Origin of the sequence: Arthrobacter sp. UYEF21 (genome assembly GCF_040546085.1) — a bacterium.
Lineage (GTDB): Bacteria > Actinomycetota > Actinomycetes > Actinomycetales > Micrococcaceae > Arthrobacter.
The window spans coordinates 109,855-166,469 of record NZ_JBEPNF010000006.1 but is presented as its reverse complement, the minus strand read 5'-3'; the positions used below and the strand labels follow the sequence as shown (position 1 = coordinate 166,469).

Annotated in this window: 51 protein-coding genes, 1 tRNA gene, 2 pseudogenes and 2 riboswitches (2 of these 56 only partly in view); of the genes and pseudogenes, 23 read left to right on the top strand and 31 right to left on the bottom strand. The window is 65.7% G+C overall.

Annotation, left to right across the window (positions count from 1 at the left end; translation table 11 throughout):
* Positions 1-679, bottom strand: the 5' portion of a protein-coding gene (locus tag ABIB27_RS09210) for an ABC transporter substrate-binding protein (RefSeq protein WP_354215752.1). Its footprint begins 641 nt before the window's first position; only the first 679 of its 1,320 coding nucleotides appear in the window; its start codon is at positions 677-679; the stop codon falls past the left edge of the window.
* A 238-nt stretch (positions 680-917) separates the two neighbouring features.
* On the opposite strand from ABIB27_RS09210, the gene ABIB27_RS09205 reads away from it, so the two are divergent.
* Positions 918-3,548 carry a trehalase-like domain-containing protein gene (locus ABIB27_RS09205; RefSeq protein WP_354215751.1) on the top strand — a complete coding sequence of 877 codons (2,631 nt, stop codon included), beginning with the start codon at positions 918-920 and terminating at the stop codon, positions 3,546-3,548.
* Between the two features lie 80 nt (positions 3,549-3,628).
* Positions 3,629-5,119, top strand: coding sequence for an MDR family MFS transporter (locus ABIB27_RS09200; RefSeq protein ID WP_354215750.1), 1,491 nt, complete (start codon positions 3,629-3,631; stop codon positions 5,117-5,119).
* 3 nt (positions 5,120-5,122) lie between these two features.
* On the opposite strand, the pseudogene ABIB27_RS19440 reads toward ABIB27_RS09200, so the two are convergent.
* The 4 genes and pseudogenes from ABIB27_RS19440 to ABIB27_RS09185 all read right to left on the bottom strand — a co-directional run.
* Positions 5,123-5,304, bottom strand: a pseudogene (locus tag ABIB27_RS19440) (FAD-dependent oxidoreductase); the annotation flags it as partial.
* Positions 5,305-5,381: 77 nt separating this feature from the next.
* Complete coding sequence (locus tag ABIB27_RS09195; RefSeq protein ID WP_354253816.1) at positions 5,382-6,308, bottom strand: AEC family transporter; 927 nt, start codon at positions 6,306-6,308, stop codon at positions 5,382-5,384.
* A gap of 51 nt (positions 6,309-6,359) precedes the next feature.
* Positions 6,360-6,785 (bottom strand): aspartate 1-decarboxylase, encoded by a 426-nt coding sequence (panD, locus tag ABIB27_RS09190; protein WP_354215748.1) that lies wholly within the window; start codon positions 6,783-6,785, stop codon positions 6,360-6,362.
* Positions 6,786-6,855: 70 nt separating this feature from the next.
* Positions 6,856-7,818: a LysR family transcriptional regulator gene (locus ABIB27_RS09185; RefSeq protein ID WP_354215747.1), complete on the bottom strand. Its 963-nt coding sequence runs from the start codon at positions 7,816-7,818 to the stop codon at positions 6,856-6,858.
* Between the two features lie 164 nt (positions 7,819-7,982).
* On the opposite strand from ABIB27_RS09185, the gene ABIB27_RS09180 reads away from it, so the two are divergent.
* Positions 7,983-9,446 (top strand): amino acid permease, encoded by a 1,464-nt coding sequence (locus ABIB27_RS09180; protein ID WP_354215746.1) that lies wholly within the window; start codon positions 7,983-7,985, stop codon positions 9,444-9,446.
* 210 nt (positions 9,447-9,656) lie between these two features.
* Positions 9,657-13,145: a bifunctional proline dehydrogenase/L-glutamate gamma-semialdehyde dehydrogenase gene (locus ABIB27_RS09175; RefSeq protein ID WP_354215745.1), complete on the top strand. Its 3,489-nt coding sequence runs from the start codon at positions 9,657-9,659 to the stop codon at positions 13,143-13,145.
* Between the two features lie 120 nt (positions 13,146-13,265).
* Here the strand turns inward: ABIB27_RS09175 and ABIB27_RS09170 are convergent, their stop codons facing one another.
* The 3 genes from ABIB27_RS09170 to ABIB27_RS09160 form a co-directional block, all read right to left on the bottom strand.
* Complete coding sequence (locus ABIB27_RS09170; RefSeq protein WP_354253815.1) at positions 13,266-13,523, bottom strand: hypothetical protein; 258 nt, start codon at positions 13,521-13,523, stop codon at positions 13,266-13,268.
* Positions 13,524-13,779: 256 nt separating this feature from the next.
* The gene (locus ABIB27_RS09165) at positions 13,780-14,934 is read right to left on the bottom strand and encodes a N(5)-(carboxyethyl)ornithine synthase (protein WP_354215743.1); all 1,155 of its coding nucleotides are present in this window, start codon (positions 14,932-14,934) and stop codon (positions 13,780-13,782) included.
* Positions 14,931-15,068, bottom strand: a complete 138-nt coding sequence (locus tag ABIB27_RS09160) for a hypothetical protein (RefSeq protein WP_354215742.1) — start codon at positions 15,066-15,068, stop codon at positions 14,931-14,933. Before ABIB27_RS09160 ends, ABIB27_RS09165 begins: the two co-directional genes overlap by 4 nt.
* Positions 15,069-15,146: 78 nt before the next feature.
* On the opposite strand from ABIB27_RS09160, the gene ABIB27_RS09155 reads away from it, so the two are divergent.
* A complete protein-coding gene (locus tag ABIB27_RS09155; RefSeq protein WP_354253814.1) occupies positions 15,147-15,308 on the top strand; it encodes a hypothetical protein in 162 nt (53 codons plus the stop codon).
* A 172-nt stretch (positions 15,309-15,480) separates the two neighbouring features.
* Here the strand turns inward: ABIB27_RS09155 and ABIB27_RS09150 are convergent.
* Positions 15,481-15,554 (bottom strand) — tRNA-Gly (locus ABIB27_RS09150).
* A gap of 252 nt (positions 15,555-15,806) precedes the next feature.
* Here ABIB27_RS09150 and ABIB27_RS09145 point away from each other — a divergent pair.
* On the top strand, positions 15,807-16,250 hold the full coding sequence (locus tag ABIB27_RS09145) for an SRPBCC family protein (protein WP_354215741.1): 444 nt from the start codon (positions 15,807-15,809) through the stop codon (positions 16,248-16,250).
* 28 nt (positions 16,251-16,278) lie between these two features.
* On the opposite strand, the gene ABIB27_RS09140 is transcribed toward ABIB27_RS09145, so the two are convergent.
* Positions 16,279-17,865 (bottom strand): CAP domain-containing protein, encoded by a 1,587-nt coding sequence (locus ABIB27_RS09140; RefSeq protein ID WP_354215740.1) that lies wholly within the window; start codon positions 17,863-17,865, stop codon positions 16,279-16,281.
* A 279-nt stretch (positions 17,866-18,144) separates the two neighbouring features.
* Here ABIB27_RS09140 and dcd point away from each other — a divergent pair, with 279 nt between their 5' ends.
* Positions 18,145-18,720, top strand: coding sequence for a dCTP deaminase (gene dcd, locus ABIB27_RS09135; protein WP_354215739.1), 576 nt, complete (start codon positions 18,145-18,147; stop codon positions 18,718-18,720).
* Positions 18,721-18,769: 49 nt separating this feature from the next.
* On the opposite strand, the gene ABIB27_RS09130 is transcribed toward dcd, so the two are convergent.
* The 3 genes from ABIB27_RS09130 to ABIB27_RS09120 all read right to left on the bottom strand — a co-directional run bounded on the left by ABIB27_RS09130 (position 18,770) and on the right by ABIB27_RS09120 (position 21,992).
* The gene (locus tag ABIB27_RS09130) at positions 18,770-19,951 is read right to left on the bottom strand and encodes a cation:proton antiporter (RefSeq protein ID WP_354215738.1); all 1,182 of its coding nucleotides are present in this window, start codon (positions 19,949-19,951) and stop codon (positions 18,770-18,772) included.
* A gap of 5 nt (positions 19,952-19,956) precedes the next feature.
* On the bottom strand, positions 19,957-20,439 hold the full coding sequence (locus ABIB27_RS09125) for a cation:proton antiporter regulatory subunit (RefSeq protein ID WP_354215737.1): 483 nt from the start codon (positions 20,437-20,439) through the stop codon (positions 19,957-19,959).
* A 146-nt stretch (positions 20,440-20,585) separates the two neighbouring features.
* Positions 20,586-21,992, bottom strand: a complete 1,407-nt coding sequence (locus tag ABIB27_RS09120; RefSeq protein WP_354215736.1) for an MFS transporter — start codon at positions 21,990-21,992, stop codon at positions 20,586-20,588.
* Between the two features lie 193 nt (positions 21,993-22,185).
* Here ABIB27_RS09120 and ABIB27_RS09115 point away from each other — a divergent pair, with 193 nt between their 5' ends.
* The 6 genes from ABIB27_RS09115 to mnhG are packed head-to-tail and all read left to right on the top strand — an operon-like array spanning position 22,186 to position 28,653.
* Positions 22,186-25,260, top strand: coding sequence for a Na+/H+ antiporter subunit A (locus ABIB27_RS09115; protein WP_354215735.1), 3,075 nt, complete (start codon positions 22,186-22,188; stop codon positions 25,258-25,260).
* Positions 25,257-25,829, top strand: a complete 573-nt coding sequence (locus ABIB27_RS09110; protein WP_354215734.1) for a Na(+)/H(+) antiporter subunit C — start codon at positions 25,257-25,259, stop codon at positions 25,827-25,829. Before ABIB27_RS09115 ends, ABIB27_RS09110 begins: the two co-directional genes overlap by 4 nt.
* The gene (locus ABIB27_RS09105; RefSeq protein ID WP_354215733.1) at positions 25,826-27,433 is read left to right on the top strand and encodes a Na+/H+ antiporter subunit D; all 1,608 of its coding nucleotides are present in this window, start codon (positions 25,826-25,828) and stop codon (positions 27,431-27,433) included. The genes ABIB27_RS09110 and ABIB27_RS09105 overlap by 4 nt, the downstream gene beginning before the upstream one ends.
* Positions 27,430-27,975 (top strand): Na+/H+ antiporter subunit E, encoded by a 546-nt coding sequence (locus ABIB27_RS09100; RefSeq protein WP_354215732.1) that lies wholly within the window; start codon positions 27,430-27,432, stop codon positions 27,973-27,975. Before ABIB27_RS09105 ends, ABIB27_RS09100 begins: the two co-directional genes overlap by 4 nt.
* On the top strand, positions 27,972-28,250 hold the full coding sequence (locus ABIB27_RS09095) for an MrpF/PhaF family protein (protein ID WP_354215730.1): 279 nt from the start codon (positions 27,972-27,974) through the stop codon (positions 28,248-28,250). The genes ABIB27_RS09100 and ABIB27_RS09095 overlap by 4 nt, the downstream gene beginning before the upstream one ends.
* Positions 28,240-28,653: a monovalent cation/H(+) antiporter subunit G gene (gene mnhG, locus ABIB27_RS09090; RefSeq protein WP_354215729.1), complete on the top strand. Its 414-nt coding sequence runs from the start codon at positions 28,240-28,242 to the stop codon at positions 28,651-28,653. The genes ABIB27_RS09095 and mnhG overlap by 11 nt, the downstream gene beginning before the upstream one ends.
* 63 nt (positions 28,654-28,716) lie before the next feature.
* Here mnhG and ABIB27_RS09085 read toward each other — a convergent pair whose 3' ends face one another.
* Both ABIB27_RS09085 and ABIB27_RS09080 read right to left on the bottom strand, forming a co-directional pair.
* On the bottom strand, positions 28,717-28,980 hold the full coding sequence (locus tag ABIB27_RS09085) for a DUF4235 domain-containing protein (RefSeq protein WP_354215728.1): 264 nt from the start codon (positions 28,978-28,980) through the stop codon (positions 28,717-28,719).
* Between the two features lie 46 nt (positions 28,981-29,026).
* Positions 29,027-29,239, bottom strand: coding sequence for a hypothetical protein (locus tag ABIB27_RS09080; RefSeq protein WP_354253813.1), 213 nt, complete (start codon positions 29,237-29,239; stop codon positions 29,027-29,029).
* Between the two features lie 78 nt (positions 29,240-29,317).
* Positions 29,318-29,454, top strand: a riboswitch (TPP riboswitch).
* 70 nt (positions 29,455-29,524) lie between these two features.
* Between ABIB27_RS09080 and ABIB27_RS09075 the strand changes: the two genes are divergently transcribed.
* The 6 genes from ABIB27_RS09075 to ABIB27_RS09050 all read left to right on the top strand — a co-directional run bounded on the left by ABIB27_RS09075 (position 29,525) and on the right by ABIB27_RS09050 (position 37,327).
* A complete protein-coding gene (locus ABIB27_RS09075) occupies positions 29,525-30,145 on the top strand; it encodes an ECF transporter S component (protein ID WP_354215727.1) in 621 nt (206 codons plus the stop codon).
* Positions 30,145-31,734, top strand: a complete 1,590-nt coding sequence (locus ABIB27_RS09070) for an ABC transporter ATP-binding protein (RefSeq protein WP_354253812.1) — start codon at positions 30,145-30,147, stop codon at positions 31,732-31,734. The genes ABIB27_RS09075 and ABIB27_RS09070 overlap by 1 nt, the downstream gene beginning before the upstream one ends.
* Positions 31,731-32,525: an energy-coupling factor transporter transmembrane component T family protein gene (locus ABIB27_RS09065; RefSeq protein WP_354215725.1), complete on the top strand. Its 795-nt coding sequence runs from the start codon at positions 31,731-31,733 to the stop codon at positions 32,523-32,525. Before ABIB27_RS09070 ends, ABIB27_RS09065 begins: the two co-directional genes overlap by 4 nt.
* A gap of 138 nt (positions 32,526-32,663) precedes the next feature.
* A complete protein-coding gene (locus ABIB27_RS09060) occupies positions 32,664-34,187 on the top strand; it encodes a UDP-N-acetylglucosamine 1-carboxyvinyltransferase (RefSeq protein ID WP_354215724.1) in 1,524 nt (507 codons plus the stop codon).
* A 574-nt stretch (positions 34,188-34,761) separates the two neighbouring features.
* Complete coding sequence (locus ABIB27_RS09055; RefSeq protein ID WP_354215723.1) at positions 34,762-35,994, top strand: glutamate--cysteine ligase 2; 1,233 nt, start codon at positions 34,762-34,764, stop codon at positions 35,992-35,994.
* Between the two features lie 127 nt (positions 35,995-36,121).
* The gene (locus tag ABIB27_RS09050; RefSeq protein WP_354215722.1) at positions 36,122-37,327 is read left to right on the top strand and encodes a glycoside hydrolase family 26 protein; all 1,206 of its coding nucleotides are present in this window, start codon (positions 36,122-36,124) and stop codon (positions 37,325-37,327) included.
* On the opposite strand, the gene ABIB27_RS09045 is transcribed toward ABIB27_RS09050, so the two are convergent.
* From ABIB27_RS09045 to ABIB27_RS09025, 5 genes and pseudogenes are all read right to left on the bottom strand, one after another.
* On the bottom strand, positions 37,286-37,927 hold the full coding sequence (locus ABIB27_RS09045) for a hypothetical protein (RefSeq protein ID WP_354215721.1): 642 nt from the start codon (positions 37,925-37,927) through the stop codon (positions 37,286-37,288). The two genes, ABIB27_RS09050 and ABIB27_RS09045, sit on opposite strands and share 42 nt — an antisense overlap.
* A gap of 272 nt (positions 37,928-38,199) precedes the next feature.
* Positions 38,200-38,331, bottom strand: a pseudogene (locus ABIB27_RS09040) (amino acid transporter); the annotation flags it as partial.
* Between the two features lie 436 nt (positions 38,332-38,767).
* Positions 38,768-39,976 carry an O-succinylhomoserine sulfhydrylase gene (locus ABIB27_RS09035; RefSeq protein ID WP_354215720.1) on the bottom strand — a complete coding sequence of 403 codons (1,209 nt, stop codon included), beginning with the start codon at positions 39,974-39,976 and terminating at the stop codon, positions 38,768-38,770.
* Positions 39,977-40,396 (bottom strand): rhodanese-like domain-containing protein, encoded by a 420-nt coding sequence (locus tag ABIB27_RS09030; protein WP_354253811.1) that lies wholly within the window; start codon positions 40,394-40,396, stop codon positions 39,977-39,979.
* Complete coding sequence (locus ABIB27_RS09025; protein WP_354215718.1) at positions 40,393-40,650, bottom strand: DUF1737 domain-containing protein; 258 nt, start codon at positions 40,648-40,650, stop codon at positions 40,393-40,395. Before ABIB27_RS09025 ends, ABIB27_RS09030 begins: the two co-directional genes overlap by 4 nt.
* Positions 40,651-40,663: 13 nt before the next feature.
* Positions 40,664-40,779: riboswitch (SAM riboswitch) on the bottom strand.
* Between the two features lie 183 nt (positions 40,780-40,962).
* Here ABIB27_RS09025 and ABIB27_RS09020 point away from each other — a divergent pair.
* A complete protein-coding gene (locus ABIB27_RS09020) occupies positions 40,963-41,244 on the top strand; it encodes a hypothetical protein (RefSeq protein WP_354215717.1) in 282 nt (93 codons plus the stop codon).
* Between the two features lie 166 nt (positions 41,245-41,410).
* Positions 41,411-43,882 (top strand): OpgC domain-containing protein, encoded by a 2,472-nt coding sequence (gene opgC / locus ABIB27_RS09015; RefSeq protein ID WP_354215716.1) that lies wholly within the window; start codon positions 41,411-41,413, stop codon positions 43,880-43,882.
* On the opposite strand, the gene ABIB27_RS09010 is transcribed toward opgC, so the two are convergent.
* The 4 genes from ABIB27_RS09010 to ABIB27_RS08995 all read right to left on the bottom strand — a co-directional run bounded on the left by ABIB27_RS09010 (position 43,869) and on the right by ABIB27_RS08995 (position 47,050).
* Positions 43,869-45,068: an acetyl-CoA C-acyltransferase gene (locus ABIB27_RS09010; protein WP_354215715.1), complete on the bottom strand. Its 1,200-nt coding sequence runs from the start codon at positions 45,066-45,068 to the stop codon at positions 43,869-43,871. The genes opgC and ABIB27_RS09010 overlap by 14 nt on opposite strands.
* A 17-nt stretch (positions 45,069-45,085) precedes the next feature.
* On the bottom strand, positions 45,086-45,550 hold the full coding sequence (locus tag ABIB27_RS09005; protein ID WP_354215714.1) for a pyridoxamine 5'-phosphate oxidase family protein: 465 nt from the start codon (positions 45,548-45,550) through the stop codon (positions 45,086-45,088).
* Between the two features lie 83 nt (positions 45,551-45,633).
* A complete protein-coding gene (locus tag ABIB27_RS09000; protein ID WP_354215713.1) occupies positions 45,634-46,101 on the bottom strand; it encodes an NUDIX hydrolase in 468 nt (155 codons plus the stop codon).
* A gap of 7 nt (positions 46,102-46,108) precedes the next feature.
* Positions 46,109-47,050, bottom strand: a complete 942-nt coding sequence (locus ABIB27_RS08995; RefSeq protein ID WP_354215712.1) for an aminodeoxychorismate lyase — start codon at positions 47,048-47,050, stop codon at positions 46,109-46,111.
* Positions 47,051-47,144: 94 nt separating this feature from the next.
* On the opposite strand from ABIB27_RS08995, the gene cls reads away from it, so the two are divergent.
* Positions 47,145-48,617, top strand: coding sequence for a cardiolipin synthase (gene cls / locus ABIB27_RS08990; protein ID WP_354215780.1), 1,473 nt, complete (start codon positions 47,145-47,147; stop codon positions 48,615-48,617).
* A gap of 98 nt (positions 48,618-48,715) precedes the next feature.
* Here cls and ABIB27_RS08985 read toward each other — a convergent pair whose 3' ends face one another.
* The 7 genes from ABIB27_RS08985 to ABIB27_RS08955 all read right to left on the bottom strand — a co-directional run bounded on the left by ABIB27_RS08985 (position 48,716) and on the right by ABIB27_RS08955 (position 54,234).
* Entirely contained in the window at positions 48,716-50,818 is a 2,103-nt protein-coding gene (locus ABIB27_RS08985; RefSeq protein ID WP_354215711.1) for a chorismate-binding protein, read from the bottom strand.
* Between the two features lie 401 nt (positions 50,819-51,219).
* A complete protein-coding gene (locus ABIB27_RS08980; RefSeq protein ID WP_354215710.1) occupies positions 51,220-51,843 on the bottom strand; it encodes a LysE family transporter in 624 nt (207 codons plus the stop codon).
* A 79-nt stretch (positions 51,844-51,922) separates the two neighbouring features.
* On the bottom strand, positions 51,923-52,072 hold the full coding sequence (locus ABIB27_RS08975; RefSeq protein ID WP_354215709.1) for a hypothetical protein: 150 nt from the start codon (positions 52,070-52,072) through the stop codon (positions 51,923-51,925).
* An 87-nt stretch (positions 52,073-52,159) separates the two neighbouring features.
* The gene (locus ABIB27_RS08970) at positions 52,160-52,279 is read right to left on the bottom strand and encodes a UPF0758 domain-containing protein (RefSeq protein ID WP_354215779.1); all 120 of its coding nucleotides are present in this window, start codon (positions 52,277-52,279) and stop codon (positions 52,160-52,162) included.
* Between the two features lie 181 nt (positions 52,280-52,460).
* Positions 52,461-52,751 carry a hypothetical protein gene (locus ABIB27_RS08965; RefSeq protein ID WP_354215708.1) on the bottom strand — a complete coding sequence of 97 codons (291 nt, stop codon included), beginning with the start codon at positions 52,749-52,751 and terminating at the stop codon, positions 52,461-52,463.
* A 40-nt stretch (positions 52,752-52,791) separates the two neighbouring features.
* Positions 52,792-53,613 carry a methyltransferase domain-containing protein gene (locus tag ABIB27_RS08960; protein WP_354215707.1) on the bottom strand — a complete coding sequence of 274 codons (822 nt, stop codon included), beginning with the start codon at positions 53,611-53,613 and terminating at the stop codon, positions 52,792-52,794.
* A gap of 102 nt (positions 53,614-53,715) precedes the next feature.
* Entirely contained in the window at positions 53,716-54,234 is a 519-nt protein-coding gene (locus ABIB27_RS08955; RefSeq protein ID WP_354215706.1) for a MarR family winged helix-turn-helix transcriptional regulator, read from the bottom strand.
* A gap of 192 nt (positions 54,235-54,426) precedes the next feature.
* Here ABIB27_RS08955 and ABIB27_RS08950 point away from each other — a divergent pair, with 192 nt between their 5' ends.
* Positions 54,427-56,615, top strand: partial view of an MMPL family transporter gene (locus tag ABIB27_RS08950; RefSeq protein WP_354215705.1) — the 5' portion only. Its footprint extends 16 nt past the window's final position; 2,189 of the gene's 2,205 nt are visible here — the first part of the coding sequence; the start codon lies at positions 54,427-54,429; the stop codon falls past the right edge of the window.

Here is a 56,615-nt window from a genome sequence, read left to right as displayed (position 1 = left end):
GCATGTTCAGGTAGTCGAAGGTGCCCATCGCCGGCCAGCCGTCCTTGTCGGCGAACTCGATCGGGATGAGGCCGTCGGCCTGCATTTTTTTGGCCAGGGCGGTCAGCGCGTCAAAGGTGCTGGGGACCTCGTAGCCCTTCTCCGCCCAGAGGCTCTTCCGGTAGAAGAATCCCCAGGGATAGTTGTAGTTCGGGACGAAGTACATCTTGCCGTCCGCACCGGTGGACGCCTTCTTCATTGCCTCGGAATAATTGCCGCCGATTTTCTGCCAGACGTCGTCGATCGGCGCCAAGAGGCCTTTGCCGGCGTAGTACTGCATCCGGTAGCCGGCAAACCAGGTGAAGGTGTCGTCCGGGCTGCCCTGGAGGTAGGTGTTGATTTTGTTCTGGAAGTCGTTGTGCGGAACTACGTTGGTGTTGACCGTGATTCCGGACTTCTTCATGAAGGCATCCGTGACGGCCTTGTAGGCGGCCTTGGGTACTTCATCCGATGAGCCCGACCCGAAAGAAACCGTCTTGCTGCCGCCGCTGGCAGCGGGGCCGCTGCCCCCGGTGCACGCAGCCAGCAATGGAGCGCCGGCTATGGCGAGGGCGCCTGCACCAAACGTCTTCAGCAGCGTCCTCCTGTCCCACCCGCCCTGACTGGAAGCCCGGCGCAACGCGTCTTCGTGCATGGTCATGATTTCTCCTTTGAAACAGTGCGGGTGGTGTGAAGCATCTCACGGTGATAACTATCATAAACGCACAATAAAGAACGTCAAGAGGCAAAGACGAACATTGTGGAAAGGTGGCGCACGCCGTCGAGTCGTGGATGTTACACGGATGCAACCAGCGGGACATTCGGGGGAAACCGCCCGGCCGCACTATGAAAGGTGTGGCTGCATTCCCCGGCCGCGTTCTGCTCGAAGGGTCAAGAAAATGCCTACTCCGTTGAACCAGACCGTTGCGGATTCCGCCCTCCTAACGAAATCCCTGCCTCTGGGCCTGCTCCGCGCCTTCATGCAGACGAATGCCGCAGACGACGGCCTGACGCCACAGTTGCTGGCAGAACTCAAGGTGCTGGCCCAGGTCCCCGGGCTGCTCGTGGCTTGCAACTACGGCGGAACACTGTGCGACGCCGAAGGTATTTCCACCGAGACGTTACCGCTGGGCAGCGCCGCGATCGCCCTCCGCGCCTTGGCTGCGCTGCCCAACACTCACGCGGCCGTCATCTCGGGGCGCTCGCTGCGCGATCTGGCCGCGGTGTCCCGTCTGCCCGCGGAGGTACATCTGATCGGATCACACGGCGCCGAGGTCAACATGGGTTTCGCCCACGCCCAGCCGCTGGCAACCGAAGCCGCGCTCCAGCAAGTCAGCATGGCGCTGTCCGAGGCCGTGGGGTTCCAGAAAGGCGTCTGGATTGAGCGCAAGCCCGTCGCGGTGTCTGTGCATACCAGGCCAGCCACGGCTGACGTCGCGGCGGCCGTGACTGAAACGGCGCGGGAGATTGCCAGGGACCACGGCCTGTTCTTCCTCGTGGACGGTTCCGTGCTGGACCTCTCTATGGTGGAACCTTCCAAAGCGGACGCCTTGGAAGGTCTCCGGTCCCGCCTCGGGGCCAGCGCGGCTCTGTACGCCGGCGATGCTTACAGCGATGAACTGGCTATCGCCACCCTTCGCGGCCCGGACATGGGCCTGCACGTTGGGCCGGGGGATACGGGTGCCGCCCACCGGCTGCGGGACCCTGAATCGTTTGCCCGCGTCCTGGCCGTCCTCTTCGAATTCAGGCGCGCCTGGCTGTTCGGCGAAGACGCCGTGGGGCTCGAACGGCACACCATGATCGGCAACGGCTCCTCCACCGCCCTGATCACGCCGGATGCCAAGGTCTGCTGGATGAGCCACCCACTGCCGGATTCCGGCTCGCTGTTCGCGCACATCCTGGGTGGGGACGCCGCCGGACATTTCTCCGTGGAACCGGTCAAGCCGTCGCAGGTCCTCGGCCAGCGCTACGTGGACAGCACCATGATTGTGGAGACACGGTGGGCGGACGTGACCGTAACGGACTACCTGGAGCCGGCGCCGGAAGGTATCACCAGCCTGGTCCGGGTGCTCTCCGGCACCGGCGCCGCCAGAATCGTCTTTGCTCCCCGGCCGGACTACGCCAACGCCCCGTTCAGCATGGCGGCCCGCGGCGACGAACTGCACGTGGTGGGCACATCCGATCCCATCATCCTCTTCGCCCCGGGCGCCAGCTTTCACATCACGTCGGACGGCCGCCATGCGACGGCAACCGCCACTGTGAACCTGCAGGACGGGCCCATGGTCCTCAACCTTCGCTGCGGGGACACCGAACCGCAGGCGGCGGACCCGGAGGGCGAGGTGCACCGGCGTGCCGGCGTTGCCCTGGACTCGCGCCGCTGGGTGCAGGAACTGCGCCTGCCCTCCGTGAAGCCGTCGCTGGTCCGCCGCTCCGCGCTGGTGCTCCGCGCCCTGGTGCATGAGCCCACCGGGGCCGTACTGGCAGCGCCCACCACGTCCTTGCCCGAGGGAATCGGCGGGACGAGGAACTGGGACTACCGGTACTGCTGGCTGCGGGACGGGTCCATGACGGTGAACGCACTGGCGGACCTGGGCTCCACGGTGGAGGCTTTTGGCTTCCTGGCGTGGCTTGGCCGGATCCTGGAGCATGCACCGGGCCCGGAATGGCTGCATCCGCTGTACTCCGTGACAGGGTCGCCGCTCACTACGGAGGCGGTCATCGACAGCCTGCCCGGGTATGCGGGCTCCCGCCCGGTCCGGATCGGAAATGCCGCTGACCACCAGGTCCAGCTCGACGTGTTCGGGCCCATCGCCGAACTCATCCACACGCTCAGCGAACGGGGCGGCACACTGGCCGATGACCACTGGGAACTTATGGTGAAGATGGCATCCGCCGTGCTGGCCCGCTGGCACGAGCCGGACCACGGCATCTGGGAAGCCCGGCGCCCGGCCCGGCACCATGTGTACAGCAAGGTTATGTGCTGGGTGACGCTGGACCGGGCGCTCCGGACGGCCGCCCGGTATGGCAGGACGCCGGAGCCCGCCTGGGAACCAACGGCACACGCCATCCGCGAGGAGGTCCTGCGGGAGGGCTGGGACGACTCAGCGCGCTCCTACACAGTTGCGTACGACAGTCCCGACCTGGACGCCGCCGTCCTGCACATCGGGCTGTCCGGTCTCCTGGACGTCGCCGATCAGCGATTCCTGGACACCGTCACGGCCGTGGAACGTGAACTGCGGGTGGGACCCACGGTGTTCCGGTACAGGTACGACGACGGCCTGCCGGGTCTGGAGGGCGGCTTCCACATCTGCACCACCTGGCTGATTGAGGCGTACGTTGCGGTGGGCAGGATTGAGGAGGCGTGGGACCTGTTCGACCAGTTGGTGAACCTGTTCGGGCCCACCGGGCTGCTTCCTGAAGAATACGATCCCGGCACCGAAACCCACCTTGGGAACCATCCGCAGGCGTACTCCCACTTGGGCTTCATCCGCTGCGCCCGGCTCCTGGACCGACATCAGAGCAGAAGGTAGTCGGCATTCCGCTTGGTCCCTAGAGTGGAGGTAGACAAGGACCCTGCAAAAGGACTCCGCGACCAAGACGGGACCGAGCGATGACAACCCAAGCCCAAGGAGTGGGGTTCCGTTCTGAGCGGGGCCCCATTCTCATTGCCCTGATGCTGGCTACCGGACTTGTTGCCATTGATGCCACGATCGTGGCCACCGCGGTCCCCTCCATCGTGGCCGACGTTGGCGGGTTCTCGTCATTTCCTTGGCTCTTCTCCGCGTACCTGCTGGCCCAGGCCGTCTCGGTGCCCATTTACGGGAAGCTGTCCGACATGGTGGGCCGCAAACCGATCATCCTGGCCGGCATCAGCCTCTTCCTGCTCGGTTCCGTGCTCTGCGGAATCGCTTGGAGCATGCCCGCGCTGATCGCTTTCCGTGCTCTGCAGGGCCTGGGTGCAGGAGCAGTCCTCCCGGTTTCCATCACGATCGCCGGCGACATCTACTCCCTGGAGGAACGCGCGAAGGTTCAGGGTTACCTGGCAAGCGTCTGGGCGGTTTCCTCTGTGGTGGGGCCAACCCTGGGCGGGATGTTCTCGTCCCTGGGCCTCTGGCGGGGGATCTTCCTGGTCAATGTTCCGCTATGCGTCCTGGCGGGCTGGATGCTGCTCCGGACCCTGCACGAGAACGTGGAGCGGGCCCGGCATCGCGTGGATTACCCCGGTGCAGCCCTCCTGGCGGGTTCGCTGAGCCTGCTCATCCTCGGAGCCCTGGAGGGCGGCCAGGCGTGGGCCTGGAATTCGCCGCCCAGCATTGGCGCCTTCGGCGTCGGTGGAATGCTCCTTGTCGTCTTCCTCCTGGTTGAGCGGCGTGCCGCAGAGCCGGTCCTGCCGCCATGGGTAGTGTCCCGGCGCCTCCTTGCCACCACTGCACTGGTGTCTTTCGGCGTCGGAACGATCATGATCGGGCTGACTTCCTACGTGCCCACCTACCTGGATGGGGCGCTGTCCACATCACCCATGGTGGCCGGCCTGGCGCTCGCAGCGCTGACGGTAGGCTGGCCGATCAGTGCGTCACAGGCGGGCCGCTTCTACCTGCGGATCGGATTCAAAGCGACAGCCTTGATCGGCATCGCTGTCACCGTCGTGGGACTGGCTGTCCTGACGTTCACCTCCGCCACGCCCAACGTGGCGCTGATCGCCGTCAGTTGCTTCATGGTGGGACTTGGCCTTGGGCTGGTGGCCACACCCACCCTGATCGCTGCCCAATCAAGTGTTCTGTGGAACGAGCGTGGGGTGGTTACCAGCACCAACCTCTTTGCACGGTCCATCGGCAGCGCGCTTGGGGTGGCCTTGTTCGGCGCCGTGGCCAACGCCATCTATGCCGGCAGTGCAGACGGGCCCGGCAACGAGCACACCGTGGTGGTGGCGTCCGGGGCCGTCTTCCTCACGGTGCTGGCCGGTGCGGTGCTCACTGTCGCCGCCGTGATCGCGATGCCGGCCGCGTCAGCCACAGGAACTGCCGCCCCGCAAACCGGGGCACAAGGGAACGATGTTCCGGCCCGCGCCGAAGCGGATGGCTTCCAGCGCCGCTCGCCCTGACCGCTACCGTAACGCGGAGAAGATGCCGGGTGCGGGCCGGGTGCCGGTGCCAGGTCCGCGAGGATCCGCCCCACCCCAGGGGTGAACTTGAAGCCGTGCCCGGAGAAACCGGCGCCGATGACCACGGGACCCGCCCGGTCAAGGACGAAGTCGTTGTCCAGCGTGCTGGTATAGGTGCAGTTGAGGGTCTCCAACGGTGAGCCGGACGCCGTCGTCCAATACCTGCGGGTCCACCACTTTGGTGTGGCTCATCGGGTCTCGGTCAGTTCAGCAGCAGGGCCACGCCGATCATGTCGGGTACCGCCACCACCGTGGTGATCAGGACGGTGTCTTTGGCCACCGTGAGCCCCGTTTTATAGCGGCTGGCGGCAACAAAGACATTCTGCGCTGTGGGGAGGGAGGAAACCACCACCACCGCGAACAGCGTGTGGCCTTCCATTCCCAGCACGAACCGCGCGAAAAGATAGGCGATTGCCGGCTGGACCACCAGTTTGAACGAACTGGCCAGGATGGTGTCCGGGCGTCTTGCGCTGGCGGCCTGCAGCGGCCTGCTGCCATTGAGGCTCATGCCGAAGGCGATCAGCATGGCCGGGATCGCCGCGCCGCCGATCAGGTGGATCGGTTCCAGGACCAGGGCCGGTACCTGCCAGTCCAGCCCGGCCACCAGGAGGCCCAGCGCGGAACCGACAATCATCGGGTTCCGGAGGATCACGAGGATGAATCCCGCTGGCGTGGTGCGGTGGGTGCTTGTACTGGCGTCCAGGATCATCAGGAAAACCGGCGTAAAGAAGGCCAGCTGGAAAATGAGCAGCGGTGCCACGTAGCTGGCGTCGCCCAAAACGTAGACCGCGATGGGGATGCCCAGGTTCGCGGAGTTGGCCAGGGATGCGGCCATCGACGACATCAGCGCCTCGGGCAACGCGCGCTTGAGGGCGAATTTCACGATGCTGAAGAACATCAGGGCGCAGGCAATGGCTGCCACCGCGGTAACCAGCAAGGGCTCAGCGAAGACTTCCCGCAGCGCTGCCTTGCTCAGGGTCTCAAACAGGAGGGCCGGGCTGGCCACAAAGAACGTCAGGGCGCTGAGAACCTGGCGGGCGTTATCGCCCAGGATCCGCTGCCGGCCCACAAACCAGCCCACCAGGATGATGAACCACACGACAAAAAATCCCTGCAGCACTCCTACCAAGACAACATTCCGAGGGTGCGGCGGGTGGGTTTGCCTGGATTCACGCTCCGGCTACAGGCCGGCGTTATTAAGTGCGAACGGCGGGCGCATCAGACCCGGAGTGTGGCCCTCCGCGGGATCGTTGCCGATCTGGACGATCCGGTTGTCCTTATCTACGTGGACAACTTTGGGGTCGTAGGCGGCGGCCTCTTCCGTGGTCATCTGGGCATAGGTGATCAGGATGACGATGTCGTTCTCGTGCATCAGGTGCGCAGCGGCCCCATTGATGCCAATCACGCCAGAGCCGCGCTCGCCGGCGATGGTGTAGGTTTCCAGGCGCGCACCGTTGGTCACATCCACAATGGCCACAAGCTCGCCGGGAAGGATATCGGCAGCATCAAGGAGGTCCAGGTCAACAGTGACCGAACCTACGTAGTGGAGGTCAGCGTGCGTGACGGTGGCCCGGTGGATTTTGGACTTGAATATTGTGCGATTCATAACGTCGCTATTCTAGCCCTGACCCCCGGATCGCGCTGTGACGCACCAAACGCGCGGTGATAACTACACGCTACGGCGACGGCGACGGCGGCCGGCCGCCCGGACCGCCTCCGTCCCTCCCTGCCGCATCGGTCCGCGCTACCGAAGCGGCGGTGGCGGCGAGCGTCTCGCGCGCGGCCATGATGGCGGGCCGCTGTGCACTGGAGCGGCGGACCGACGTGAACACGGTGCGGTACGGATTGCCGGGCAGGTCCAGCAACTGGGCGGAGGTGCCGCGGCCGGTCCACACGAGGTCCGGCATCAGTGCCACGGCATTCCCGGACTCGATCAGCCGGATCTGAGCCTGGAGATCAGCTGTTTCGAAGCGCACATCGGGCTCGAAACCAGCCCCTCGGCAGGCCTGTTCCGCCCAGTGCCGGGAGGCCGCGCCGCGGGGCTCCATGACCCACGGCAGCGTCGCAGTGTCTTCCAGCGAACGGATGGCGGGCCCGCCGTCGGAGGCTGGCGGAACGGCAAGCCGGATGGCGTCGGTGGTCAGTTTGACGCGGTCCAGCTCGGCATAACGGGGCGCGGCATGGCCCGGATACTGCTCGGCGATCACCAGGTCGAAGTCGCGCGCCCAGGTTTCGTGCAGGGCGGTTTCCGGCTCACGCTGGGTCATCTCGATCCGCACCTCGGGGTAGGTGTTCGTCATGCGCGTGAGGGTTTCCGGCATCAATGCCAGCGCTGCGGACTGGAAGACGGCGATCCGCACGGTTCCGGTGACTGTGGTCAGCGACGTTGCCAGGTCCGCTTCAGCATGTTCAAGGGTTTCGAGCAGCTGGGCGGTATGTGCCACCAGGACTTCAGCCTGCGGTGTCAGCTGGACCCGGCGGCCGGTTTTGCGGAGCAGTTCCACCCCCACTTCTTTTTCGAGCAGGGCGAGTTGCTGCGATACCGACGACGGGCTGTACTGCAACGCCTCTGCCACCTCGGCCAGCGTCCCCCGGATCTTCAACTCGCGGAGCAGCCTCAGGCGCCGGACATCGAGCATGGCCACATTCCTTGCAGAATCTAAATGAGTGACGAATCTAATGAATATTGGTTAGCAGTATTCACTTTATCTAACGCAATCACGCTTGCATACTGTTGTTGCAGAGTTACCCCCGTCACAGCCCGCCGCCGCGCGGGGGCCGCACCCCACGCAGGAGATTGCTGATGAGTACTAGAGACATGACCCAGTCGATCATGCGGCGCAAGCCCATCGATGACATCGAAGAAGAAAACAAGCACAGCGGGCTGTTCAAGTCCCTCGGACTGTGGCAGCTGACGGCCATTGGCGTCGGCGGCATCATCGGCGTCGGCATCTTTTCCCTCGCCGGGCTGGTGGCCGCAGGCAGCGGGGACAACCCGGGAGTGGGGCCCGCGGTGCTGATTTCATTCCTTATTGCCGGGCTGGCCTCGGCCGCAGCCGCCCTCTCTTACGCGGAGTTTGCCGGCATGATCCCCCGGGCCGGTTCGGCCTACACCTATGGTTATGTCGCTCTCGGTGAGGTGATCGGCTGGTTCATTGGCTGGGATCTGCTGCTGGAATACATTGCGATAGTTGCCGTGGTGGCCATCGGTATCTCCGGTTACCTCGAGGCGTTCCTGTCCGGCATCGGCGTTCACATGCCTGTTTGGATGACCTCGACGCCGGATGAGGGCAAGGGCGGGCTGCTCAACATTCCGGCCATCCTGGTCTGCCTGCTGGTGACCTGGATTCTCTCGCGGGGAACCAAGGCCTTCGGCCGGTTTGAACTGGTGGCCGTGGCCATCAAGGTTCTCCTGATCCTGTTCATCATCGGCCTCGGCGTCTTCTATATCGACACGAACAATTACAACCCGTTCATGCCCAGCGGCTTCGGCCCAGTCCTGGCGGGCTCGGCCACAGTGTTCTTCGCCGTGTTTGGCTACGACGCCATGAGCACCGCCGCGGAAGAGGCAAAGGACGGGAAGAAACATATGCCCAAGGCCATCGTCCTGTCCCTGGTCGTGGCCATGCTGCTCTATGTTGCGGCAACTCTGGTCCTGACCGGCATGCAGAACTACAAGGACATCGATCCAAAGGCGGGCTTCGCGTCCGCGTTCACCGGCGTGGGCCTGCCTGTAATCGCCACCATCATCTCGGTCTTCGCCGTCCTGTCCATCCTCACCGTGATGCTCACCTTCCTCCTCGGCGTCACCCGCGTGTGGTTCTCCATGAGCCGCGACGGCCTGCTCCCTGGCTGGTTCGCCAAGACGGACCGCAATGGCACTCCGCAGCGAGTCACCTGGATCGCCGGCGTCGCCTCGGCTTTGCTGGCCGGCGTGTTCCCCATCAAGGCGGTCGCGGATCTGACCAACATCGGCATCCTGGCCGCGTTCGTCGTCGTCTGTTTCTCGGTGATTGTCTTCCGCTACAAGAGGCCGGATGCCCCCCGTACGTTCCGCCTGCCGCTGATGCCGGTCATCCCCGCCTTCGGTGTGCTGGCGTCGGGGTTCCTGATGCTGCAGCTGCACTGGGAGACATGGTTGCGGTTCGGTGTGTGGCTTGTGGTGGGGTTGGCAATCTACTTCTCCTACGGCCGCAAGCACTCGCTGATGAACCCCAACAGCCCGCGGCACGACGAAGCCGTGGAGATGCACCGGCCCCTCGCCTGACCCACACCACACCCCGCCCCAATAGGCTCTCTCACTCACTGCAATAAATAACCGGGGGATGTGCAGGGAGTGAGAGAGGGTCTGGGGGCCGGCCGCAATAGTTTGGTTTCCTAACCTGTATTGCTTAGAAAACATCGCTTTATCTTATGTGATTTTAAGCTCATACTGATGGATAAGCCCCCTCCATCCCTAGGAAAGAACGAGCAAATCATGACTCACACTGCAACGGAAACCTCCGGGCGAACTGATGTCCCGCAGGCCCGTGCCCTGGCGGCGGAAACCGTCACCCTGGTGCGTCGCTGGCTGACCGAGGCGTCGAAAGTTCCTGTTGATGCTTCAGCGGAGCAGCTTGCCGGTGTGCTGAAGGACCCGAACGGGCTGGAGTTCACCGTTGGATTTGTGGACGGCGTGGTCCGCCCCGAAGATCTGAACGTCGCCGCCCGCAACCTCGCCGCCCTCGCGCCAAAGGTCCCGGCGTTCCTGCCCTGGTACATGCGCAGCGCAGTCCAGCTCGGCGGCACCATGGCCCCCCTCCTGCCCCAGGTGGTTATCCCGATCGCCCGCCGCGTGCTCCGCGAGATGGTGGGCCACCTGATCGTGGACGCCACCGATGCCAAGCTGGGGCCCGCCATTGCGAAGATCCGCAAGGACGGCATCAAGCTCAACGTCAATCTTCTCGGCGAAGCGGTCCTGGGTGAGCACGAGGCCTCCCGACGGCTCGAAGGCACCCATATGCTCCTTGCCCGGCCGGACGTGGACTATGTCTCCATCAAGGTTTCCTCCACCGTTGCCCCCCACTCCGCGTGGGCCTTCGATGAAGCCGTTGAGCACGTCGTCGAAAAGCTCACCCCGCTGTTCGCCAGCGCCGCCTCCTTCGCCGGCGCCGGCCAGAAAGCCAAGTTCATCAACCTGGACATGGAGGAATACAAGGACCTGGACATGACCATCGAGGTCTTCACCAGGATCCTGGACAAGCCAGAGTTCAAGGACCTCGAAGCCGGCATTGTGCTCCAGGCCTACCTGCCGGACGCCCTCTCCGCCATGATCCGCCTCCATGGCTGGGCCGCGGAACGCCGCACCAACGGCGGTGCCGCCATCAAGGTCCGCGTAGTCAAGGGCGCCAACCTGCCGATGGAACAGGTGGAAGCCTCACTCCACGACTGGCCGCTGGCCACCTGGCACACCAAGCAGGACTCGGACACCAACTACAAGCGTGTCATCAACTACGCCCTGCACCCGGACCGGATCAAGAACGTCCGCATCGGTGTGGCCGGGCACAACCTGTTCGACATTGCCTTCGCCTGGCTCCTGGCCAAGCAGCGCGGTGTGGAGTCCGGCATCGAGTTCGAGATGCTGCTCGGTATGGCGCAGGGCCAGGCCGAGGCGGTCAAGAAGGACGTCGGCTCGCTCCTGCTCTACACGCCCGTGGTGCACCCGGCCGAGTTCGACGTCGCCATCGCCTACCTGATCCGCCGCCTCGAGGAGGGTGCCAGCCAGGACAACTTCATGTCCGCAGTGTTTGAGCTGAGTGAGAACGAATCCCTGTTTGAGCGCGAGAAGCGGCGCTTCCTCGCCTCCCTGGACAAGCTCGACGACGAGATCCCGCCGGCCAACCGGCAGCAGAACCGCAGCCTCCCGCCGCAGCCGACCGCCGATGAGGCAGAACGCGGCTTCGGCAACACCCCTGACACGGACCCGTCCCTGCCCGCCAACCGCATCTGGGGCCGCGCTATCCTGGACCGCGTCGTGGCGTCCACCCTGGGGACCGCCGCCGTCGACGCCGCCACCATCACCGACGAGGCCGCCCTCAACACCGTGATTGAGACGGCCGTCGAGAAGGGCAAAGCCTGGGGCGCCCTGACCGGCGACGAGCGCGCCGAGATCCTGCACCGCGCCGGCGACGTCCTCGAGGCCCGCCGCGCCGACCTCTTGGAGGTCATGGCCAGCGAAACCGGCAAAACCATCGACCAGGGCGACCCCGAAGTCAGCGAAGCCATCGACTTCGCCCACTACTACGCCGAGTCGGCGCGGAAGCTGGAAAAGGTCGACGGCGCAACGTTCGTTCCGGCCAAGCTCACCGTGGTGACCCCGCCATGGAACTTCCCGGTGGCCATCCCGGCCGGATCCACCCTCGCGGCACTCGCCGCGGGCTCCGCCGTCGTGATCAAGCCTGCCAAGCAGGCCCGACGCAGCGGCGCCGTGATGATCGAGGCATTCTGGGAAGCCGGTGTGCCGAAGGACGTGCTGACCATGGTGCAACTGGGCGAGCGGGAGCTGGGCCAGCAGCTGATCGCCCACCCTGCGGTGGACCGGGTGATCCTCACGGGCGGCTACGAGACCGCCGAGCTGTTCCGTTCCTTCCGCAAAGACCTGCCGCTCCTAGCAGAGACGAGCGGCAAAAACGCCCTCATCGTGACCCCGAGCGCGGATCTGGACCTGGCCGCGAAGGACGTGGCGTACTCGGCGTTCGGGCACGCAGGCCAGAAGTGCTCTGCCGCCTCGCTGGTGATCCTGGTGGGCTCCGTTGCCAAATCCAGGCGGTTCCACAACCAGTTGATCGATGCCGTCACGTCCCTGAAGGTGGGCTACCCGCAGGATCCCACCAGCCAGATGGGCCCCATCATCGAGCCCGCCGACGGCAAGCTCCTGCACGCCCTCACCACCCTGGGCGAAAGCGAAACCTGGGCGGTGGAACCTCAGAAACTGGATGAAACCGGCCGGCTCTGGAGCCCGGGCGTGCGCTACGGCGTCCGCCGCGGGTCCTACTTCCACCTCACTGAATTCTTTGGCCCGGTCCTCGGTGTGATGACGGCCGACACGCTTGAAGAGGCCATCGCCATCCAAAACCAGATCGAGTACGGGCTCACCGCTGGCCTGCACTCCCTGAATCCTGATGAGGTGGGTCTCTGGCTGGACACCATCGAGGCCGGCAACCTGTACGTCAACCGCGGCATCACCGGCGCCATTGTGCAGCGCCAGCCGTTCGGCGGCTGGAAGAAGTCGGCCGTGGGCGCCGGTACCAAAGCGGGCGGACCCAACTACCTCGCCGGCCTGGGCGACTGGGTCTCCTCCCCGAGCGCGGCCACCGCCGCCATCACCAACTCGGGCGTGCGGCGCATCCTGAACGCAACCGCCGGCATCCTCCAGTCGGCAGAAACCGAGTCGCTGCAGCGGTCCCTGGCCTCCGACGCCCAGGCCTGGGCCGACGAGTTCGGTACGGCCAAGGACGTGTCCGGCCTGAGCGCGGAGCGGAACATCTTCCGCTACCGGGCGCTGCCGGTCACCGTCCGGCTCTCCGAAGGCGCCCCGCTGGCGCACCTGGCCCGGACCGTGGCCGCGGGCGTGCAGGCCGGTTCGGCGCTCACGGTGTCCACCGCCGTCAAACTTCCCGCCCAGCTGCGTGCGGTGTTCACCGGCCTGGACATCAGTGTGACGGTGGAGTCCGACGCCGGCTGGCTGGCTTCAGTGGCACGCCTCGCCACCTCAGGCAAATTGTCCGGCGCACGGATCCGCCTGATCGGCGGCAACGCCACCGCCCTCGCGGGAGCCACCGACGGTCGCCCGGATGTAGCGGTCTACGCGCACCCGGTGACCGAAGCCGGCCGGGTGGAGATGTTGCCGTTCCTGCACGAGCAGGCCATCAGCATCACGGCCCACCGGTTCGGGACCCCGAACCACCTCTCAGATGCACTGATTTAATCCAGGGAGCCTCAGGGCAGGCGTCCCCAAACGAAAGTCCCGACGGCCACTTGGTGGCCGCCGGGACTTTCTGTTGTTAAGTGGGCCCACGCAATATGCGGCGGGCGGAGACCAATAAAATCACCCCAGATACCAGCCCGGGGGAGTCCACGACGTGGGAACGCTGTGGGCCGAGAAATCTTCGCAACGGGTGCAGGTGTAGGCGACTTCGCCCAGTGTCCTGACCGCCCCGTCACGCCGGTAAACCGGGGGAACATATGACTCAAGGTAGATAAATTCGTCCGTGCCGCACTTTTCGCAGGTTGGCTTACCTACGTATTCGGCGGCGTGGGTGATGCCGGAGCCAAAGCTGGCATGATGCGTAACCAGCGGGCGCACGGTGTTATGTCGGGGAGCAAATGCTGTGTGGTGATGGGTGTTCCCGGCTGTCGTCATTGGCTGCCTATCCCGAGCGCGGCCCTCCATGGGCTGCGGGGCGCACTCGTAGTGTTGAACCGGCCTCTGCTTGACCCCATGGAAAAACCAGCATAAAGGAGGCTGGGTTTTTCTTCAATGGTTTTGAGTAAATATGGTGTGGTCAGGTGGTTTTCTTGAGTGTCCGCCAGGTCCGTCAATGGCCCGGCGGCGTGAAAGCCTAGGCGGGCAGGTGCGGGTACTCCGGCTGCCTGTGCTGGAACTCCAGCACATCCTTGTTGAGGACCAGTCCGCCGCGGATCTCGATGGCCCGGGCGATGGTTTCGTTCGCGTCCCAGGCTTCCGGCCCGCCCGTGACCGTCTCGAGGAACGGCAGCAGGGCCTGGCTGATTTCCCACGTGGACGAATTCCAGAGATAGGACGGGCTGTGGTCCACCGCGTAGTAGTTAATATGGTCGCCAATGGCGAATATCGGCTCGGCGAACGTGGTGGAACGCGCCCAGCTGAAGCCCATGCCCTCATCGCACGAAACGTCGACGATCAGGCTCCCGGGGTTGAACGCTGCCAGGTCCTCGGCCCACAGGTACGTCAGCGGATTGTTCGGATCCTGCAGGGTGCAGTTGACCACAATGTCGCTTTCGGCCAGGAACGGCGCCAACGGAACCCGGCCCCGCTCGGTGATGACCTGGCTCAGGAAGGGGGCCTCGTCGTCGTGATCAAACTGCACGATGTTGACCGAATGGATCGGGGCGCCCACCGCGGCGACTCCGCGGTTGGTCAGCACCTGGACGTCATGGATGCCGTGCGCGTTCAGAGCCGTCACGGCGCCGCGGGCAGTAGCCCCGAAACCGATCACCACGGCGCTGAGGCGACGCCCGTAGTCACCGGTTGAACCTGTCAGCGAGAGGGCGTGCAGCACCGAACAGTACCCGGCCAGCTCATTGTTCTTGTGGAATACGTGCAAGCCAAAACCGCCGTCGCTGGCCCAGTGGTTCATGGCCTCGAAGGCAATAAGCGTGAGCTTTTTGTCGATGGCGAGCTGGGTGATGGCGCGGTCCTGGACGCAGTGCGGCCAGCCCCAGAGGACCTGGCCGTCGCGCAGTTCGGCAAGGTCTTCCGGCTGCGGTTTCGGCAGGAGCACGACGTCGGCCTCCGCCAGCAGCGCTTCCTTGGTTGCTATAGTGCCGACGAGGGTGGAGAGGTGCTCGTCCGAGACGCCGAAGCGCTCGCCGTAGCCCTGCTCAAGGATGATGCTCTGGCGCAGTTCAGGGGCGATGCGTTCGAAGTGCAGGGGGTGGATGGGGAGGCGGCGTTCGTCCGGCTTGCGGGTTGATGCCAGTACGCCCAGAGTCAGCTGGCTCTGTTGGCCACTCACTTCTTTTTAGCGGTTTTGGACGTGCTGTCCAGGGAGGAGGCGGGCGCTGCGGCTGCGCGCTTCTCGGCGCGCTTTTCCTTGATGGATTTGCCGGCTTTTTTGGATGCTGCTTGACGCGGGGACTTGTCAGCCATGATTGCTCCTGTAGCGGAACCGAAGAGGTTCCTGACTGCTGACGATACACGTGGGCACCTAACGGGCGAGGTGGGTGTATGGATGCGGAGGCACGCGCTGCTGTTCCCGGGCAGGACGGCGCGCAGGTGACTTTCAAAGATCAAGTACCGGACCGCGCCTGGACCGAAACACACGACAGCCGCACGGAAACCATCACCTGCACCTGCGTGGTGTACCCGTGGCGGACAGCACGCGGCTGAGTCTAAGCGCGCAGTACGTTCCCAAGGGGCTCGGCCGGACGTTTCTGCGGGCAGGGAGGGCGCCTACCGGAAGCAGGAAGCGGCCCGGCTGGCGGCGCTGAAGAAGGCCGTGGAGCGAGGGGTGAGGAAGGCCAAGAGCGGCTGGGAAACGCCGGGCGGCGGTTCAGGAAAGTGGAGCGGCTGACGGGAATCGAACCCGCGTATCAAGCTTGGGAAGCTAGCGCTCTACCATTGAGCTACAGCCGCGTGGCCCCCATCTGCGCGGGGCAAAACTTAGCTTAGCGCAGATGCGCGCCCGCGCTGGCAACAGTGCCCACGGTGCGGGCCGTGTCTGCTCAAATCCCGCCGCGCGGCGTCATCCAGTAACTCTTCAATAACGGCCCCGTCCGTGGCTAGGCGCGGGACAAAACCACTGGCTACGGTGAACGCGTTAGCTGCGGTGTCATGGGGGTGAGGCGGGCTACCACCGCTCGCCTGACGCTAACCGAAGGATTCCCCATGGCATTTGCAGAACACGAGGTACTCATTCCGAGTGATGCCATGGACGTGTACACCTTTTTAGCGGACGGCATGAACCTGCCGCAGTGGCGCCCGGGCATCCGCACCATCAGCCTGGCATCGGGCACCGCCGGGACCAAGGGCGCAGTGTACCGGCAGACGGTGGTGGGCCGGGCCGGCCTCACAGTCGCAGCCGACTTCGAAATCACCGAGGCCAGGCCCGGTGCAGAACTCGGGTTCCAGGTTATTGCCGGCCAGACACGGCCCTCCGGCGGGTATTACCTCAGCACGGAACCGGCGGGAACCCGCGTCCGGTTCGCCCTCGACTATCAGCCCAAGGGCCTTCTCGGACTCATGAATACCGGCGTCCAGCGCGGCATGAAGGCCGAAGTGGCCCAGCTGGAGCGACTTAAGGACGTGCTGGCCATTCGCTCGGCCGCGTAGGTTTTCCGGGTTCAATGCCCCGGCGCCGCTATTGCGCCAGCCGCTGGCCCGCCCAGCTTCCAGTGACGTTCGACGCCGCCGCAAGGGTTCCGCCGCTCAGGTCCCAGTACTGCACCACGTCATTGGCGCGGCGCAATGCCACTCCAGTCGAGTTAAGGGCCGTGACATCGCGCAGGGGGCTGATCCCGGTCACGTCCGTCCAGCCGATGGCTACGGTGGGCCGGGCTTCGGCGCGGGGCGCCAGGGTGCCTGCTCCCCGGTAAAGCAGCACGCCGCCGTCGGACTTTATGGCCAGGAGGTCCTGGAACCCGTCGGCGTCGTAGTCCACCATGCTCAGACGGCTGGCGGAAACACCGGTGGCCACGGTCTCGCGGGCCGCCAAATCCCCGGCGCCCTTGTTCGGGTAAAGGTAGAGGTTGCCGGCGGTGTCCAGGGCGACCAGCTGCGGGAGCCGGTTGTTGGCGCACCAGCCGCCGACGGCGAGTGTCATGCTGGCCCAGCCGGACTGGCCGAGAGTCACTGCGGTGCCAAAACCTCCACCAACCAGCCCCGGATGGAGCGTCAGGCGGCCGTCATTCCACTGGGTCAGAAGGTCATAGACGCCGTCGCGGTCCCAGTCCGGGGTAAAGACTTCCTTGGCCGATCCGAAGCCGGAACCGATGACCTTGGCTGCCCCAAAGGTTCTGTTCCCGGCGGAGGGGCGGTTGAGGAGTTGGCCTGAGGAATTGATGGTCACCAGGTCGGCAGCGCTGGTGATCGCGGCGCTGGCCAGGTTCTGTGTGGGCGGCATGTGTTTGACCGCGGGATCGCACACGGTGGGGGCTTTAGCTGGGAAGGCATTGCCGTTGGAGGCGCTGCCCCCGGGGGAATTCACGGTGCCGGCCGGGAGGGTGGTGTAGCCGAAGAAGTTTACGACTCCCCAAATGGTGTACAGACTGTTCGTATAGGAGATTCCGGCGCCCATGACGTTGAAGCGCGGGTCGAGCAACATGGCGTTGTGGCCGGGGGAGCTCTTCCACCACTCCACCAACAGCGCGGCGTTGCGGTCCGTGCGGATGGCGATGACCTCGCCTGCGCTGCTTGGGCTCATGGCTCGGGGGTCGGTCCAGAAACTGGCACGGTGCTCAATGACTTCGCGGGAGGCGATGTTGTCGGACCAATCCTGGGCCAGGCCCGCCACTGTGGGGTTGTACTTGACTGGCGCCAGGCCATTGGCCACCCGGTATTCGTTTATTTTGGTGAACACGGTCAGGATGGCGGCGGCGTTGTTGTCCGGGACCAGCGCTTCGGTGCGAAGTGATTCGGCGGCGAGGGATTCCGTTGCGAGTGTAGGCGGGGCGGAAACCGTGGATTTGTGCTGCGCCAGCTCGTCCTCGGGCGCCCACAGCGGCGGCACGGAAGGGACTTCGGGTGCGAGTGGTCCGGAGGAGACTGTGGCAGGTAGAGCCTCGGTTGCCGCCTGTGGCACTGCTGCTGTGGCTGGCGAATTTTGTCCCCCGGCGGGCGATGCCGGGGTAATCGCCGGTTCCACCGCCGGGGCGAGTGGAGACCTGGTGCCGGTGTCCGCTTTGCGTGCGCCGTCGGTGTCCGCGGTTCCTGCGGGGCCGAGGGTCACGTTTCGTGGGCCTGTGGCGCTCGCTGCCTCGACTGACGGCTCGTGCCCAGGCGGGCTGGAATACAGGCCGGCGGCCGGGGAGACAAGGGCGAGAGCGCACAACATTGCCACAACGGCAGGCGCCGCAAAGTTTTTCAAACCAACCCCAGATCAGTTCAGTTCAGTTGTACCAACCGGGAGACCTCCGGCGGCTGACATCCTGAGGCAACATTAGCCCCAGTAGGTGACAGCAACAACGCAAAATGTGCGCTATGGACAACGCATAGTAATTTGGGAGGCGTGCTGATCAGTGACCGCGATATTCGTGCCGAAATAGACTCCCAACGGATCGTCCTTGAACCCTACGATTCCGCGATGGTCCAACCGTCGTCGGTGGACGTGCGGATCGACCGGTTTTTCCGGCTTTTCGACAACCACAAGTACGCCCACATCGACCCCGCCGAAGAGCAGCCCGAGCTGACCCGCCTGGTGGAGGTGGAGCGCGGCGAGCCTTTCATCCTGCACCCCGGCGAGTTTGTACTCGGCTCCACCTACGAGAGCGTCACCCTGCCGGACGACATCGCTGCCCGTCTGGAGGGCAAGTCATCGCTGGGGCGGCTGGGCCTGCTGACGCACTCCACAGCCGGGTTCATCGATCCAGGCTTTTCCGGGCACGTCACGCTGGAACTCTCGAACATGGCCACCCTGCCCATCAAGCTCTGGCCGGGCATGAAGATTGGCCAGCTGTGCTTCTTCCGGCTGACCTCGGCCGCCGAACACCCCTACGGCTCGGGCGACTACGGCAACCGCTACCAGGGCCAGCGTGGCCCCACCGCCAGCCGCAGCCATCTGAACTTCCACCGCACGGAGATTTAGGCGAAGTTTCGGGGCGGGCTGTTCGAGCTCTCACCCTCGATGAGGTGTTCTAGGCGCGGGCCGGTTCCTGGGCGCGCGGCCGGAACGCTTTGAGCACGGGCTCCACGTACCGGGCGGCCAGCGGACCGATGATGGCCATGAGCAGGACGTAGGCGGTAGCCAGGGCAGCGAGTTCGTACGGGACCACGCCGGAGGCCACTGCCAGGCCAGCGATGACGATGGAGAACTCGCCGCGGGCAATAAGCGCCGCACCGGCACGGAAACGTCCAGGACGCGCGATCCCTGCCCGCTTGGCGGCCCAGATGCCAGTGACCATTTTGGTGGCGGCGGTGATGACCGCCAGCACCAGCGCCCAGCCGAGCACGGGCGGGATGGACGACGGGTCCATGTTGAGTCCGAAGGCCACAAAGAAGATGGCAGCAAACAGATCCCGCAGCGGCTCCAGGATCCGGGTGGCGTTGTGGGCTGTGGCGCCTGAGATGGCGATGCCAAGCATAAACGCGCCTACCGCCGCCGAAACCTGCATGGCCGACGCCACGCCGGCAACCAACAGGGCGGCACCGAGCAGGTTGAGTAGGAACACTTCGGAGTTTTCGCTGTGCACCGCCCTGGACACATGGTGGCCGTGCCGGAGCGCAACAATGAGGACCAGCGTGACCACCGCCAGGGATATGCCCACGGTGCTCAGCCCGCCCAGGAAGCTCACGCCGGCCAGGGTGGCTGTGAGGATCGGCAGGTACACGGCCATGGCCAGGTCCTCGAACACCAGAATGGACAGCACGGCGGGGGTCTCGCGGTTACCGATCCGGCCAAGGTCCCTGATGACCTTGGCGGCGATCCCCGAGGACGAAATATAGGTGACGCCGCCCATGACCATGGCGCCCACCCCACCCCAGCCAAGCAGGAGCGCCAGCCCGGCCCCTGGGATAAAGTTCAGCACCAGATCAAGAACACCGGCCTGCCAGGACCTGCGCAGACCGGTGAAAAGCTCGGCAGCCGTATATTCCAACCCGAGCATAAGCAGCAGCAGGATCACGCCGATCTCCCCGGAGAGATGTGCGAATTCCTGCATACCTTCGAGCTTGACCATACCGCCCGCACGGAAGGCGAGACCGCCCACGAGGTACAGCGGGATGGGTGACATTCCGATCCGTCCGGCCAGCCTGGCCAACAGGCCAAGGCAGAACACAACGGCCCCCAGTTCGATGAGGGTCAGGGCCAGCGGGTCCATGGCGCTCAGCCGTTGCGGAGGATATCGGCCGCCGAATCGAGGCCTTCTTGCGTTCCCACTGCAACGAGCAGGTCACCTGAATGAAGTACGACGTCGGGTCCCGGCGACGGGAGCACCTCGCCTTCCCGCATGATCGCCACAATCGAGACACCGCAGCGGGTGCGGATGCACGCCTTCCCCATGGGCTGGTTCTGGAACGGGGAATCCGGGGCAATGGAGAACTGCCGGGTCACGATGCCGGGCACATCCCGGTGCTCCTCCGTCAGTTTCATGGCCAGATGCCGCCCGCCGAGGAGGTTGCCCAAGGTTGCTGCTTCGTCCGCCGTCAGGGGAATGGAAGCCTGGCAGGTATCGGGATCGTCCCAAGTGGAAACGATAAGTTCCGTCTGGCCTTCCCGCAGCTCCACAACGCCAATGCGGCGGCCGGAAGCTGTCATGAAATCCTTCCGGCGGCCCAGGCCGGGGAGGTCCGTCTCGTCCACGTTCATACGTCCAGCCTAGTCTCCGCAGGCCGGTTTCGGGCTGCCGCACGCCGGTCGAGGACTCGGGCCGGATGCAGCGCGGACTCGTGCCGAATGCAGGCGACCGTGGGGGTGCCAGGACGCAGTGTTAGTGGCCGGTTGCCCGGTCACGTCTACGATGCGGGGACCAGGGCGATGGAGGTCTTGTTCGGCGGCTTCACCGGCAGCAGGACCAACAGCCCGGCCAGGAGGACCACCATGATGCCCAGAATTCCCCAGCGCTGGGCCTCGCCGGGTGCAACCAGGGGAGTGGCCAGCGTGATGCACAGCGTAAACAGGGCAGGGGCCAGGAAACTGACGGCGCGGCCGGTGGTGGCGTACAGTCCAAAGAGTTCGCCGGTCTCGCCGCTGGGTGCCAGCCGGGCCAGATAGGCCCGGGACGAGGACTGGGCCGGGCCCACGAAGAGGCAGAGGAACAGGCCGAACACCCAGAAGGTGGTGCTGCCGGCCCATGCTGTTCCGAAGAAGACGTAATTGCCGTTTCCGAGGACCAGGATCATGGTGCCGGCGATCAACAGCCCCACGAGGGAGCCCATGATGACCGCCTTGGGGCCCACCCGGTCATCCAGGAAGCCGCCGATGATGGCGCCCACGGCCGCCACCACGTTACCGAAGATGGCGAAGAAAATGACCTGGGACAGCTCGAAGCCGAACGTGCCGGCGGCGATGATCCCGCCGAACGTAAAGACTGCCGCGAGGCCGTCGCGGAAAACGGCACTGGCGACGAGGAAGTAGATGGTGTGCGGGCTGGTGGCGTAGATGGCCTTGATCCGGCGGAAAAGCAGGCCGTAGGAGGCCAGGAATCCCAGCGGCCTGGCCCGCGCCGGCCGCGGAAGTTCCGGAACCGCGAACAGGACGGGCAGGGCGAAGACGAAGAACCACAGCGCGGAGAACACCGCAACGAGCCGGATGTTGAGGCTGTCCTCGGTGGACGCCCCGAACCAGTCAAAGCTTGGCTGCACAAAGAGCTGCAACACAATCAGCAGGGCCACGATGCCGCCGAGGTAGCCCATGCCCCAGCCAAGTCCACTGACCTTGCCGATGTTTCCCGGCGTGGAGATCTGGGTGAGCATGGCGTTGTAGTTGACGCCCGCGAACTCGAAGAACACGTTCCCCAGCGCAATCAAGGAGACGCCCAGGAGCAGGAACTCAGGGCGGGGGAACACAAAGAAACACAGCCCGGTCAGGACGGCGACCGCGGCCGTGTTGACCCCCAGCCACAGCTTGCGGCGCCCGCCGTTGTCCGAGCGCTGACCCGTCACGGGAGCCAGCAGCGCGATGGCGAGACCGGCGATGGCCAGGGCACCGCCGAGGATGGCCGACGCCTGGTCTTCGCCGCCGAAGGCGTTGGAGGTGAGGTAGACGGTAAACACGAACGTGGTCATGACCGCGTTGAAGGCCGCAGATCCCCAATCCCAGGCGGCCCAGGCGAGCACGCGGCCCCTCCCGGTGGCCTGGTTTCCGGACGCGAGTTCCGATGACGGCTGCGTGGCCCCAGGAGGAGCGCTGGCGGTGTTCATAGCCTGAATGGTATCCGCCCGTGGCGAACAGGGCGGGCATAGTACGCCGGACACTCGGCAAAATCGAGCCGCCTGCGCTCCTGCGCGGGGAAAATGGCCGAAGCGACTTGATAAACTGGCCACCACCGAACCTAACCACTGACCGCCTGCCCTAACTTTTGACAATCGAATCCCTGACGTTGCGGAGATAACAGTGATCACAGTCCTTGCCGTGCACTTTACGGTGGCTGCTGTGGCGCCCTTCCTGTTCAGAGCCTGGGGCCGCAACGCGTTCTACGCACTGGCGGCGGTGCCGGCTGCGTCTTTTGTCTGGCTGCTGTTCCAGTACAGCGCTGTGTACTCAGATTCCGGGGCCGTTTCGGAAGTCGTCCCGTGGATTCCCGGGCTGGAACTGGAATTTGCGTTCCGGCTGGATCCCCTGGCTTGGGTGATGTCCTTACTGGTTCTCGGCGTGGGCGCGCTGGTGCTGGTCTACTGTGCGCGGTACTTCAGCAAGAACGATCAGGATCTTGGCGGCTTCGGGGCCCAGTTGTTGGCCTTCGCCGGGGCAATGTTCGGACTGGTGGTGGCGGATGACCTTCTTCTGCTGTTCATCTTCTGGGAACTCACCACCGTCCTGTCCTACCTGCTGATCGGCTTTGCCCGCACCAGGCTGGCGGCCAGGCGCTCCGCGCTGCAGGCCCTGATGGTCACTACCGCCGGCGGGCTGGCCATGCTGGTAGGCCTGATCATGCTGGGCCACAGCGCCGGAACGTACCGTATCTCGGCAATCCTGGCTCAGGCTCCCACCCTCATCACCGGATCCACCAGCGGGATTGTCGCCGCCGCCGTCGTACTGATCCTCGTGGGTGCCATCAGCAAGTCCGCGCTGGTTCCCTTCCACTTCTGGCTGCCGGGCGCCATGGCGGCGCCCACCCCGGTCAGCGCCTACCTGCACGCCGCGGCGATGGTGAAGGCCGGGATCTATCTGGTCGCCAGGCTTGCGCCGGGATTTTCCCACACCGCGTATTGGCAGTCCATTGTGCTGGGGCTGGGCCTTGCCACCATGCTGGTGGGCGGCTACCGGGCGCTCCGCCAGACGGACATCAAACTCATCCTGGCCTACGGAACGGTCAGCCAGTTGGGCTTCCTGACCATGGTGGTGGGGCTCGGAACGTCGGAGGCGGCCCTCGCCGGCCTGGCGATGCTCCTGGCCCACGGGCTGTTCAAGGCCACCCTCTTCCTGGTGGTGGGCATCATTGACCACCAGTCCGGAACCCGTGACGTCCGGCAGCTGTCCGGCGTCTTCCGCTCGTCGCGTGGGCTCGGCGTCGTGGCCGGCATCGGTGCCGCGTCGATGGCCGGTGTCCCGCTGCTGGCAGGTTTTGTGGCCAAGGAATCCGTCCTGGAGGCCTTTGTCCACCATGGCTCGGAAGGGGATTCCTGGAGCATGGTGGTGCTCGTAGGCATCGTTCTGGGCTCCATCCTGACCTTCGCCTACAGCGCTCGCTTTATGTGGGGGGCGTTCGCCGTCAAACCCGGCGTCGAGCCCACACCGTTCAAGGCAGTCAAGCCCTCCTTCCTGGCGGCACCGGCGCTGCTGAGCCTCCTCAGTATTGTTTACGGCCTGTGGCCGGCGCCCGTGGACACGTGGATCCAGCCCTACGCGGCGCTCTTTGCCTCTACCTCGGCCGACGCCGGCACACCGGCCGAGCAGGCTGGGCACCTCGCGCTGTGGCATGGATTCACCCCGGCCCTTGCGCTAACGGCCCTCACATTCGCGCTGGGGCTGGCCATGCACTTCGGCCGAACCCTCGTGGCGCGCGCGCAGTCCCGGGTTCCCGGCTGGATCGACGGCGACCGCATCTATCAGCTCAGCATCGGCGCCCTGGACGACGCCGCGGTCTGGATCACCGGCCGCACCCAGCGCGGCTCCCTGTACTTCTACCTCGCCGTCATCCTCAGCATGGCGTTCGCCCTGCCGCTGACCGCCATGCTGGTGGCGGGAAAGCCGCTCCCGACTGACCTGTACTTCACTGACCCCTTCTCACCGCTCCAGCCGGTAGTAGGCGCGGCAATTGTGATCGGGGCGCTTGCCGCGGTCAAGGCCAACAGGCGGTTCCTCGCCGTGCTGATGGTGTCCGTGACCGGCTACGGGATCGCCCTGATGTTCGCGCTCCAGGGCGCTCCGGACCTGGCTCTGACGCAGATGCTGGTGGAGACCATCATCCTGGTGGCCTTTGTCCTGGCCATGCGCAGCCTCCCGGCCGAACTCCGCGACCGGACCGGGGGCAGGTACCGCGTGATCATCGGAGCGGCTTTCGGCGTCACCATGGTTTTTGCCGCCATCTACTCCCTGGGGGCCAGGGTGGCCGTCCCGGTGTCCCTGGAGTTCCCGCGCCTCGCGTATGAAGGCGGCGGCGGACTCAACATCGTCAACGTGACCCTGGTGGACATCCGGGCATGGGATACCTTCGGGGAAATTTCCGTCCTCGCCCTCGCCGCCACCGGTGTGGCCAGCCTCATCTTCGTCCGCGGCCGCGGCGACCGGCTCAGGGTGTCATCCACCGTTGCCGAGGGCAGCGTAGGACGGCAGGCAGCAGTGGCTCCAGGGTCGCGGGAAGCCGCTGCGCTGACCATCAGCCGGAAGTTCGCTTCCTCGGCCCGGGACGCCTGGATCGTCGCAGGCCGGACCCTGGCCCCTGAGCGGCGTTCCATCATCTTTGAAGTGGTGACGCGGCTGATTTTCCACTCCCTGATCATCTTCTCCCTCTACCTCCTCCTGGCCGGGCACAACCTGCCCGGCGGCGGATTCGCCGGCGGCCTGACAGCAGGCCTTGCCCTTGCCATCCGGTACCTCGCGGGCGGCCGCTTTGAACTGCGGGAGGCCACTCCCGTGGGCGCCGGTACCCTGCTGGGCATCGGGCTCGCGACGGCGGCAGCGTCGGGTGTGGTGCCGCTGCTGCTGGGCGGGCAGGTGTTCCAGACCGCCATCATTGAAATCTGGCTGCCGGTCTTCGGCGACATCAAGTTCGTCACCTCGACCATCTTCGATATCGGCGTCTACATCGTGGTGGTGGGCCTGGTCCTGGACGTACTGCGCAGCCTGGGCTCCGAGATCGACGAACATTTTGAAGAACTGGCAGCGGCGCCGGCCGAAGAAGGCTCGGCCGACGAAGCCGCCCTTGCCCAAGGCGTTCTGACCGGCGCCGGTCCCGGCACCAGTCCCGGCGAGGGGCACGAGCCCGAGGTCATGTCCAGCGAAACCACAGCGAAGGGCCAAGGATGAGCGTCAACCTGACCCTGCTGATTGTGATGGGTGCCCTGTATGCGTGCGGCATCTACCTGATCCTCGAACGCAGCCTCACCCGCGTGCTGCTGGGGCTGATGCTCCTGGCGAACGCCACCAACCTGCTGATCCTGGCCACCGGCGGCTATGCCGGGCTGGCGCCGTTCTATGACAAGGACACCGGAGACAGCGAATACGCCGACCCCCTGCCGCAGGCCCTGATCCTGACCTCGATTGTGATCTCGTTTGCGGTGACCGCATTTATGCTCAGCATCATTTACCGCACCTGGGTCCTGGCCCGCCAGGACGAGATCCAGGACGACATCGAGGACCGCCGCGTCGCCGCGACGCCCAGGTTCGATGCCGAGGACGACGCCGCGATCCCGGCCGAGACGTCCGAGTTTCCCCTGACCATGCTTGGCGGCGACGGCAGCACCATCTCCGACCACGCCGAAACCGGGGACCACGTCATGGTTGGCTCCCGGACGATCCCGGCCGTGGATGCCGCCGCCGAAGAGCAACCCGGGTCGCGGAACGTGCCCCCTGGCCCCGAAGGAGGTGTGAAGTGAACATCGCAAGCTTTGCACCGCTCGCCGTCGTACTTCCCATCCTCGGCGCCGCCCTGGCGTTCCTGCTGATCCGGCATTCCCGCGCCCAGCGCGCGGTGAGCATCACTGTGCTGTCCCTGACGCTCCTGCTGGAGTGTTTCCTGCTGGCGTCGGTGTGGGACGGCGGAACCGCCGCTGTGGACATCGGCGGCTGGCTGCCGCCGTGGGGCATCGTGATGGTGGTGGACCAGTTCTCGTCGCTGATGCTCGTGGTGTCATCCGCCGTGAGCCTCGCGGTGCTGATTTACGCCACTGGGCAAGGCATGGCCGACGGTGACGAGGACGCCCCGGTGTCCATCTTCCACCCCACGTTCCTGATTCTCGTGGCCGGGGTGTCCAACGCGTTCCTTTCCGGGGATCTTTTCAACCTCTATGTCGGTTTTGAGATCCTCCTGACGGCAAGCTACGTCCTGATGACACTGGGCGGGACCGGCCCCCGCATCCGCGCCGGCGTCACCTACGTGGTGGTCTCCGTGGTGTCCTCGGTGCTGTTCCTGATTTCCATCGCCATGGTTTACGGCGCCACCGGAACAGTGAACATGGCCGACCTCGCCATCAAACTCGCGGACCTGGACGAGGGTACCCAGACCCTGCTGCACGTGATGCTCCTGGTGGCTTTTGGCATCAAGGCGGCCGTGTTCCCGTTGTCGTTCTGGCTGCCTGACTCCTATCCCACCGCGCCGGCGCCGGTCACGGCCGTGTTCGCCGGGCTGCTGACCAAGGTGGGTGTCTATGCGATGGTGCGTACCGAAACCCTGCTGTTCCCCGGCGACAGCCTCAACACTCCACTGATGGTGGCGGCGTTGCTGACCATGGTGGTGGGCATCCTTGGTGCCCTGGCCCAGAGCGACATCAAACGTCTGCTGTCCTTCACCCTGGTCAGCCACATCGGCTACATGGTGTTCGGCCTGGCGATGTCTTCGGTGGCCGGGCTGGGCGCCGCCGTGTTCTACGTGGCCCACCACATCACCGTCCAGACCAGCCTCTTCCTGGTCACCGGACTGATCGAACGCCGCGGCGGCAGTTCCTCGATGGACAGGGTGGCCGGCCTGGCCAAGTTGTCGCCGGTGCTGGCCCTGCTGTTCTTTGTGCCCGCCATGAACCTGGCCGGCATCCCGCCGTTCTCCGGGTTCCTGGGGAAGGTGGGGCTGATCCAGGCCGGCATCGAGCTGGGCACACCCCTGGCCTACGCCCTGGTGATCGGCGGGGTACTCACCAGCCTGCTGACGCTCCTGGCCGTCGCAAGGGTCTGGAACCGTGCTTTCTGGCGCAAGCCGTCCGACGCCGAACACCCTGACCCCGTCCTGCTGGCTTCGCCGGAAAATTCGGACACCGGCCAGCGGGCAGGGCGCACCAACGTCACGCTGCTGCCCCGGACGATGGTGGGCTCAACCCTCGGCCTGGTGGTCCTTGGCGTGGCCCTCACAGTCTTCGCCGGGCCGCTGTTCCGGGTCTCGGGCCAGGCAGCCCAGGAAATGCTGGAAAGGTCCTCCTACATCCAGGCCGTGCTGGGTGAGGACACCGAAGTTCCCCAGCTGGCGCTGAAGTCCGGAGGCGGCAAATGAGCCGCCGGCGGATTTCCCTGCGCCAGGAGCTCCCGCTGCTGGTCTGGCTGGTGCTCGTATGGGGAGCGCTGTGGCAGGACTTCAGCCCCGGTAACCTGCTCTTCGGCGCCCTGCTGTCCGTGCTGGTGGCCCGCATGTTCTACCTGCCGCCGGTGGAACTAAGCGGCCGCTTCAACATCCTGCACGCGGTACCGTTTGCCCTGCTGTTCCTGTGGCGGGTGGCGGCAGCGAGCATCGAGGTGATGTACCTGGCGGCCATTCGCGGCCCCCAGGTGATCAACGCCGTCGTCGCTGTCCCGCTGCGGAGCCACCAGGACCTGATGGTAACAATCGTGGGGCACGTGATATCGCTGATCCCGGGCTCCCTGGTGGTGGAGGTGGACCGTTCAACGTCCACCCTCTACCTGCACGCGCTGAACATCAGCGCCCCGGAGGACGTGGCGGACCTGCGGAGGGAAGTCCGCTCCATTGAAGCGCGCCTGATCAAAATCATGGGGACCACGGAAGAACTTGAAATCGTCCGGCAGGAGGCCGCAGCATGATGCAGACCGTCCTGGCCGTCACGGCAGTCATTCTTTCGCTGGCAGCGGCCGGCGCCATCATCCGGATTGCCCGCGGCCCTTCGCTGCTGGACCGGGTGCTGGCCTCAGACGTCCTGCTCGCCATCCTCGGCGCCGCGCTGTGCATCGACATGGCCGTCAACAAGCACCTGAACAACCTGATGCTGCTGGTGGCGCTTTCCGTTGTCGGCTTCATCGGCTCGGTGACTGTTGCCCGTTTCGTGGCCGACCGGCGGGAGCAAACCCATGAGTCCTGAAGCGAGCGTGGTGGATAACGTCATCGATGCCGTGACGGCGGTGTTCCTGGTGGTGGGCGCCCTGATGTCCCTCGCCGCCGCCATCGGCCTGCTGCGCTTCCCCGACCTGCTGAGCCGGATGCACGCGGCCACCAAGCCGCAGGTGCTCGGGCTCTTCCTGCTGCTGGCGGCCATCGGCCTGCAGATGCGGACGTGGTGGGTGTGGCCGGTGCTGCTGGTGGCGTGGATCTTCCAGCTGCTGACCGTGCCGGTGTCCGCGCACATGGTGGGCCGATCCGGCTACCGCACCAAACACCTGCACCGAGAACTGCTCAGCTCTGATGACCTCGACGCCGTGGTGCAGAAGGCGGCGCAGTCCTCCCGTGAGCAGTCAGCACGTGAAGAAGCGTCCGGCGGCGGCTGAGAGTTTTTGTCCAGATAATTCGGCTTCAGGACTGCCCAGGGGCCATTAGCTGGACAAAACTCGCTAGACGACGTCCTGGCTCTTAGCGAACCTGGTGATGGCCCGCTGCGTGCCGCGGTTGGCGAGCACCTGGATGATGGTGCTGACCGAGGCTGAAATAAGCGCGAACGTCAGCGCCGAGCGCAGGCTCGTGGGGGTGTCTTCGTCCTTGCCGGTGGGGACCTTGCGGCCGGTGGACTTTTCCCACACGGTGTTGACTAGCTTGGTACCGACAAACCCGGCGCCGAGGCTGATTGCGGTGCCGAGCAGCTTGATGAGCAGGTTCATTCGTTGAACTCCTTATGGGCTATCGGGGATTGTCATTAGCCTAACGTCATCGGACCGGGGGCCGGCACTTGAGCCGCCCGGCTCTTGCCCAGGCCCACCAGCATTGAGGGCATTTCAGCAGCAGCCCCAGGTGGAGGGATTCGTCCTTCGTGAAATGCGGGAACTGCAGCTCGCTGACCTCGGCGTCGGTCCTTGCTATCAGCGCTTCGAGCGAGCCCTGCGGCTGGCTGTCGCTGGAGTCGGGATCGAATACGGTCACATGTGGGAAGTCGGCAGCCGTGGCCCACAATCTACCGCGCCTGCGGTGTAAACTGGATCACGCCCATCAGGGCAGATTTATTTACGACAGGGGAGCGCCGCCGTCGGGCACTGCAGCAATGCAACCGATGGATAGGCGCTGAGAGTGCGGACAGCCGCAGACCCTCGAACCTGATCCGGTTAGTACCGGCGCAAGGGAGTCGAGCTTCTCAGAGTGTCCGGATCCGGGCGGCGCAGTCCGTGCCGAAACCGCGAACTCTCCCCTCCTGTACCTCAGGAGGCAGAAATGACAACAGTAGGCATGAAGAAAGCCAGCTATAGCTGGCGGGTTGTGGACATCGTGGTGGCAGCTTTGATCGCCATCGCCGGCGGTGTCATTTTCTGGGCCTGGTCCCAGGGTGCGGCGCTGGTGTCCGCGCCGATGAACGCCACGTACCCGCCCCTCACCGGCCTGATCGCCGGCGGCTGGATGATTCCGGCCGTCCTGGGCATGCTCATCGTCCGCAAACCGGGCGCAGCGCTCTTCTGCGAGGCCGTTGCCGCCACCGGTGAGCTCATGATGGGTTCCCAGTACGGCACCACCGTGCTGATCTCCGGCATCCTCCAGGGCCTCGGCGCGGAGCTCGTTTTCGCCGCGTTCGGCTACAAGAAGTTCAACCTGCCGGCAGCCGTGCTCGCCGGTGCCGGTGCCGGCCTGTTCTGCGGCCTGAACGATTCCTTCCTCCCGTGGGGCTGGAACATCGCCTATGAAGCCGGCGACAAGGCCACCTACATTCTGTTCTGCGCGATCTCGGGTGCCGTCATTGCCGGCGCCGTGTCCTGGATTGCCACCCGCGGCCTGGCCAAAACCGGGGTGCTGGGCTCCTTCGCTTCCCGGAAGGCCGGTTCGGAGCCCGTTTTCCACTGATGGCCGTTTCCGACGCCGGTGCTTCCGGAGTGCGCCCGGCCGCGGTATCCGCCCGTGGCTGGGGCTGGCGGCACGCCGGCCGCATGGCGCCGGCCGTCCGCGGGCTCGATCTGGACATCGCGCCGGGCGAGCGGGTGCTGCTGCTGGGCCCTTCCGGTGCGGGCAAATCAACGCTGCTGCACGCCCTCGCCGGAGTGCTCGGGGATGAAGGGGACGATGCCGACGAGACCGGTTCGCTGCTAATCGACGGCGCGGTGCCGCGCAGCCAGCGCGGCCGCGCCGGGCTCATGCAGCAGGACCCGGAAACGCAGGTGGTCCTCTCGAGGCTGGGTGACGACGTCGCCTTTGGTGCCGAAAACCTGGCCGTTCCCCGGGACGAGATCTGGAAGAGGGTCCATGAGGCGCTCTATGACGTGGGGCTGCGCAGGGCCGGACGCCCGCAGGGCGGAGCTGGCGGTGCCGGCGGCTTCGGCGGCGGACTCCCGCTGGACCACCCGACGTCGGCTCTGTCCGGCGGCCAGAAGCAGCGGCTGGCCCTGGCCGGCATCCTCGCGATGCGGCCGGGGCTGATCCTGCTGGACGAACCGACAGCCAACCTCGATCCCGCCGGTGTCCTGGAAGTCCGCGACGCCGTGGGCCGCTGCCTCGACAAAACCGGCGCCACCCTGGTGGTGGTGGAACACCGGGTGTCCGTCTGGAAGGACCTGGTGGGCCGGATTGTGGTGCTGCAGCCGGGCTCGGGCGTGCTGCTGGATGGCCCGCCGGACCGGGTGCTCGCCGAGGCGCGGGACATGCTGATCGGGGCCGGTGTCTGGGTGCCGGGCCATGTTCCGGCCACCCGCCCCCGTGCGCGTGCTTCGGCTGACGGCGGCCAGCTGCTGCTGGCGGCCGAGGACGTTGCCGTGTCGCGCGAGCGGCCCCGGCGCCGCGGCTTCCGCACCATTCCGCCGGTGCCGGTGCAAGCGGGGATCACCGCCCAGGTCCGCGCCGGCCAGGCACTCACCGTCACCGGCCCCAACGGCGCCGGCAAGTCCACGTTTGCGCTCACCCTCGCCGGACTCCTGGCGCCGGTGAGGGGGAAGATGTCTGCAGCCGTCGAGCTTTCCGATGGTGCCGGAATCGATCCCTTCACGTGGAGCGCCAAGCAATTGATTTCCCGCATCGGCACGGTCTTCCAGGAGCCCGAGCACCAGTTCGTCACGGGTCGTGTGCTGGATGAGCTGATGTTCGGTCCGCGCCACCTGGGTTTTGGCGAAGAGCGTGTGGAGGAACTCCTGGCACGGCTGCGGCTGACGCACCTGGTGGACGCCAACCCGTACACGCTGTCCGGCGGTGAAAAGCGGCGGCTGTCCGTGGCCACGGTCCTTGCGGCCCACCCGCGGGTGCTAGTGCTCGACGAACCCACGTTCGGCCAGGATGCCAACACATGGTCCGAACTCGCGTCCTTCCTGTCCGAGCTGCTCGACGCCGGAACGTCAGTGGTTTCGGTGACCCACGACGAAGAGTTCAGTGCCGTCCTGGGCGGCACCGAACTGCGCCTTGGCCCGGCGTCGCGGGGCGGCGCCCGCCAGGAAGCAGGTGCGGCATGAGGGATGCCCTCACACTCCGAGGCAACCACGCCCTGTTGACGCACGCCAACCCGCTGGCCAAGTTCGGAGCCGTCTTCCTCATCACCCTGGTGCTGGCGCTGTCCATCGACTGGGTGTCAGCCTCCGTAGCGCTCGCGGCCGAGTTGGCGGTCTTCCCGCTCGCCGGACTTACCCTGCGCCTGCTGTGGCAGCGCGGCTGGCCGCTCATCATCGCGGCTGCCGTGGGCGGCTGGAGCACGGCGATCGTCGCGGCGGACAGCGGCGCTGTACTGCTCGACGTCGGGATCTGGTCCATCAGCGAAGGTTCCCTCCAGCTGGGGCTCGGTTTTATGCTGCGCGGACTTGCGATTGCGTTGCCGGCCATCCTGCTGATGACGTGTACGGACCCCACCGACCTCGCCGACGCGCTGGCGCAGAAGGCCCGGCTGCCGCACCGGTTTGTGCTTGGCACCCTGGCCGCGATGCGGCTGGTGGGACTTCTGGCCGAGGAGTGGCAGACCATTGGGATGGCCCGGCGGGCGCGCGGTGTGGGTTCCCACGGCAGTCCGCTGCAACGGTTGCGGGCCACTCTCGGGCAAAGCTTCGGGTTGCTGGTCCAGGCGATCCGCCGTGCGTCCCGGCTGGCCGTCACCATGGAAGCGCGCGGATTTGGCACCGCCCGGCGCACCTGGGCCCGGGAATCCACCTATTCGCTGCTGGACGTTTGGGTGGTGCTCGGCGGTGTGCTGATTGCGGCTGCTGCTGTGGCTGCCGCTGCCGGGATGGGGACCTGGAACTTCGTCTGGCGGTAGGGATGGCGCACCGCCACCGCCGCGGTTCTGCCAAAAGCGGCGTGAGTAATATCGCATGAATCGGGTATTTGGGTCCATCCCCTCGCCTTTCGCGGGTTCGGTATGCCTCGAATAACTCATCTGTGATATTTTTTGTCTATGATTCAGGAAACTGCCGAGCACATTGCCGCTGCGCTCAAAGACGCCCGAATGGAAAAGAACTGGACCCAAGGCCAGCTCGCCAGCGCACTGGGAACCAGCCAGAGCGCCGTCGCCCGGATGGAACAGGGCAAGCAGAACCTCAGCCTCAAGATGATCCAGCGGCTCGAGGCGATCTTCGAGCGCAGCATCGTCAAGGTGGGCAAACCGCAGATGACGCACTTGCGGATCGAAGGCGGCCGCACGCTTTCCGGGACGGTGGATGTCAACAGCAGCAAAAACGCGGGTGTGGCCCTGCTCTGCGCCAGCCTGATCAACCGTGGCACCACAGTGCTGCGCCGTCTGGCCCGCATCGAAGAGGTCAACAGGATCGTTGAGGTCCTGACCAGCATCGGTGTGGAATGTACCTGGCTCAACGACACCGACCTCCAGCTCCGCCGCCCCGCCGTCCTGGACCTTGCCGCCATGGATGTGGACGCCGCGCGCCGCACCCGCAGTGTAATCATGCTGCTTGGCCCGCTTCTGGATGAGTCCTCCGAGTACCGCCTCCCGTATGCCGGTGGCTGCGACCTGGGCACCCGCACCGTTGAGCCGCACATGCAGGCCCTGCGCCAGTTCGGGCTCGCGGTGGAAGCCACTACCGGTTTCTACACGGTGCAGGCTCCGCCGCCGGATAACCAGCACCGCTCCTTTGTGTTGACCGAGCGCGGGGATACGGTCACCGAGAACGCGATCATGGCTGCGGCCCACCACCGCGGCACCACCGTGATCCGCAATGCCAGCCCCAACTATATGGTCCAGGACCTCTGCTTCTACCTGGAGATGCTCGGCGTGCAGATCGACGGCGTTGGCACCACCACACTGAAGATCACCGGGCAGCCGCTGGTCGACGTCGACATTGAGTATTTCCCGTCCGAGGATCCTATTGAGGCGATGAGCCTGATCACCGCGGGCATTGTCACCAATTCGGAGGTGACCATCCGGCGCGTCCCCATCGAGTTTATGGAGATCGAACTGGCCACGCTGGAGCAGATGGGCCAGCAGTTGGAGATCTCCGGGGAGTACATGGCGTGCAACGGCCGCACCCGCCTGGTGGATGTGACCACCAAGCCGTCCGAGCTGCGGGCTCCGGAGGACAAAATCCACCCCATGCCGTTCCCCGGGCTGAACATCGATAACCTGCCGTTCTTCGCAGTCATCGCGGCCAACGCCCACGGCCAGACCATGATCCACGACTGGGTCTATGAGAACCGCGCCATCTACCTCACGGAGCTCAACAGGCTCGGCGCCCAGGTGCAGCTGCTGGACCCGCACCGGATCTACGTCAACGGCCCCACCAAGTGGCGCGCGGCCGAGATAGGCTGCCCGCCGGCCCTCCGCCCGGCCGCCTGCCTGCTGCTGGCCATGCTCGCCGCACGGGGTGTGTCGGAGCTGCGCAATATCTACGTGATCGAGCGAGGCTACGAGGACCTGGCCGAGCGGCTGAACACCATCGGCGCCAGGGTGGAGTACTTCCAGGACTAAGGCTGGGGCCGGGCCGGCGGATTCTGCACCATCATTCGGGCCGGCCCGGGTTCGGACCGTGGCAGCCCCGTCACGCGGGTTGGTCTTGGCCGAATGACTGAGCGGAATCCGTCACCCGCAGAATCCGTCACCCGCGCGGCCGGCCACGTTGCAGCATGGCGAGGATCTGCTGCAAAACCCTGTCCGGACTGTTCCAAATCCGTTCAGGGGCGTAGCTCAGCACGGCGTACCCCGGGTCTGTGCGACATTGGCACGGGTCATCTCCTTCCGCCAGGTCGCGCGGGAACTGTGGAATTCGAAGCTGTTGACCAGGCACGTCAAACCGTGGATGACGGTGTCTTCAGGCTGGCTATCGGCAGGCTAGTGGGATGCGCTGGATGCCAGGTCACGAGCGAATCGCTGACGATGGCCTGGAGGAACTCGTGGTCCGCGTCGGGCAAGGCCCACACGCCCTTTCGAGGCTGGCTGGCCCCGCCGTTGCGAGTTTCCGGACGGCGCGTTCGGTGTAGCCTTCCCCGCGCAGCGTGCCAACCCGGGCTGCCACGGGCTTGCCGGGTTGGCGCACAATATAAGCATGCGAACTTTCGGCGTCGAGGAAGAGCTCCTGATCGTGGATCCGGACACAGGGCAGCCGCTGGCCTTGGCGGATGCCCTGCTTTCAGGGCACCGTCTGGCGGCCGACGACGCCCCGGCAAACCAGTACGCGCCGGAGACCCGGGACAAAACCGCGCACGACGCCGAGGAAATGGGCCTCAGCGCCGAGCTGAAACTTGAGCAGATCGAGACCCAGACCCGGCCGTGCCTTGAGTACGCAGAGCTGCTACCGCAGATCCGGGCCGGCCGTATGCTCGCGGACCGGGCGGCCCGCAAGAACGGGGCCCGGGTGGCGGCGCTGGCCACATCCCCGTTCGGTTCCGCGAGCCACACCACCCCTGACCCACGTTATGCGCGGATGCTGGAGCGATTTGGCCTGACCGCGCAGGAACAATTGACATGCGGCTTCCACGTCCACACGAAAATCGAATCCAAGGACGAGGGCGTGGCCGTGTTGGACAGGATCCGCGACAAGCTTGCTGTCCTGACTGCGATGAGCGCCAACTCACCGTTCTGGAACGGGATGCCCTCAGGATTCGAGAGTTACCGCACGCAGGCATGGAACCGCTGGCCTACGTCCGGTCCCAGCCCGATTTTCGGCACCTATTCCGCATACCGGCGGGTGGTGACGCGGCTGCTGGACAGCGGTGTGATGCTTGACGAAGGCATGATCTACTTCGACGCCCGCCTGTCCCGGAACCACCCCACCGTTGAGGTCCGCGTGGCCGATGTGTGCCTCCGTGCGGAGGATGCGGCCCTGATCGCAGTGCTGGTCCGGGCCCTCGTCGAGTCGGCGAGCAGGGAGTGGCAGCAGGGTGTAGAGCCGGCCCCGGTCCCCACCGTGCTGCTGCGGATGGCGGCCTGGCAGGCGAGCAGCAGCGGCCTCAGCGGCGAGTTGCTGGACTTCGGCACGTTCCGGCCTGCGCACGCCGTCGACGTCGTTCGTTCCCTCGTGGACTACCTCGCTCCGGTGCTCGCTGAACAGGACGAGCTGTCCCTGGCCCGGGAGGGTGTGGAAGACATCATTGCCCGTGGCACCGGCTCCATCGAACAGCGCCGGGTCCGGGACTCCGCGATGGAAAATGAAGAAGGGCCCGACGACGGCGGGCTGGGGGCCGTGGTGTCGCACGCCGTGGGTGTCACGATGCGCGGGACTTCGGGGCTGCCGGAGGTTGAATACGCCCCCGATTTGCTGCGGGTTCGACAGGCCTGACTTGATCAGACGGCCCTTTCCTGTGCCACGTCGGGCCCTCCTTTTGATCCTTCGGCTGGTTACTATTGGCCAACGGCGTCTTTGTGCGCACGGAACATCATTGTGCGCACAAAGATAAAGGGGACCCATGGAACACCTCACGCGGCGCAGCGCCATGCTGGGATTCGGACTTGCCGCCGTAGGCGCCGGACTCAGTGCGACGGCCGCCTCCGCCGCCCCCGCTCCTGCCGTCACCCTCCTGCCGGCTTCCGGTCCTGCGGGGACCAGTGTGGCTCTGAGCGGATCCGGGTTTCCCAAGTCATCGGCCGGAAGCGTCACCGGCGGCTCCATGACCGTGACCTTTCAAACCACGAAATCCGGGGCGTTCAGCGCACAGGCCACCATAGCCCCAACGGCGCAGGGGCCGGCACCACTGACAGTGACTGTAGGTGGGAGTTCGCTCACCGCGATTTTCACAGTCCTCGCCGTCGTCCCCAAAGTCAGCACGGCCTTCCTCCGCTTTGGCGTCGCCACCCCTGGTGGCGCGGGGGCAGGGGCGGAGCTTGATGCCGTCGCGGCCCTCGTTGGTGAAAGTCCTGGCATTGTCCTGTCCTACAAGGACTTTGGCCAGGCCCCGCCGGTTGGGGAACTGGATGCCGTGGTGAACCGCGGCGCGGTTCCGCTCGTGACGTGGGAGCCCTGGATCGCCGGCAACGGGGTGACCCAGCCGGCCTACGCGCTGGCCCGCGTCGCCGCGGGGGATTTCGACCCCTACATCAGCCAGTGGGGAGCAGCCCTGGCCGCCTGGGGCAAGCCCCTGATGCTCCGGTTCGCCCACGAAATGAACGGCAACTGGTACCCGTGGTGCGAAGCCGTCAACGGAAACCAGCCCGGCGACTACGCCCGGGCATGGCGTCATGTGCACGATCTGGTGAGTGCGGCCGGCGCCAACAACGTGAACTGGGTGTGGGCACCCAATGGCGGCGGATCCGTGGATCCGGCCCTGCTGTACCCGGGAGATCCCTACGTGGATACGCTGGGACTGGATGCGTACAACTGGGGCGCCACCCAGGCCTGGAGTTCCTGGCAGATGCCGGCTGCGCTGTTCGGGCCCCACTTGGCACAGCTCCGGACCATCGCCCCCGGCAAACAAATCGTCATGACCGAAACGGCCAGCACGGAGACCGGCGGGAGCAAGCCGGACTGGAACACGGCGTTGGTTTCCTACCTGCAGACTCAGCCGGACGTCAGCGGGTTCGTCTGGTTCAACTTCAACAAGGAGACTGACTGGCGGATCAACAGCAGCACCGCCTCAGCGTCCGCGCTCGAGGCCGCTCTGGCTGCGCGCCGGTAGCTCGGCTTCCTCATGCCGCATCAGCTGGGCTCCCACCGCGGCCTCCACCAGATAAAAAACAAACGGCGGGATGTCCTTGGTGCCCGCCAGGATGGCGCCGAAGACGGGAACACTGGCCGCCGCAATGATGCCGGTCCAGGGTTTCACCGGCGACAGCAGGAGCCCGGGCGCCAAAGCCGCGAGGGCGCCGATATGGAGACCGGCGTAAGTTAGGAACGGCCAGCTCGGCCCCCGGCGGTAGGCGAACTTTTCCAGATCCGAGGCACGCTCGGCAAGGGCAACAACGAACAGCGGTGCGCCTGCGAGCAGGGCGGCTGCGGCTCCGGAGGCGAGGTTCTTGGCGGGACCGGACCTGATCGCCTGGGCGAACCGGACGAAGCCGACGGGTACCGCAGCAGTGCCGGCCGCTGCCAGGAACTGCCCGGCCACCCAAAGTCCGCGGCTGCGCTGCAGCATCGCCAGCCGCAATGCCGGGTCCTTCGTGGCGTGCACCATGCCCACAAAAGAGATCCCCACCCCCCAGCAGCAACTCGCGGCAACGATGACCGTGCCGGCCCGCCTGTAGGGTTTGTTCGCTGTCTGGGCGTTGGATGAGTGCATGGCTTGCTCCCGGTCCGGCGGATGCGGTGGCCCAGCAACATCGCGGAGATGACCATGAAAATACCCCGCGGCACCGCCCCGGTCAACGGGCGAACAGGTTCGACCGTCCAACCCGCCTGGGTTCCACAGGCGCAGCGGCACCACCAGGCGCAACAGGCGCAGCGCCGCTCAGGCGCCCACGGCCAGCCGGATCCCCAGCGTGAGCAGCACGGCTGCCGCCCCGAAGCCGTCAACGCCCCCGGACGGACCGCGGGGCGCGCCGCCATCACGCCGTACTCCACCAGGAAGGCGGCCCCGGCAAAACGGACCACGTCCACGATCACGGGATTGGACTGCAACAGCGCCCCCACACACGCGATGCAGGCCGCAATGAGGACCGTATCGGAGACGCTGCAGACCAGCACGACGGCGCCACATGCTCGCCGCGGATGCCCTGCCGCAGCACGAACGCGTTCTGGCTGCCAATGGCCACGATGAGGGCAGCTGGAATGGGATGGCCTGCAGGAGCTCGGCGGCAGCGGGTCCACACCGGGCGCCCCATCCCGCTGGTGGTGAATGCCGACTCGCTGTCCATCTGGTTCCTGCCGGCGCCGTCAAGCCTTCCGGCGGACCTCGGCGCCTGCTTTGGAATCCACCGCGAGGATGAACAGCATTCCACCCGTTTGCTCCGGACAGGAGCGGTGATGGCCGCAGTGACCGCAACGCCCGGGCCGGTCCAGGGATGCAGCTCCTCCGGAGCAGCATTGCCTCGCAGCCCCGGTGCTCAACCAGCTGACCGAGTCGGTCCGCCAGACTGCGGCCCGGGAACTCCGCCAGCCCCAGGCCGCAGCCTGACCGCCGTCAGACCTGCTTCAGGGCCTGCTCGAGATCGCCGATGAGATCGTCCACGTCCTCCAGCCCCACGGACAGGCGCACCACGCCGTCGCTGAGCCCGATCGCGGCGCGGCCCTCCGGGCCCATGGCACGGTGGGTGGTGGTGGCCGGATGGGTGATCAGGGACTTCGCGTCGCCCAGGTTGTTGGAGATGTCGATGATCCGTAAGGCGTCCAGCAGCGCAAAGGCGGCGTCCTTGCCCGAGCGGCCACCCGCCGTCGCAAGTTCCAGGGTGAGGACGGTGCCGCCGGCCTTCATCTGCTTCGCCGACAAAGCGTACTGCGGGTGCGACTTCAGTAGCGGGTATTTGACCCAGCTGACGGCCGGCTGCTGCTCGAGCCATTCGGCGAGCCGCAGCGCGGACGCAGAGGAATGGTTCACGCGCAGGGCCATGGTCTCCAGGCCCTTGGTGAGCACCCAGGCGTTGAACGCGGAGAGGGACGGGCCGGTGTGCCGCATGAGCTGCTTGACCGGGCCGTCAATGAATTCCTTCGTCCCCAGGATCGCCCCGCCCAGCACCCGTCCCTGGCCGTCCATGTGCTTGGTGCCCGAATACACAATCACGTCCGCGCCGAACTGCCCGCAGCGCTGGAGCAGGGGAGTGGCAAAGACATTGTCGACGACGACGGTGGCCCCGGCGGCGTGCGCCAGTTCGCTGACCGCGGCGATATCCACGATCTCCTGCATCGGGTTTGACGGCGACTCGAAGAACACCGCAGTGGTGGGCTCGGACAGCGCGGCGCGCCACTGGTCCAGGTCCGGGCCATCCACAAACACCGTCTCCACGCCCCAGCGCGGCAGGATCTCGTTCAGGATCACAAAGCAGGAGCCGAACAGCGACCGCGCGGCCACCACCCGGTCGCCGGCAGCCAGCAGGGCACCCAGGGCGGTGAACACTGCTGACATGCCCGACGCCGTCGCGAAGCACGCTTCGGTGCCTTCGAGCAGGCGGAGGCGCTCCTGGAAGGTGGCCACGGACGGGTTGCCATAGCGGGAGTAGACGAACCGCTGATCCTCGCCGGTGAACGCGCGCTCGGCCGCGGCCGCCGACTCGTACACAAAGCCGGAGTTCAGGAAAATGGGCTCGGTGGTCTCCTGGAAGTGGGTGCGGTCCAGCCCGCCGCGGACAGCCTGCGTGTCTGCGCTCCAGCCCTCGGCGTCTTCGTTGAATGTCATTTAGCGGCTTCCCGGGTTGGTGGGCAGTCCGCTGTTTTTCCAGCCGTTGACGGTGCGGTCGCCGTAACGGTCCGGCTCGCCTTCGAAGCCCTCGAGGACGTTGTAGGAGGTGAACCCGGCCTGCGTCGCGGCGATCGCGGCGGCGACGGAGCGCTGGCCGGAACGGCAGATGAACACCAGTTCCGTGCCGTCGTCCGCCGGGGCCTGTTGCCTGAGGTCGGCGATAAAAGCAGCGTTGGGAATGCCGCCGGGGAACGTCCACTGGATGAACAGGGGATCGTTGTGCTTGTCGTTCGCGGACGCGGTGTCCGGGATGCCGATGTGGGCCCACTCGCCCTCTGTGCGCACGTCCACCAGGATGGCGCCCTGTTCCAGCTTGGCCCAGGCTTCCTGCGGGGTCAGGTCTCCGGCGTAGCTCACGCGTGGCCCTCGCCGTCGAACTCGAGGTCTTCCACTGCCGTGGCGACGGCGGCATCCGCACTGGCGATCGCGGCCGGGAGGATGAGCGCCTGGGCAACAATCACGGCGTTGCCGTTGAACGTGGCGGCGGGGCTGCCGTGCAGCACATACCCCTCGGCCAGGGCGGCGGATATCCGTTCACAAAAGGCCCGGTCATCCGGGCCTGTGATAAGCCGGTAGGACAGTTTTTCTTCAGGGGCAGGTGCGTCAGACACGACGGATCTCCTTCTCTCACGCTTGCAGCTCGAATGGGTCGATATGCCGAGTATTCACCTGAGGCACCCCGCCGCGAAAGGGAGGGTTGCCGACCGGCCAGTCAGGGCTTGGCACCGGTTCTCATTACTCACCAAAAACGTAACATCCGCCGTGCCCGTCTACACTGCCGCCATTGTCATGTTCCGTAACCATCGCGTGCTTCCGTGACCTGCGGGCTGGCGGCACAATCGAATCCTGGGGGGCTGTGTGCCGCACTCGCGACGGTGGGGCTGGGCAGTTGCCGTAACGTTTTCGGGCCGCCGCCGCCGTGCATGCCGCCTGCGATCACCGTGACGCCGGCGGAGGCAAAACCCGGTGACCGGGTAGCGGTCAGCGCCCCGGTCGCGGCCTGCGATGCGGGCTACGGCCCTTGTGCGCAGGTCTCCGTGGAACTGCTGGATGCCCATGGCACCACGGTGCTGGAGGAGTTCGCACCCATGACCGACGACGGCGGCTTCACTTTCGTGTTCACCGTCCCGGCAGGCATGGCCCGGGGGAAGCCGGGGTCACCGCGCAGCCGTTCAACCTGGACTGGTGCGACGACACCGGGGTGAATCCTGGGCGGCTGACCCGGAGGTCGCCGGGCCAGCCGGACGGCGCCGGGTTGAAACCGAATGGCCCCGGGTCGAAACCGACCGGCCAGCGAAGACCGATAGAGTTTGGCGGGGGCACCGGCCACCATCACTGAAGCAGCTGCACTGGGGGAGGGTCCACACCAGCATGCCAACAGCAACCGCACTAAGGCGCGTACCGCCGTCGGCCGTACCCAGACTGCGGAGCCCGCTACCGGCCGCACTTCTGGCGGCCCTGCTCGTCCTGTTCAGCCTGCTCACCGCGGGCTCCGTCCACGCGGCCGAGCCTGAGCCGGCGGAAGGCAAACCCCTGCTTGGAGCTGTCCTGGAGTGGGGCGACGATTCGGCGCAGGGTTTTGCCGAGCGGCTGGGATCTTCGCCGGCGCTGCTGTGCCACGAAATCTCGCTGCCCGTGCGCTCCGGCGAGGAGCAGGACATCCGGGAATTCCTCGGCCAAGCCGCTGGCCAAGGCGCCCAGGCCATGCTCACCGTGCGGCCCACGGCGGCGCTGGACCAGGTGGACGCCGCTGCCGCTGGAGCCTTTGCAGCCAAGGTTGAGGACCTGGCGTCAGCTTTCCGCGGTACGCTCCTGGTCCGGTTCGCCCCGGACATGAACTCAAGCTGGGTGGATTGGGGCCAGCAGCCGGTCGCCTACAAGTCGGCGTTCCGGAACGTTGCCGCAGAGTTCAAAACTGCGGACGACGCCGGCACGGTAATGGTGTGGCAACCGTACCTTGGGCGGGACTACCCTTTTGAACGGCACCGGAACGCCCCGGCCCCCGGGTCCGAAGGCTTCGCCCTGCTGGACACCAACGGCGACGGAAGCTGGAACAGTGCAGATGCCGCCTACGCTCCGTACTACCCGGGCGATGACGCCGTGGATTGGGTGGGGCTGACGGCTTACCACGATGACACCGGCGGCAACTCCGCCGTCAACACCGTTCCCGCGGACGGCGAGCTGTCCGCCATGCTGACGCAGTCCGGCAGCGAAGACTTCTACGCCACGTATGCCGCTGCCCGGAACAAACCGCTGGTCCTCCAGACCGCAGCCTTCTACAGCCCTGCCTCCGGCGGCGCCGCAGAGGCCGACATTAAAACGTCCTGGTGGGACCAAACCCTCAAATCGGCCACGTCCGCAGAATTCGCCAGGATCGCTGCCGTCGTCTGGGACGAGCGGACCAGCACCGGGGATACCGGGGTGGTCAGTATCGACTGGCGGCTCACCGGCAACTCCGGCATTGCCGGAGCTGCGGGGGAGAGCCTGGTTCGGTCCGGACTGACTACCGGCCCGGTGACGGCTATCAGCGGGGGCCAGCAGGCCACGCGGGCCAACTCCCTGTCCGGGGCCGCAGCCTGGAGTGTCGCCGCGGCCATGGTGATCCTGCTGGTTGCCTTGTGGCAGTTGCCGCGGCGCGTCGGCGCGGTTGGCGCCTGGGCTTATGGCGATCCGTCCAAACGCGATTCCCGCGTGGACTTCCTGCGGGGACTGGCCATTGTTTTTGTGGTGGTCAACCACCTGGGCATGACGTCGCTGTTCCAACTGCTGACCCAGGAAGCGGTGGGATTTGTTTCCGGGGCAGAGCTGTTCGTCCTGTTCTCCGGCCTGGTGGTGGGCATGGTTTACGGCCCGCGGGTGAAGAACGACTTCGGCAACGTGGTGGACCTGACGTCCCGGCGCGCGGGCAAGCTGTACGTGACGGCGCTCGCGGTCCTTGTTGGGGTCTTCCTGCTCTCGCTGCTGCCCTTCTTCCAAACCGACGCGCTGACCACCTACGCGGACCAGGGAACCGGGGGTGCGGGACACAACGCAGTGGGCCGGACCTACGACCTGTACGCAGGGATGGAAACGCTCCTGCAATTCCCGGTGCCCGCCCAGGTGCTGCCCGCCATCGTCCTCCTGCAGTTCGGTCCGTGGCAGTTCAACGTGATGGGCCTCTACGTGGTGCTGCTGCTGGCCAGCCCCCTGATCCTGGCCGCCCTCAACCGCGGCAAGGCGCTGTGGGTCCTCGCCGCGACGCTGGGCCTCTACGCAGTGGGTGCGGCCACCCGTTTCAGGCTGCTGCCCTCCCAGTTCGAGGATTCTTTCCCGCTGCTCGTATGGCAGGTGCTGTTTGTCATCGGCCTGGTGGCGGGTTTCCACCGAAACCGTATCGTCGCCTGGCTGTCGTCGCACCACTGGGTGGTAGTGGCATCCACGGTGTTGGCGTTCGCTTCCGCGTTCCTGTCCTGGTGCAACCCGTACCTGGCTAACGGGTTCGACCTGCGCCTGGCCATCATCCCGGACACCGCCTACCGGGCCATGTACGACGCCTTCTTTGCCCGCACTTACCTGGATCCGGGCAGGCTGCTCAACGTCCTGGTCCTGGTGGTGGCCGCCTACGCGTTCCTGACCGCCTACTGGAAGCCGGTACAGCGGGCCCTGGGCTGGTTCCTGATCCCGCTGGGGCAGGCCACGCTGTACGTCTTTATCCTGCACGTGGTGCTAATCGCCGTGATCGCCAACATCCCGGCCCTGCGGCAGGGCGACATCCTGATCAATACGGCCGCGTATGCGGCTATCCTGGGTCTCCTGTGGCTGATGGTGAAAAAGCGCGTCCTGTTCGGGATCATCCCAACTTAAGGATCAGGGCCTCGCCCTGGCCACCCCCACCGCACAAGGCCACCACGCCCGTGCCGCCGCCGCGGCGTTTCAAAGCCAGCGCCTGGTGCAGCACGAGCCGGGCCCCGGAGGCGCCCACCGGATGCCCTAAAGCGATGGCGCCGCCGTCGGCATTGATCCTTTCGGCATCGATCCCCAGGTCCCTGGCGGACTGCAGCACCACCGAAGCGAAGGCTTCGTTGACCTCAATGAGGTCCAGGTCAGCTACCGTCAGCCCCTCGAGTTTCAGGGCCCGTTCAATGGCGCGGGACGGCTGGGAGTGCAGGGAGCCGTCCGGTCCGGCGGTCTGGCCGTGGCTGCCGATCTCCGCAATCCAGCTGAGCCCGGCCGCCTCCGCCGCGGCTTTGCTGGCCACCACCACGGCGGCCGCGCCGTCGGACAGCGGCGAGGAGGACCCTGCGGTGATGGTGGCTGAGTCCGCCGTGGAAAAGGCGGGCTTCAGCGCGGCAAGGGCCTCCGGCGTCGTACTTGCCCGGATCCCCTCGTCAGCATCAATCACGACGGCGGGGCCGCGGCGTTGCGGGACTTCCACCGGAGCGATTTCCTCGGCCAGGATCCCGGCGGCCCGGGCAGCTTCCGCACGTTGATGGGAACGGGCGGCGACGGCGTCCTGGTCCGTCCGGCTGATGCCGAGGCGGGCGTTCCCGGCATCGGTGGCGGAACCCATCAGCTCGCCGGAGCGGGGGTCCTGCAGGCCGTCAAAGTTCAGCGAATCCAGTAACGGCGCATCGCCGATGGCAACGCCGCCGCGGAGCCGGGGCAACAGGTGCGGGGCGTTGGTCATGGACTCCTGGCCAGCCGCCACAATGAAATCTGCCTCGCCCGCCCGGATCATCCGGGCGGCATCAATCACGGCGGTCAGGCCGGAAAGACACAGTTTGTTGATGGTCACGGTGGGCACGGCCCAGCCGATCCCGGCGGCGAGGCTGGCCTGCCGGGCGGGTCCCTGACCGGCGCCCGCCTGGATAACCTGGCCCACGATCACGGCCTGGATCTGCTCCGGTGCCACTCCCGTGCGCTCCAGCGCATTTCGGATGGCATGGGCACCAAGTTCGCTGGATGAAAGCCCTGCCAGTCCGCCGCGGAACCTGCCGAAAGGGGTGCGGGCGCCGCCCAGGATGACGGGGGTGTGAGCGTCGTTGCCCATGGTGGGGTGCCTTTCGATTACTCGAACGACGTCCGACGGCGGTCCGAGAGCCTGGTATTCCAGACGTCCGGTTTGTTGACCTTGAACCGGCGGCCCGTCAGGGCGCTGGCAGTGAGGCGGATGTAGTGCTCCTTGGGGCCTGGCTGCCAGGGCTCCAGGCTCAGTTCATCAACGGCGTCCTTGTCAGCCTGGTCCTGGATCACCTCTGTGTCTCCGCGCACCACCACGCTCCACGCCTCCTCCGTGTGGGGATCATAGCCATCAATCTCGAGGGCCGCGGGCCGCCCCGTTGCCGCGTTCCAGAGTTTTGTGCCACCGGCTGTGCGGAAGGAAATGCTTCTGCGATTCAGGACGAAGTTGATGGGAAAGATCTCCGGATGGCCGTCCACCACGAGGGCCAGCCGCCCCACGGCCTCATCGGCGAGCAATTCCCAGCATTCGTCAAACGTCAAATTGGTAATGGGCTCACTGTGCGGGTTCATGAACCAAACCTTACGGCCCCGGCGTACGGATCAACAGGGCATTTCGGCCCGGGCGTTGAACCGCATCCTCAGGTTCCGTGGCGCTATTCAAGACGCCCGGCCAGGGCGTCAAGGATCGGGAGCTGGCCCTTGACCAGCTTGTTGCGGGCATCGGTCGCGGTGACCCACCGCGCGTCGTCGATTTCCGGAAAGTCCCGGATTGTGCCTGACCCCTTGGGCCACTCCAGCGCAAACGTGTTGCTCACGATCTCCCCTGGCTCGAAGCCGGACTCCTCCGCACTGAATACGGTGATGACCTTCCCGGATGGCTGCCGGAATGCGCCCAGCAGAAAGTAGTCGACGTCCGGTGGCGGCGTGCCGATCTCCTCGGTAAACTCGCGCCGGGCTGCCGCCAGGGGATCTTCATCGTCCTGGTATTCGCCTTTGGGAAGGGACCAGGAGTGGGCCTGTCTGCCGGCCCAGAAAGGTCCGCCCATATGCGCTATCCAGATTTCCAGCCCGCCCTCCACAGCGTGCCGGTAGAGCAGGATCCCAGCGCTGGGAACGGTCATTGGCTGCCTACTGGATCCCTGCGTACAGTGCGTTGAGTTCGGCGGTCAACTGCTTCTGCAAGGCCGGGGTGCCGATTTCCTTGCCGTCGATGTGGTTCACGGGCGCCAGCAGCCGGATGCTGGAAATCAGCCACACAGCGTCGGCGTCCAGCAGGTCCTGCGGCTCCAGCGGACCGTAGCCCAGTTCCCAGCCCGCCGCTTTGGCGGCACCAAAGAGCGCGCTCTGGGACGTGCCGGCGAGGATCCCGGTGTCCAGCTGGGGCGTGATGAGCCGGCGGACCGTGCGGGTGGCGCCTGCGCCGTCGTCGGATGTTTCCACGTGCGCCAGCAGTACCGTGGACGTGGGGCCCTCCAGGACCCGGCCGTCGGCGGAAAGGAAGATGACGTCGTCGGCGCCCTGCTTGTGTGCGTGCCGGAGGGCGGCCATGTTCACCGCGTAGGAGAGGGTTTTGGCGCCGAGGAGCAGCCACGGCGCGCGTTCCGCGACGTCGCTGTTGTAACCGCGGTCCAGCAGGATGATATCGATGCCGGCCTCGCGCTGGCGTCGGCCCAGGGCGCCGACCGGCGATACCTGGACCCAGCAGGTGGTGGAGTCCGCGCCTTCCGGGCCGCGCGTGGCCACAAGCTTGACCACCACCTCGTCCTCGGCGGCAGAATGCGCCGGGTGCTGGCGGCGGTATTGTTCCACGCCCGTTGCGATGGCCGCACGCCATGGTTCCTGAGCCGGGATGACCAGGTCCAGGGCCGCCGCCGAGCCGCCGAGCCGGTCCAGGTGGGCCTGCAGCTTCCTCACACCGCCGGCTACCGCGAGCATGGATTCGAATACCCCGTCACCGCGTGTGGCACCCTGGTCCGTAACCAGCAGCTGTGGCTGCGAGGCGTCCGCCAGCCGGCCGGCCGGGAACGCGGGGTCAAGGAAAACAAGCACCACGGGCGCACGAGAAGTCATGGCTCCAGCTTAGTCGGGCCGCGCGCGGCTAAGCTGTGGTCATTGCCCGGCCGGAACCCGTCCGCCGGTGCGCACACCCCGGGGGTTTCCAGTGTTGTGGCCGATTTCGCTTGTGGGTACCGCTCCGACGTGGATTGTGGTGGTTCTGAGCATTGCAGACCTGGTGATCCGGGTCCTGGCCTTGGGCATTATCCCTGGCAACAGGCGTCCCACCACGGCCATGGCCTGGCTGCTGGGGATCTTCTTCGTGCCGTTCCTGGGCCTGGCACTCTTCCTGCTCTTCGGCAACTTCAAGCTGTCCAGCCGCCGCCGGCAGCAACAGGAGATTGTCAACACCCGGGTTCGGGCCAACATCTCGGCGCTGGCCGATGTCCAAAGTGACTACCCCGGCCCCGAGTGGGTCAAATCCGCCGGCGAACTGAACCGCCGGCTGGGCTCCCTGCCGATGGTGGACGGCAACGCCGTTGACCTTATCCCCGGCTACCCGGACTCGATCCTCTGCATGACCGAGGCCGTGCGCGAGGCCAAGATATTCGTCAACGCCGAGTTCTACATCATGAGCACGGACCACGTCACGGACGACCTGCTGACAGCGCTGGAAGAAGCAGCCGAGCGGGGCGTGGAAGTGCGCGTGCTGTTCGACCACATCGGCACGCTGCGGGTCAAGGGGTACCGCAACCTCTTGACCCGGCTCAAGGCAAGCAAGATCCAGTGGAAACGCATGCTGCCGTTGCTGCCCATCCACGGTCAGTGGCGCCGTCCTGACCTCCGTAACCACCGCAAGATCATGGTGGTGGACGGCGAAGTCGCCTTCACGGGCTCACAGAACCTGATCGAGCCGTCCTACAACAGCCCCAAGCACCGCAAGGCCGGCCGCGAATGGGTGGAGCTGATGGCGCGCCTGCGCGGACCGATCGTCACCACCCTGAACGTGGTCTTCGCCACCGACTGGCTGAGCGAGACCGAAGAGAACCTCGAACACCAGCTGCAGCTCCCGGCCAACCCGGAGCCGGGCAACGTCACAGCCCAGGTGGTACCGAGCGGGCCCGGGTTCATTACGGAAAACAACCTGCGCCTCTTCAACACGCTGATCTACTCCGCCCAGCAGCGGATCTCCATCTGCAGCCCATACTTCGTCCCCGACGACTCGCTGCTCTACGCCATCACCACCGCGGCCCAGCGGGGCGTGGACGTGGAACTGTTCGTCTCCGAAAAGGGCGACCAGTTCCTCGTCCACCACGCCCAGCGCTCCTACTACGAGGCACTGCTGGAGGCCGGCGTCCGGATCTACCTCTACAAGGCGCCGTTTGTCCTGCACGCCAAGCACTTCACCATCGACGACGAAGTGGCCGTCCTGGGCTCCAGCAACATGGACATGCGGTCTTTCTCGTTGAACATGGAGGTTTCGGTCATGCTGATGGGCTCGGACATCGTGGACAAGATGCGCGCGGTGGAAAATACCTACCGCGGGATTTCCCATGAGCTCAAGCTTGAGGACTGGCTGCAGCGCCCCCTCGCAGCCCGCTACATCGATAACGTGGCACGGCTGACGGCGACCGTCCAGTAGCTCTCGGAGTTTTTGTCCAGATAATGCGGCTTTTGAGGCGTTTATCCCGCATTATCTGGACAAAAACTCTGGGGATGGGGCGGGTGGGGCAGCCGGGTTCAGGTGGTGGGGAACTCCGCGCCGAGTGCGGAAAGCACACCGTGCGCCTTCACACGGATCTCCTCGTACTCCTCGTCCGGCACCGAGTCGGCCGTGATGGCGCCGCCGACGCCGAGGGTGAGTTCCGCCGTCGCCGCCGCTTCGCTGTCGTCCCCGGACTTGCCTACCCCGCCAGAACCAGTTCCGGAGTCGGTGACCAGGGTGCGGATCGCCACGGCAAGATCCGTTGCTCCGTTTAGGGAAAAATAGCCGATCGCGCCGGAATACAGGCCGCGCGGACCCTCTTCCAGCCGGTCCAGAATGGCCATGGTGCTGATTTTCGGGGCGCCGGTCATGGAGCCGGGCGGGAAACAGGCGGCGACGGCCTCGGCCCGCGGCGAACCGGGCAGCAACTGTGCGTCGATGGTGCTCACCATCTGGTGCACGGTGGCGTAGCTTTCGATTTCGCACAGCCTGCTGACCGTGACGGATCCGGGTTCCGCGAAGTGGCTGAGGTCGTTCCGCAACAGGTCCACGATCATGATGTTCTCGGCGCGGTCCTTGAGAGATGCCGCCAACTCGTCCCGCAGTTCCCTGTCCTGCGTGGGATCGGCGCCCCGGCGGCGGGTGCCCTTGATCGGTTCGGCGCGCATGCCGCCGTCGGACGTGATCCGCAGGAACCGTTCCGGCGACGTGCTGGCCACCGTCAGCCCGCCAAACCGCAGGTAGCTTGCGAACGGCGCCGGGTTCTTCCACCGGAGGGCCAGGTAAGTAGGCCAGGGGGCCGTCGCGCCGGCCGGCAGCGTGGCCGTGAGCGTGGTGGTGAGGCACACTTCGTATGAGTTTCCCTCGTAAATTTCGTGCTGGGCGGCGGCGATTTTCTGCTTGTAGGACAACGCGTTGTCCCGGCTGCTGAACGCGGGCCCGCCGGGAAGTACGACGCCGTTGCTGCCGCTGCTCCCGGCGGCGGCCAGGCCGACGGCGGTTCGGGCAGCGGCCAGCCAGCTGTCGGCGTCGGGAGCCTCCAACGCAAGGAGCCAGGCCGTTCCTTCGATATGGTCCAGAACGACAGCCCGGCCCGCAAAGATCAGCGCCGCGTCGGGGGTCTGCGCAACAACGTCCGAACCGCCGGTTTCGCGCTTCAGCTCATAGCCCAGGCAGCCCAGCCACCCGAGCGTGAAGTCGCCGGGGTAACCGTCCGGGGTGCGGACATCCCGGCGCCCCCAGACAGTGTCCAGCCAGCGGAAGAACGGGCCCGGCACGCGTGCTGTTGCGAAACCGGTAGTAACTACGCTTTCGCCGGACTGGTGGGTGACGGACTGGCCGTAGGTCCCGCCGTCGTCCGTGAGGATGCTGAAGCGGCTGCGTTCGGCAGGTGCTGACTGCCCTGGCAGGGGACCGGTGGTTGCGGCGGGGCCGGCGTTGGAGGAGTCCAGCCAGACGGCGTTTGTCGAGCCGCCGTACAGCGTCGCGAAGAGGGTGGAGGCGTCCGGCCGGCAGTCCAGCCGCTCGGCCCGCAGCCTCAGGCCCCGGCGGGCGGCAAGTTCCGGAACCAGGACCGGTCCGAGTGCCGGCAGGTAGGAGAGTGCCTGCAGCACGTCAGCGGGGGCCGACCCGTCCGCGTGATTGAGCACGCGGATCTCGGCCTGGCCGGGGACGTCGTCGTCGGCGAGCCACTCATTTTCCTGCGCCGCCCACTGCTCCCAGAACGGCTCATAGGTACCGCCGTCGCGGTCCAGCGCCCGCTGCCGGCGCACATCGTCGGGTGAATCGGCCCAGATGACGGCGCTGAGCAGCGGCCGGGCGCCCCCGGCGGCCGCACCCACTCCCTCGATGATCACGATCTCAGCGGGCAGGGTGACCCGGAGGTCGCCGTCGTAATGGTTGGCCCAGTCCCAACTGGTCCAGGTGGCCGCTTCGCCGCGGCTCAAGGGGGTGAGCACAGTGGACACGTAGCGTTCAATCCCCGCGGTGAGGCCGTTCCAGCCCGGGTAAATGTCCTCGAGATGGAAGAGTGACACCTTGTGATGGTTCCGCAGCCGTGCGGCCAGTTCGATGGCCAGGGTGGTTTTTCCTGCGCCTGATCGCCCGTCGACGGCGATGATCACAGGTGTGGGGGTCATGAAATAGAGCGTACCTGCTGCTGGATCGGTTGCCGGGGCGGGGCTGCACGGCGGCCGCTCCCCATATGCCCGCCCAGGAAGCCACTCACAAGAAGGAAGAGCGCTCCCGCCCTGCCCAGCAGGACGCCTACGTCTTGCCGGCCCCTGACCCGGGCCGCCCAGGCCGTCGGCCCGAAACGCTGCGGCCAGCATCAACTCGGTCATCGGGGGACCGGCAGATGTTGCCTGTGCAGACGGTGATGACGCGGTATGGGCTCGACAATGAGTTCAGGATGCTAAGCATGCTTTATAGAGGCTTTCCTGGCCAACAACACCTCACGGATCTTTACGGATCTGTGAAGTAAGTTTCTGTTCCAGTCAATCAATCCGATTGGACGACCCGGGACTGGGGCCTCACCTGGCTAGTGGATCAGCGCAAGCAGAACACCCACGGCCACAAAAAGGACGCCGAAGATCCGGCTCAGGATCTTCTGGCCGTGGGCGTTGCGGGTGAAGCGCTGGAAGGACTTGGCGGCCAGCGCGAAAAAGAACCACATGACCAGGATGTCGATCATCACGACGGTGGCCGTGAGCATCAGGTACTGCGGCAGGAGCGGCTGTTCCGGACGGATGAACTGCGGCATGAAGGCGAGGAAAAAGACGATGGCCTTGGGGTTCAGGAGGTTGACCCAGAGTCCGCGGCGGAACATCGACCCGGCAGGTTCGTTCCGGAGTGCGGCAGCCTGTTCCTGATCGAGGCCCGGCTTGCTGAGGAACTGCCTGATGCCCAGATATACCAGGTAAGCGGCACCGGCGTAGCGGATCACGTTGAAGGCCACGGGCGAACTGGCCACCAGGACGCCCACCCCCAGCGCCACGATCACTACATGGATCACCAGGGCCGCCTGCTGGCCCAGGATGCCCCAGATGGAGCGGCGGAAACCTGATGTCAGGGAGTTGCTCATGGTGTTGATCGCGCCGGCCCCTGGTGTGAAGCTGATCAGGACGCCGGCGCCCGCGAGGGCGAGCCAGAGGGAGAATTGCACCTCCCAAGTTTAGGGGCGCTTCACCATAGGGTGGTCAGCGGCTCGAAAGCCTGAAGATCCTCATCGGCCGTCACCAGCGTCATCCCTCCACCATGGCCTGGGTGGCGAGAATCCGGCCAAAAGGATCCTTGTGCGTCCAGTCCAGCTGGCGCGCCGCCAGCGTGTGCGGGTCGGAGACCGGGAGTTCGGGCGCATAAAGGTGGGCTACCTGCCGCGCGAAGCTCGTCACGATTCCGGCGCCGGACGGCAGCTGTTCAGCATTTGGGAAACCGGGTTTTGCTTCCTCGACGTTGTATTTGCCCCATGGTGACCGCGTTTAGTTGGTCGACCTCGTCCGTGTCAGCGGGATGGCCACGAGTTCCGCATCGCTGAGGGCTCCACTTCCCAGGTGGAGCAGTCTTTCCCGAGGACGTTCGCTCTCAGGGAGATCTGTCATCCGGATTGGGTCAGCCACAGTTGCCGTATCTTGAATTCACCCAGTGGGACATAGTGGATGGGAGATCCTCGCTGAGTCCCGTATTGGTCGAAGTACGAGTGTGGCCCGTCAGACATGTAGCCGGTTTCGTCGAGGCCAAAATGCCCGATCATTCGGAGGCCGGGCTGAGCTGCAGCCTCTTTCAATGTTTTGGCCGCTCGCAGGATCGGAGACTCGGAGTAGTAGTCGTTGTCAGGCCAGATTTTGCATGGGCAATAGCAAAATATCTGGTCCAGTCTAGATCCATCCAGTCCAGACTCGCGTCGTAATGCGGTTCCAATGATCCTGCAAACTCGTCGCTGGCGACCTTGATGCCGTCCAGCTGCATGTCGGCATCGAGTGCAATCACCACAAGTTTGGGGAGGACCCTTCCCTCCTGAACAACGAGCGGGCGGACAAGAATCTGGAGGTCGAAGCCTGCTTGAATAATCATGGTTTGAGGCTATTTGCGGCTAGCAGCCGCCGGAACAGGTTTACGCCCGTGCGATGACCTCGCCGTTCGGGATCAGGAACCAGCCGTCCTCCGTGGACCCCCAACGGTGCCAGCCTGCGGAAATCCTTGCCAGGTCAGCGGCGTTCGCGAAACCGTACTCCAAGGCCTGGTCCGCAAAAGCTGAATGCAGCACCCGCTCGCCCCAGACGCGCGCCTGCCATCTTCGTTGCTGCCCGGTGGCGTAAAGCCAGTTGCTGCTGGAGGGTGCGACGTCGGTGAAACCTGCGGACTGGGCCCACGAGACCAGGCGGCGGCCGGCGTCGGGCTCGGCCCCGTTGCGACGGGCGATCCGCTGGTAGAGGTCCATCCATTCGTCCAGTTCAGGAAAGGACGGGTACCAGCTCATGCCATGGAAATCGGCGTCGCGCACGGCCACAATCCCCCCGGGTTTGGCCACCCTACGCATCTCCCGCAGCGCCTCCACCGGGTCGGTCAGGTGCTGCAGCACCTGGTGGGCGTGGACGACGTCGAACGTTCCGTCCTCGAAGTCGAGATCGTAGATGTTGCCGGCCACAAATTCCGCGTTGGCCACCCCGCGCTCAGCGGCGAGCGCCGTGGCCTGGGCGATGATGTCCGGCGACCGGTCCAGGCCGGTGACCGTTCCTGGTGCCACCAGCCCAGCGAAATCGCACGTGATGCTCCCCGGCCCACAGCCGACGTCGAGCACGGAGGTTCCCGGCGTCAGGTGCGGGATGACAAAGGCCGCGGAATTTTCCGCGGTCCTGGACGCGTGGGCGCGGACTACCGACTCGTGGTGGCCATGCGTGTACACATCATCGTCTTCTGGCTGCTGCGCACTCATAAGCAAACGCTACCCCTAAGTGGCCCGCATTTAGCGTGGTTATTGGCGGAGTTCGCGACGTTATCTGCCAGTCCGACGGCGGGCGTGGCGGGCGGCAGTGGATCAGGCGGGAGGAGCGGCGGGGGAGTTAGGGCCGCCGTCGGACGCTTCCTGGCGGGCCGCCATGGTGGCCTCCACCATGGCGGTCATGAACCGCGTTACCAAGTCCAGTTCCTCAGGGGAGAAGGCTGCCATGGCATTGCCCATGTGACGCGAGAGCGGCATGAACATGGCCCCGCCGTCCTGGAAAGCTTTGGGTGTCATGCGGAGCTGGACCTGCCGCCGGTCCGAAAGATGGCGTTCCCGCACCACATGGCCGGAGGTGTCCAGCCGGTCGATGAGGGCAGTGGTGGCCGGCGAGCTGAGGTGCAGTTCCTTCCGCAGGACGCCGGGCGTGACAACCAGGCCCTTGGCGGTGTGGCGCATGATGACGGCGAGCGCGTTCAGGTCGGTCCGGTGCATGTCGTTCCGGCCGCCTGCGGTATCCACAAAGCGGTTGGCCTCAAGAGTGAAGTCCTGCAGCAGGCGGACCAGTGATAGGGGTGCGGAGTCGGGCGGGGTCTGGAACGCTTCGTCCGTCATGTTTCTCCTCCTCCGCTCTGCTGTGGTGGTTCCGTCATCGGGCTGGTGCCCGGTGGTGACTTGACGGATATTACTTCACCGGAACCCCCGGGCGCGGCCCCGGATAAATTTAGTCTGGCACTTATCTCTACTATGGAGATACTCTATGATGGAATAAATTGTACTGCTCTTATCCCGAATCTGGCAGGAATCATGAAACCCAGTCCCCAACACAGCGCACGGGTCCCGTTCTGGCTGCGCTGGCTCATTCCTGCGCTTCTGGTGCTGACGTGGCTTGCGATCGCCGGTATCGGTGGACCCACCTTTGGCCGGCTGAAAGAGGTCTCGTCGAACGACCAGGCCTCCTTCCTTCCCGCCAGTGCCGAAGCCACAGCCGCGCAGGACTGGCAAGCGAAATTCCGTGATTCCAACGAAGTGCCGGCCGTCATTGTCATCGAAAACAGCTCCGCTTTTACCCCGGCCCAGCTGGGCGAGGCAGCCGCGCTGAAAGCAAACCTTGAAGCACTGAAGCTCGGCAGTGCCGTGGTCGGGCCCATTCCGTCCGAAGACGGCAAGGCCGTCCAGTTCATCACTCCGATCGATTCGTCGGGCGAGGTGAAGGAGGCGGTGAAAGAACTGCGCGAGGCCGTCGCTGAGGCCGCTCCGGAAGGCATGCAGACCTTCGTCACCGGGCCGGCCGGCCTGGCTGCGGACCTGGTCAGCGCCTTCGCGGGCATCGACGGCATTCTGCTGCTCGTGGCTATGACTGCGGTCTTTGTGATTCTCCTGATCGTGTACCGCTCCCTGCTCCTGCCGATCGCGGTGCTGCTCACGTCGGTGTTTGCGCTGTGTGCAGCCATCCTGCTCGTGTTCGGCATGGCCAAGCTCGGCTGGATCCAGCTGAACGGCCAAAGCCAGGGCATCCTGTCCATCCTGGTGATCGGCGCGGCCACGGACTATGCCCTGCTGTATGTGGCGCGCTTCCGGGAAGCCCTGACCCACACCCGCAACCGGACCGCCGCCGTGCTGACGGCCTGGAAGACGTCCGTCGAGCCGATCGTTGCCTCCGGTGCCACGGTGATTATCGCCTTGCTCTGCCTGCTTTTCTCGGATCTGAACTCCAACAAGGGCCTGGGCCCGGTGGCGGCCGCCGGCATCCTCTGCGCTCTTTTCGCCGCCCTCACCCTGCTGCCCGCCCTGATGGCGCTCCTGGGCCGCGCAGCCTTCTGGCCGTTCCGTCCCAAGCTGGTCCCGAAGGATCAGCGGGAACCCGAACTCGTCACCGGGCTGGAAGGGCAGAAGGGCATCTGGCGTGCTACCGCTTCGCTCGTTTCCCGCCGTCCGCGCACCGTCTGGATCGCTTCGGTCCTCTTGTTGCTGATGGCGTCGGCAGGCATCCTCCAGCTCAAGGCAAACGGCGTCCCGCAGACGGATGTCATCCTCACCGCATCCAACGCCGTTGACGGGCAGGACGCGCTGGCTCGGCATTTCGACGCCGGCAGCGGCAGCCCCGCCGTCGTGGTTGCGGACGAAAGCAAAGCTGCAGAAGTGCTCGCAAAGGTCAAAGCGGCCGACGGCGTGGGGGACGCGTATCTGTTGGCGGCGGGAAGTGTGCCCATCACCGGAGCCCCCGGCGCTCCCACCGACCCCGATGTCCGCGAGGGCAAGGTGCTGATCAATGCCACCCTCAACTACGCCGCTGATTCCATCGAGGCCGAGGGCATAGTCAAAGCTTTGCGTGAGGATGTGAAGGCTGTTGACGCCAGGGCGCTGGTGGGTGGCGTCACGGCAACGGCCCTGGATACCAACACCACGGCTCAGCGCGACCTGGTGATCATCATCCCGGTGGTGCTGGTGGTCATCCTCTTTATCCTGATGCTGCTGCTGCGTTCCGTGGTGGCGCCGGTCCTGCTGGTGCTCTCCGTGGTGCTGTCCTACGGCGCGGCGATGGGCGTCTCGGCGCTGGTCTTCAATAACATGCTGGGCTTCCCGGGCGCCGATGCCACCGTCCCGCTGTTCGGGTTTGTCTTCCTGGTTGCCCTGGGCGTGGACTACAACATCTTCCTGATGAGCCGGGTGCGGGAGGAGTCGATAAAGCACGGGACCAGGCCGGGCATCCTGCGGGGGCTGGGTGTCACCGGCGGAGTGATCACCTCCGCCGGGGTGGTGTTGGCCGCCACCTTCGCGGCCCTCAGCATCATCCCCATCATGTTCCTGGTGCAGCTGGCCTTCATTGTGGCCTTCGGCGTGCTGCTGGATACCATCCTGGTGCGCTCGCTGCTGGTCCCCGCATTGGCGTACGATATCGGCCCGCGCATCTGGTGGCCGAGCAAGCTGGGCCGGCCGGAGCTGGACGCGGCCGTGCCGGCGGGCACGCGTGATGCCGAGCTTGAAGCGGAGGG

Coding starts and splice junctions, on each gene's coding strand:
- ABIB27_RS09205 (WP_354215751.1), top strand. CDS start 918: ATGCCTACTCCGTTGAACCAGACCGTTGCGGATTCCGCCCTCCTAACG.
- ABIB27_RS09200 (WP_354215750.1), top strand. CDS start 3,629: ATGACAACCCAAGCCCAAGGAGTGGGGTTCCGTTCTGAGCGGGGCCCC.
- panD (WP_354215748.1), bottom strand. CDS start 6,785: ATGAATCGCACAATATTCAAGTCCAAAATCCACCGGGCCACCGTCACG.
- ABIB27_RS09185 (WP_354215747.1), bottom strand. CDS start 7,818: ATGCTCGATGTCCGGCGCCTGAGGCTGCTCCGCGAGTTGAAGATCCGG.
- ABIB27_RS09180 (WP_354215746.1), top strand. CDS start 7,983: ATGAGTACTAGAGACATGACCCAGTCGATCATGCGGCGCAAGCCCATC.
- ABIB27_RS09175 (WP_354215745.1), top strand. CDS start 9,657: ATGACTCACACTGCAACGGAAACCTCCGGGCGAACTGATGTCCCGCAG.
- ABIB27_RS09160 (WP_354215742.1), bottom strand. CDS start 15,068: ATGGCTGACAAGTCCCCGCGTCAAGCAGCATCCAAAAAAGCCGGCAAA.
- ABIB27_RS09155 (WP_354253814.1), top strand. CDS start 15,147: ATGGATGCGGAGGCACGCGCTGCTGTTCCCGGGCAGGACGGCGCGCAG.
- ABIB27_RS09145 (WP_354215741.1), top strand. CDS start 15,807: ATGGCATTTGCAGAACACGAGGTACTCATTCCGAGTGATGCCATGGAC.
- ABIB27_RS09130 (WP_354215738.1), bottom strand. CDS start 19,951: ATGGACCCGCTGGCCCTGACCCTCATCGAACTGGGGGCCGTTGTGTTC.
- ABIB27_RS09125 (WP_354215737.1), bottom strand. CDS start 20,439: ATGAACGTGGACGAGACGGACCTCCCCGGCCTGGGCCGCCGGAAGGAT.
- ABIB27_RS09120 (WP_354215736.1), bottom strand. CDS start 21,992: ATGAACACCGCCAGCGCTCCTCCTGGGGCCACGCAGCCGTCATCGGAA.
- ABIB27_RS09110 (WP_354215734.1), top strand. CDS start 25,257: ATGAGCGTCAACCTGACCCTGCTGATTGTGATGGGTGCCCTGTATGCG.
- ABIB27_RS09100 (WP_354215732.1), top strand. CDS start 27,430: ATGAGCCGCCGGCGGATTTCCCTGCGCCAGGAGCTCCCGCTGCTGGTC.
- ABIB27_RS09095 (WP_354215730.1), top strand. CDS start 27,972: ATGATGCAGACCGTCCTGGCCGTCACGGCAGTCATTCTTTCGCTGGCA.
- mnhG (WP_354215729.1), top strand. CDS start 28,240: ATGAGTCCTGAAGCGAGCGTGGTGGATAACGTCATCGATGCCGTGACG.
- ABIB27_RS09085 (WP_354215728.1), bottom strand. CDS start 28,980: ATGAACCTGCTCATCAAGCTGCTCGGCACCGCAATCAGCCTCGGCGCC.
- ABIB27_RS09075 (WP_354215727.1), top strand. CDS start 29,525: ATGACAACAGTAGGCATGAAGAAAGCCAGCTATAGCTGGCGGGTTGTG.
- ABIB27_RS09070 (WP_354253812.1), top strand. CDS start 30,145: ATGGCCGTTTCCGACGCCGGTGCTTCCGGAGTGCGCCCGGCCGCGGTA.
- ABIB27_RS09065 (WP_354215725.1), top strand. CDS start 31,731: ATGAGGGATGCCCTCACACTCCGAGGCAACCACGCCCTGTTGACGCAC.
- ABIB27_RS09060 (WP_354215724.1), top strand. CDS start 32,664: ATGATTCAGGAAACTGCCGAGCACATTGCCGCTGCGCTCAAAGACGCC.
- ABIB27_RS09055 (WP_354215723.1), top strand. CDS start 34,762: ATGCGAACTTTCGGCGTCGAGGAAGAGCTCCTGATCGTGGATCCGGAC.
- ABIB27_RS09050 (WP_354215722.1), top strand. CDS start 36,122: ATGGAACACCTCACGCGGCGCAGCGCCATGCTGGGATTCGGACTTGCC.
- ABIB27_RS09045 (WP_354215721.1), bottom strand. CDS start 37,927: ATGCACTCATCCAACGCCCAGACAGCGAACAAACCCTACAGGCGGGCC.
- ABIB27_RS09035 (WP_354215720.1), bottom strand. CDS start 39,976: ATGACATTCAACGAAGACGCCGAGGGCTGGAGCGCAGACACGCAGGCT.
- ABIB27_RS09020 (WP_354215717.1), top strand. CDS start 40,963: ATGCCGCCTGCGATCACCGTGACGCCGGCGGAGGCAAAACCCGGTGAC.
- opgC (WP_354215716.1), top strand. CDS start 41,411: ATGCCAACAGCAACCGCACTAAGGCGCGTACCGCCGTCGGCCGTACCC.
- ABIB27_RS09010 (WP_354215715.1), bottom strand. CDS start 45,068: ATGGGCAACGACGCTCACACCCCCGTCATCCTGGGCGGCGCCCGCACC.
- ABIB27_RS09005 (WP_354215714.1), bottom strand. CDS start 45,550: ATGAACCCGCACAGTGAGCCCATTACCAATTTGACGTTTGACGAATGC.
- ABIB27_RS09000 (WP_354215713.1), bottom strand. CDS start 46,101: ATGACCGTTCCCAGCGCTGGGATCCTGCTCTACCGGCACGCTGTGGAG.
- ABIB27_RS08995 (WP_354215712.1), bottom strand. CDS start 47,050: ATGACTTCTCGTGCGCCCGTGGTGCTTGTTTTCCTTGACCCCGCGTTC.
- ABIB27_RS08985 (WP_354215711.1), bottom strand. CDS start 50,818: ATGACCCCCACACCTGTGATCATCGCCGTCGACGGGCGATCAGGCGCA.
- ABIB27_RS08970 (WP_354215779.1), bottom strand. CDS start 52,279: ATGACAGATCTCCCTGAGAGCGAACGTCCTCGGGAAAGACTGCTCCAC.
- ABIB27_RS08965 (WP_354215708.1), bottom strand. CDS start 52,751: ATGATTATTCAAGCAGGCTTCGACCTCCAGATTCTTGTCCGCCCGCTC.
- ABIB27_RS08960 (WP_354215707.1), bottom strand. CDS start 53,613: ATGAGTGCGCAGCAGCCAGAAGACGATGATGTGTACACGCATGGCCAC.
- ABIB27_RS08955 (WP_354215706.1), bottom strand. CDS start 54,234: ATGACGGACGAAGCGTTCCAGACCCCGCCCGACTCCGCACCCCTATCA.